49 protein-coding genes, 1 tRNA gene and 1 pseudogene (2 of these 51 cut by a window edge) are annotated in these 57,671 nt (G+C 54.4%); 32 read left to right on the top strand and 19 right to left on the bottom strand.

What is annotated here, in order from left to right; translation table 11 throughout:
- The 10 genes from RBB62_RS11395 to RBB62_RS11350 form a co-directional block, all read left to right on the top strand.
- Positions 1 to 1,331, top strand: the 3' portion of a protein-coding gene (locus tag RBB62_RS11395) for an ArnT family glycosyltransferase (RefSeq protein ID WP_309398972.1). Its footprint begins 229 nt before the window's first position; the window shows 1,331 of its 1,560 coding nt (coding positions 230-1,560); its start codon lies beyond the left edge, outside the window; it ends in the stop codon at positions 1,329 to 1,331.
- A 26-nt stretch (positions 1,332 to 1,357) separates the two neighbouring features.
- The gene (locus tag RBB62_RS11390) at positions 1,358 to 2,587 is read left to right on the top strand and encodes a glycosyltransferase (protein ID WP_309398971.1); all 1,230 of its coding nucleotides are present in this window, start codon (positions 1,358 to 1,360) and stop codon (positions 2,585 to 2,587) included.
- Between the two features lie 125 nt (positions 2,588 to 2,712).
- Positions 2,713 to 4,155: a hypothetical protein gene (locus RBB62_RS11385; protein ID WP_309398970.1), complete on the top strand. Its 1,443-nt coding sequence runs from the start codon at positions 2,713 to 2,715 to the stop codon at positions 4,153 to 4,155.
- Complete coding sequence (locus tag RBB62_RS11380; protein ID WP_309398969.1) at positions 4,155 to 4,982, top strand: glycosyltransferase family protein; 828 nt, start codon at positions 4,155 to 4,157, stop codon at positions 4,980 to 4,982. Before RBB62_RS11385 ends, RBB62_RS11380 begins: the two co-directional genes overlap by 1 nt.
- Positions 4,983 to 5,068: 86 nt before the next feature.
- Positions 5,069 to 5,758, top strand: coding sequence for a cytidylyltransferase domain-containing protein (locus RBB62_RS11375; RefSeq protein WP_309398968.1), 690 nt, complete (start codon positions 5,069 to 5,071; stop codon positions 5,756 to 5,758).
- Positions 5,755 to 6,570 carry a motility associated factor glycosyltransferase family protein gene (locus RBB62_RS11370; RefSeq protein WP_309398967.1) on the top strand — a complete coding sequence of 272 codons (816 nt, stop codon included), beginning with the start codon at positions 5,755 to 5,757 and terminating at the stop codon, positions 6,568 to 6,570. The genes RBB62_RS11375 and RBB62_RS11370 overlap by 4 nt, the downstream gene beginning before the upstream one ends.
- 19 nt (positions 6,571 to 6,589) lie before the next feature.
- The gene (locus RBB62_RS11365; RefSeq protein WP_309398966.1) at positions 6,590 to 7,255 is read left to right on the top strand and encodes an acylneuraminate cytidylyltransferase family protein; all 666 of its coding nucleotides are present in this window, start codon (positions 6,590 to 6,592) and stop codon (positions 7,253 to 7,255) included.
- Positions 7,256 to 7,306: 51 nt separating this feature from the next.
- Positions 7,307 to 7,918 carry an SIS domain-containing protein gene (locus tag RBB62_RS11360; RefSeq protein WP_309398965.1) on the top strand — a complete coding sequence of 204 codons (612 nt, stop codon included), beginning with the start codon at positions 7,307 to 7,309 and terminating at the stop codon, positions 7,916 to 7,918.
- Positions 7,919 to 7,937: 19 nt separating this feature from the next.
- Positions 7,938 to 8,744 (top strand): NAD(P)-dependent oxidoreductase, encoded by an 807-nt coding sequence (locus RBB62_RS11355; protein WP_309398964.1) that lies wholly within the window; start codon positions 7,938 to 7,940, stop codon positions 8,742 to 8,744.
- Between the two features lie 8 nt (positions 8,745 to 8,752).
- Complete coding sequence (locus RBB62_RS11350) at positions 8,753 to 9,739, top strand: Gfo/Idh/MocA family protein (protein WP_309398963.1); 987 nt, start codon at positions 8,753 to 8,755, stop codon at positions 9,737 to 9,739.
- A 15-nt stretch (positions 9,740 to 9,754) separates the two neighbouring features.
- On the opposite strand, the gene RBB62_RS11345 is transcribed toward RBB62_RS11350, so the two are convergent.
- Together RBB62_RS11345 and RBB62_RS11340 are read right to left on the bottom strand one after the other, a co-directional pair.
- Complete coding sequence (locus RBB62_RS11345) at positions 9,755 to 10,795, bottom strand: glycosyltransferase family 2 protein (RefSeq protein ID WP_309398962.1); 1,041 nt, start codon at positions 10,793 to 10,795, stop codon at positions 9,755 to 9,757.
- Positions 10,792 to 11,622 carry a 6-hydroxymethylpterin diphosphokinase MptE-like protein gene (locus RBB62_RS11340; RefSeq protein WP_309398961.1) on the bottom strand — a complete coding sequence of 277 codons (831 nt, stop codon included), beginning with the start codon at positions 11,620 to 11,622 and terminating at the stop codon, positions 10,792 to 10,794. The genes RBB62_RS11345 and RBB62_RS11340 overlap by 4 nt, the downstream gene beginning before the upstream one ends.
- A gap of 199 nt (positions 11,623 to 11,821) precedes the next feature.
- Here RBB62_RS11340 and RBB62_RS11335 point away from each other — a divergent pair, with 199 nt between their 5' ends.
- Complete coding sequence (locus tag RBB62_RS11335; RefSeq protein ID WP_309398960.1) at positions 11,822 to 12,925, top strand: glycosyltransferase; 1,104 nt, start codon at positions 11,822 to 11,824, stop codon at positions 12,923 to 12,925.
- On the opposite strand, the gene RBB62_RS11330 is transcribed toward RBB62_RS11335, so the two are convergent.
- Both RBB62_RS11330 and RBB62_RS11325 read right to left on the bottom strand, forming a co-directional pair.
- Entirely contained in the window at positions 12,922 to 14,091 is a 1,170-nt protein-coding gene (locus tag RBB62_RS11330; protein ID WP_309398959.1) for a DegT/DnrJ/EryC1/StrS family aminotransferase, read from the bottom strand. The genes RBB62_RS11335 and RBB62_RS11330 overlap by 4 nt on opposite strands.
- A gap of 150 nt (positions 14,092 to 14,241) precedes the next feature.
- Positions 14,242 to 15,234, bottom strand: coding sequence for a glycosyltransferase family 2 protein (locus tag RBB62_RS11325; RefSeq protein ID WP_309398957.1), 993 nt, complete (start codon positions 15,232 to 15,234; stop codon positions 14,242 to 14,244).
- A 303-nt stretch (positions 15,235 to 15,537) separates the two neighbouring features.
- Here RBB62_RS11325 and RBB62_RS20295 point away from each other — a divergent pair, with 303 nt between their 5' ends.
- Positions 15,538 to 15,972, top strand: a complete 435-nt coding sequence (locus RBB62_RS20295; protein ID WP_425499892.1) for a transposase — start codon at positions 15,538 to 15,540, stop codon at positions 15,970 to 15,972.
- Between the two features lie 308 nt (positions 15,973 to 16,280).
- Here the strand turns inward: RBB62_RS20295 and RBB62_RS11315 are convergent, their stop codons facing one another.
- Positions 16,281 to 17,402, bottom strand: coding sequence for a substrate-binding domain-containing protein (locus RBB62_RS11315; RefSeq protein ID WP_309398956.1), 1,122 nt, complete (start codon positions 17,400 to 17,402; stop codon positions 16,281 to 16,283).
- A gap of 222 nt (positions 17,403 to 17,624) precedes the next feature.
- Between RBB62_RS11315 and RBB62_RS11310 the strand changes: the two genes are divergently transcribed.
- From RBB62_RS11310 to RBB62_RS11290, 5 genes are all read left to right on the top strand, one after another.
- Positions 17,625 to 19,349: an alpha-galactosidase gene (locus tag RBB62_RS11310; RefSeq protein WP_309398955.1), complete on the top strand. Its 1,725-nt coding sequence runs from the start codon at positions 17,625 to 17,627 to the stop codon at positions 19,347 to 19,349.
- Positions 19,350 to 19,394: 45 nt separating this feature from the next.
- Positions 19,395 to 21,131, top strand: coding sequence for a sodium:solute symporter family transporter (locus tag RBB62_RS11305; RefSeq protein ID WP_309398953.1), 1,737 nt, complete (start codon positions 19,395 to 19,397; stop codon positions 21,129 to 21,131).
- Positions 21,132 to 21,300: 169 nt separating this feature from the next.
- A complete protein-coding gene (locus tag RBB62_RS11300) occupies positions 21,301 to 22,119 on the top strand; it encodes a PEP-CTERM sorting domain-containing protein (protein WP_309398952.1) in 819 nt (272 codons plus the stop codon).
- A gap of 157 nt (positions 22,120 to 22,276) precedes the next feature.
- Positions 22,277 to 23,005 (top strand): PEP-CTERM sorting domain-containing protein, encoded by a 729-nt coding sequence (locus RBB62_RS11295; protein ID WP_309398951.1) that lies wholly within the window; start codon positions 22,277 to 22,279, stop codon positions 23,003 to 23,005.
- Positions 23,006 to 23,415: 410 nt separating this feature from the next.
- Positions 23,416 to 25,023, top strand: a complete 1,608-nt coding sequence (locus RBB62_RS11290; RefSeq protein ID WP_309398949.1) for an autotransporter outer membrane beta-barrel domain-containing protein — start codon at positions 23,416 to 23,418, stop codon at positions 25,021 to 25,023.
- 273 nt (positions 25,024 to 25,296) lie between these two features.
- Here RBB62_RS11290 and RBB62_RS11285 read toward each other — a convergent pair whose 3' ends face one another.
- The gene (locus RBB62_RS11285; RefSeq protein ID WP_309398948.1) at positions 25,297 to 26,331 is read right to left on the bottom strand and encodes a polyprenyl synthetase family protein; all 1,035 of its coding nucleotides are present in this window, start codon (positions 26,329 to 26,331) and stop codon (positions 25,297 to 25,299) included.
- Between the two features lie 318 nt (positions 26,332 to 26,649).
- On the opposite strand from RBB62_RS11285, the gene RBB62_RS11280 reads away from it, so the two are divergent.
- Positions 26,650 to 27,156, top strand: coding sequence for a shikimate kinase (locus tag RBB62_RS11280; protein ID WP_309398947.1), 507 nt, complete (start codon positions 26,650 to 26,652; stop codon positions 27,154 to 27,156).
- A 43-nt stretch (positions 27,157 to 27,199) separates the two neighbouring features.
- Positions 27,200 to 27,670, top strand: coding sequence for a heme-binding domain-containing protein (locus RBB62_RS11275; RefSeq protein ID WP_309398945.1), 471 nt, complete (start codon positions 27,200 to 27,202; stop codon positions 27,668 to 27,670).
- Between the two features lie 426 nt (positions 27,671 to 28,096).
- Here RBB62_RS11275 and RBB62_RS11270 read toward each other — a convergent pair whose 3' ends face one another.
- Positions 28,097 to 29,890 (bottom strand): chloride channel protein, encoded by a 1,794-nt coding sequence (locus RBB62_RS11270; protein WP_309398944.1) that lies wholly within the window; start codon positions 29,888 to 29,890, stop codon positions 28,097 to 28,099.
- Positions 29,887 to 31,314, bottom strand: coding sequence for a chloride channel protein (locus tag RBB62_RS11265; RefSeq protein ID WP_309398943.1), 1,428 nt, complete (start codon positions 31,312 to 31,314; stop codon positions 29,887 to 29,889). The genes RBB62_RS11270 and RBB62_RS11265 overlap by 4 nt, the downstream gene beginning before the upstream one ends.
- A gap of 439 nt (positions 31,315 to 31,753) precedes the next feature.
- Here RBB62_RS11265 and RBB62_RS11260 point away from each other — a divergent pair.
- The 5 genes from RBB62_RS11260 to RBB62_RS11240 all read left to right on the top strand — a co-directional run bounded on the left by RBB62_RS11260 (position 31,754) and on the right by RBB62_RS11240 (position 35,049).
- Positions 31,754 to 31,840: transfer RNA gene (locus tag RBB62_RS11260), tRNA-Tyr, on the top strand.
- Positions 31,841 to 31,909: 69 nt separating this feature from the next.
- Complete coding sequence (locus RBB62_RS11255; RefSeq protein ID WP_309398942.1) at positions 31,910 to 32,098, top strand: CopG family ribbon-helix-helix protein; 189 nt, start codon at positions 31,910 to 31,912, stop codon at positions 32,096 to 32,098.
- 983 nt (positions 32,099 to 33,081) lie between these two features.
- Positions 33,082 to 33,504 (top strand): Hsp20/alpha crystallin family protein, encoded by a 423-nt coding sequence (locus tag RBB62_RS11250; RefSeq protein WP_309398941.1) that lies wholly within the window; start codon positions 33,082 to 33,084, stop codon positions 33,502 to 33,504.
- Between the two features lie 37 nt (positions 33,505 to 33,541).
- Complete coding sequence (locus tag RBB62_RS11245; protein ID WP_309398940.1) at positions 33,542 to 33,928, top strand: Hsp20/alpha crystallin family protein; 387 nt, start codon at positions 33,542 to 33,544, stop codon at positions 33,926 to 33,928.
- Between the two features lie 158 nt (positions 33,929 to 34,086).
- Positions 34,087 to 35,049, top strand: a complete 963-nt coding sequence (locus tag RBB62_RS11240; protein WP_309398939.1) for a J domain-containing protein — start codon at positions 34,087 to 34,089, stop codon at positions 35,047 to 35,049.
- A gap of 67 nt (positions 35,050 to 35,116) precedes the next feature.
- Here the strand turns inward: RBB62_RS11240 and RBB62_RS11235 are convergent, their stop codons facing one another.
- The 3 genes from RBB62_RS11235 to RBB62_RS11225 all read right to left on the bottom strand — a co-directional run bounded on the left by RBB62_RS11235 (position 35,117) and on the right by RBB62_RS11225 (position 36,614).
- Positions 35,117 to 35,500: a Fur family transcriptional regulator gene (locus tag RBB62_RS11235; protein ID WP_309398938.1), complete on the bottom strand. Its 384-nt coding sequence runs from the start codon at positions 35,498 to 35,500 to the stop codon at positions 35,117 to 35,119.
- Between the two features lie 166 nt (positions 35,501 to 35,666).
- Positions 35,667 to 36,161 carry a phosphohistidine phosphatase SixA gene (gene sixA / locus RBB62_RS11230; protein ID WP_309398937.1) on the bottom strand — a complete coding sequence of 165 codons (495 nt, stop codon included), beginning with the start codon at positions 36,159 to 36,161 and terminating at the stop codon, positions 35,667 to 35,669.
- Between the two features lie 45 nt (positions 36,162 to 36,206).
- A complete protein-coding gene (locus tag RBB62_RS11225; protein ID WP_309398936.1) occupies positions 36,207 to 36,614 on the bottom strand; it encodes a hypothetical protein in 408 nt (135 codons plus the stop codon).
- Positions 36,615 to 36,714: 100 nt separating this feature from the next.
- Here RBB62_RS11225 and RBB62_RS11220 point away from each other — a divergent pair, with 100 nt between their 5' ends.
- The gene (locus RBB62_RS11220) at positions 36,715 to 37,401 is read left to right on the top strand and encodes a CPBP family intramembrane glutamic endopeptidase (protein WP_309398935.1); all 687 of its coding nucleotides are present in this window, start codon (positions 36,715 to 36,717) and stop codon (positions 37,399 to 37,401) included.
- 218 nt (positions 37,402 to 37,619) lie between these two features.
- Positions 37,620 to 38,369, top strand: a complete 750-nt coding sequence (locus RBB62_RS11215; RefSeq protein WP_309398934.1) for a lipoate--protein ligase family protein — start codon at positions 37,620 to 37,622, stop codon at positions 38,367 to 38,369.
- A gap of 188 nt (positions 38,370 to 38,557) precedes the next feature.
- Here RBB62_RS11215 and RBB62_RS11210 read toward each other — a convergent pair whose 3' ends face one another.
- A complete protein-coding gene (locus tag RBB62_RS11210; protein ID WP_309398933.1) occupies positions 38,558 to 39,559 on the bottom strand; it encodes a hydroxyacid dehydrogenase in 1,002 nt (333 codons plus the stop codon).
- 406 nt (positions 39,560 to 39,965) lie between these two features.
- Here RBB62_RS11210 and RBB62_RS11205 point away from each other — a divergent pair, with 406 nt between their 5' ends.
- Positions 39,966 to 41,558: an arylsulfatase gene (locus tag RBB62_RS11205; RefSeq protein WP_309398931.1), complete on the top strand. Its 1,593-nt coding sequence runs from the start codon at positions 39,966 to 39,968 to the stop codon at positions 41,556 to 41,558.
- A 131-nt stretch (positions 41,559 to 41,689) separates the two neighbouring features.
- Positions 41,690 to 42,880 carry a zinc-dependent alcohol dehydrogenase gene (locus RBB62_RS11200; protein WP_309398930.1) on the top strand — a complete coding sequence of 397 codons (1,191 nt, stop codon included), beginning with the start codon at positions 41,690 to 41,692 and terminating at the stop codon, positions 42,878 to 42,880.
- A 139-nt stretch (positions 42,881 to 43,019) separates the two neighbouring features.
- Here RBB62_RS11200 and RBB62_RS11195 read toward each other — a convergent pair whose 3' ends face one another.
- From RBB62_RS11195 to RBB62_RS11175, 5 genes and pseudogenes are all read right to left on the bottom strand, one after another.
- Positions 43,020 to 43,457, bottom strand: coding sequence for a hypothetical protein (locus RBB62_RS11195; protein WP_309398929.1), 438 nt, complete (start codon positions 43,455 to 43,457; stop codon positions 43,020 to 43,022).
- 1,134 nt (positions 43,458 to 44,591) lie between these two features.
- A complete protein-coding gene (locus RBB62_RS11190; RefSeq protein ID WP_309398928.1) occupies positions 44,592 to 45,152 on the bottom strand; it encodes a DUF4919 domain-containing protein in 561 nt (186 codons plus the stop codon).
- A gap of 167 nt (positions 45,153 to 45,319) precedes the next feature.
- Positions 45,320 to 45,571: pseudogene (locus tag RBB62_RS11185) on the bottom strand (CPCC family cysteine-rich protein); the annotation flags it as partial.
- 1,226 nt (positions 45,572 to 46,797) lie between these two features.
- Positions 46,798 to 48,279, bottom strand: coding sequence for an Asp-tRNA(Asn)/Glu-tRNA(Gln) amidotransferase subunit GatB (gatB, locus tag RBB62_RS11180; RefSeq protein WP_309398926.1), 1,482 nt, complete (start codon positions 48,277 to 48,279; stop codon positions 46,798 to 46,800).
- 55 nt (positions 48,280 to 48,334) lie between these two features.
- Complete coding sequence (locus RBB62_RS11175) at positions 48,335 to 49,438, bottom strand: LptF/LptG family permease (protein WP_309398925.1); 1,104 nt, start codon at positions 49,436 to 49,438, stop codon at positions 48,335 to 48,337.
- A 213-nt stretch (positions 49,439 to 49,651) separates the two neighbouring features.
- On the opposite strand from RBB62_RS11175, the gene RBB62_RS11170 reads away from it, so the two are divergent.
- Complete coding sequence (locus tag RBB62_RS11170) at positions 49,652 to 51,502, top strand: glycoside hydrolase family protein (protein ID WP_309398924.1); 1,851 nt, start codon at positions 49,652 to 49,654, stop codon at positions 51,500 to 51,502.
- Between the two features lie 109 nt (positions 51,503 to 51,611).
- On the opposite strand, the gene RBB62_RS11165 is transcribed toward RBB62_RS11170, so the two are convergent.
- Positions 51,612 to 53,237 carry a hypothetical protein gene (locus tag RBB62_RS11165; protein ID WP_309398923.1) on the bottom strand — a complete coding sequence of 542 codons (1,626 nt, stop codon included), beginning with the start codon at positions 53,235 to 53,237 and terminating at the stop codon, positions 51,612 to 51,614.
- 181 nt (positions 53,238 to 53,418) lie between these two features.
- Between RBB62_RS11165 and RBB62_RS11160 the strand changes: the two genes are divergently transcribed.
- Both RBB62_RS11160 and RBB62_RS11155 read left to right on the top strand, forming a co-directional pair.
- Entirely contained in the window at positions 53,419 to 53,979 is a 561-nt protein-coding gene (locus RBB62_RS11160) for an RNA polymerase sigma factor (RefSeq protein ID WP_309398921.1), read from the top strand.
- Positions 53,976 to 54,428: a hypothetical protein gene (locus tag RBB62_RS11155; RefSeq protein ID WP_309398920.1), complete on the top strand. Its 453-nt coding sequence runs from the start codon at positions 53,976 to 53,978 to the stop codon at positions 54,426 to 54,428. Before RBB62_RS11160 ends, RBB62_RS11155 begins: the two co-directional genes overlap by 4 nt.
- On the opposite strand, the gene rtcR is transcribed toward RBB62_RS11155, so the two are convergent.
- A complete protein-coding gene (gene rtcR / locus RBB62_RS11150) occupies positions 54,425 to 56,005 on the bottom strand; it encodes an RNA repair transcriptional activator RtcR (RefSeq protein ID WP_309398918.1) in 1,581 nt (526 codons plus the stop codon). The genes RBB62_RS11155 and rtcR overlap by 4 nt on opposite strands.
- 261 nt (positions 56,006 to 56,266) lie before the next feature.
- Here rtcR and RBB62_RS11145 point away from each other — a divergent pair, with 261 nt between their 5' ends.
- Positions 56,267 to 57,671 carry the 5' portion of a vWA domain-containing protein gene (locus tag RBB62_RS11145; RefSeq protein ID WP_309398917.1) on the top strand. The gene runs 221 nt beyond the window's last position, so 1,405 of the gene's 1,626 nt are visible here — the first part of the coding sequence; its start codon is at positions 56,267 to 56,269; the stop codon falls past the right edge of the window.

Here is a 57,671-nt window from a genome sequence, read left to right as displayed (position 1 = left end):
TGTATACTATCTTTTTCGCAGTGCTTGCTGTTTGTGGAGCAGGTTTGATTGGGCGAGAGGTCGGTGGTTGGCGGCTGGCGTTCTGGTCGTCGCTTTTCCTGGCGCTCTTGCCAAGGTTCTACGGGCACGCAGTTTTTAATCCGAAGGACATTCCCTTTGCTGCCACCTATACATGGGCGTTATGGGGGGTGATCCAGGTTGCCCGGGGAATGCCGGACGGGAAGTTTAGGCGGTGGGTTGGTGCCGGTTTACTCGCGGGTTTGGCCATGTCGACACGATTGCCGGGTATGATAGTCTTGGCCTATCTTTTCGGTTTGTTAGCCTATCGCTTTGTATCGCAAAGTATACCGACGGATGGGCGGCGTTGGCGACCCCCGCCACGCAGCGAATTGCTGGATGGAATCGGAGGGTATGTGGTCGCCTCGGTTTGTGCGCTGGTTTTGCTGTTGTTCGTCTTTCCAGGTAGCCACGTGAATCCTTTTGCATCCTCGGCCAAGGTGGTTAGTAAATTGCATGACTTTTCGCAGAGTATTCCTGTGCTGTTTCGGGGGCAAGTTTACGATGCCGGGACGACGCCTTGGTATTACCTGCCCTGGATGTTGCTGATGGTGACACCGGTCTGGCAGCTGTTGTTGCTATTGGTCGGCGTTGGATTTGCTTTGCGAAGTATTGTTGCGCAATATCTGCGCAAGGTCTGGTGGCCAGCAGATGTGTTGCCGTTGGGAGTCACCTGCCTGGGCTTTGCCTTTCCGCTTCTCTATATTTTAGTCACGCAGCCAGCGATTCATAACGGTGTGCGTCATGCAATGTTTGTGCTTCCCGCAGGGGCTGTGCTGATGGGCTACGGGCTGACTCAGTTCATGGACTGGATTGGGAAGACGCGACGGCTGGGGCTGATCGCCGGCTACGTATTGGTGTCTGGACTGGTCGCGACCAATGTGTTTACGCTAATCCAGCTGCACCCTTATCAATATGTGTATTTTAACCGTTTGGTCGGTGGCCCTTCGGCTGCCTTGGGTTGGTATGAAACCGAGTATTGGTTTACTTCGATGGCCGATGGGTTTCGTGAATTGGAAGCTTGGCGTCGCGAGCAGGGGCTGCCGGACGAACCTGTCAAAGTGATGGTGACCGGCCCCTTGGAAATCGCTGAGTATCAACTGCCCGATGGCTGGGTGTTGACGCAATCTGCCCGTGATGCAAATTACTTTTTGGGAAATACTCAGTTCGCGGGTCACCTGCTGGTCGAAGGTGAGGAGATTGTCGTGATTGGGCGAATGGGGCTGCCGATTTTGGTGGTAAAAAAGTTGCCCAGCCTGGGACCAACGAATTGAAACTTTGTCATGCAGAGTAAGTGAAGATGCAGGTAACTTCCACAGATTTAGAAAAGCCAAGGAGCGTCTTAATGATGACTTCGGTTTTTCCCCGTTGGGAGGGTGATGAAACTCCACCCTTTGTTTTGCGCCAGGCTGAAGCCGTGGCGTCTGCTGGTTGGCGCGTTACCGTGCTGGCTCCACATGCGAAAGGCGCGCAGCGTGATGAGCGAATTGGCGATATTGAGGTGATTCGTTTCGGTTATCTTTGGCCTGCTGCGCTGCAAGGGCTTTTCTACGATGGCGGTATGTTAGTGCAGCTGCGCAAGCATCCGCATCGTAAGTGGCAGTTGCCCTTTTTTCTTATGGCGCAGATCCTGGCAGCGCGCAAACTTTGCGCTGCAAAGCATTTTGATGTTTTGCACGCACATTCGCTTTTGCCGCAGGGATTCACGGCGCTTTACAACGGTAGATTGCCGGTAGTTGCGACAAGTCATGGCAATGATGTCTTTGGGCTAAAGCGAGGTGGACTCTATGACCGATTGAAGCGCAAAGTGGTGCGTGAAGTCGCCGCGGTGACGGCGAACAGCTCGGTCACTGAAGCAGCGTTGATTGAGCTCGGTGCGCCGCCAGAGCGCGTCCACCGTGTGCCAGCCACTCCGAATATTGCGCCGTCTAGTCAGGTGGAGGTTGCTCGCATTCGCGCGGAGTATCCTGCGGGGTCAAAGCTGGTGGTGTTCGTTGGTCGTTTAATTGAACAAAAGGGCGTGGGTGATTTGATTCAAGCGGTGGCGCAACTGCGAACGGCCGACGTGCACTTGTTGATCATTGGCGATGGCGCGGATCGATCTCGGTTTGAGCAAATGGCCAGCGCGGCGGGTCTTGATAAGCGGGTAAAGTTTTTAGGATGGCAGTCCCGGGAGACGCTGGCCAATTATCTGGAGGCGGCTGATGTATTTGCTGGTCCATCCAAGATGGGGCCGCGGGGCTCAGTTGAGGCGCAGGGCTTGGTCTTTGTGGAAGCAATGGCCGCCGCCGCGCCAATTGTAGCAACTCGAAGCGGCGGGATTCCGGATATGATCGTGGACGGCGAGACCGGCTTACTAACGGAGCCCGGTGAGCCTAAGCTATTAGCTGGAAAGATTGATCGTATCCTCATGGACAGGGACCTTGCTAGGAAGTTGGCTGATGGAGCGCTCATGCGTTATCGAGTAATTTTTTCAGCAGAGACGGTGACGCGAGAGATCTTGAACGTATATCGCAGTGTCTTGAGGTAGCTCATTGCGAGGTTGCGATATGCTGGACCGTATTCCGCTTTATAAGCTTAGCCTGAATTACCCATCTCTAGGCTCGCGTAGTATGTGACAGTGCGCAAGATACAGCGTTGGTTAATTGCCCTCGGATGATTAATACACGTAAGGCATTATTGTGGCTATGGAATTCCCCAACATTTACGACTTGGGGTAACTATTTAGTGCAGTCTCTGAGGCTATTGGTTCTGACTCCGCTAGTTTTGACCAAATTTGATGATGTCGAAATAGCGGCTTGGTTCTTGTTTGTTTCTCTGAACTTCTTTGGCACCACACTCACGATGCGATTGGGACTAACCTTTTCGCGCATGCTGGCTTTCGCTATGGGTGGCAGGACTAACCTATCATCAATTAAGACAGCGGTGCCTGCGAGAATGGTCACTTCATCCGGTCCTGCTTGGGCAGCCTTTGCCAGAGCATATGGTATGGCCGGAACGTTGAGTTTGGGAGTTGGGCTGGTAAACATCTTTCTAGCCCTTGGGATGGGCTGGTTTGCTTTGGATAATTTGCTCGCCGACTACGATGGCGATTCGATGGTTTGGTTGGCGTTTATAGTGATGCAGCTAAGCAGCCTGGTCATCTTTTCTTTTCAGCAATTTAGAGTAGCTCTGATTGGGATGAATTACGTGCCTCTGGTCAATCGATGGTCGGTAGTCTTTGGTACTTTTTCTTGCTTGGCTGGTGCAATCGCTTTGCTGTGCGATAGCGGCTTATTGTGGCTGGTAATAGTTGTTCAATTATTTCTGGTATTGGAGATTGTTCGTGACTGGCGCATATTGCGAAGGGTTGAGGGAGGCAGAGTGGCTTCTTTTCGACTATTTTCATTGGATAGAGAGGTTTTTCATTGGGCCTGGGAGCCGACATATAAAGGGTTGCTAGCCTTTGGATCCGTCTATGGCAGTACGCAAGCCGTTGGCATACTGCTCACAAAATCGTGGGATCCTGCCTTGATCTCAGCCTATTTCCTCACACTTCGCCTAGTAGATACTGTTGTTAGATTTTCCATAGCGCCATTCGTTAGCGTTACGCCTAAGCTATCCACTATGATGGCCTCTGGTGAGCACCACAATGCTCTGGCAATCGCGCGTATTCGCGTAGCAGTTGGACTATCAATTATGGCAGTTGGTTTCCTATGCATATTGATTGTTGTTCCACCCCTGCTCAAATTCATTGGGTCGAAGGTGACGATTCTTCAATCCGAGGCCCTAGCCGTTATCACTGCTTCCATTTTACAGTATCGCTATGGGAATTTAATAGCGGGACTCGCTGGAGTGGGAAATGTTATATTGTATTGGAAAGAAGAGTTCATCAGTGGCGTGTTTGCGGTGTTCGCCACTTTACTTTTTGCCGAAAAAGAGTCAGTTACAGTAGTATGCTTGTGCTTATTTTGTATTCGGCCGATTATCATAAACTTTAGACCTGTAGCCTATATGGTTGAGCATTATGGCTACTCAGCGAAGTCCTTATTGTTTCCTTCTTATTTACCTGTTTTAATCTATCTTGTGTTGATGCTAGGAATTTTGCCCCTTATCTGATGAATAGCGGTTTACTATGGTTTGTTGATGAGTGCCCAATGCAACGCAGAAGATTGTCTGTGAGTTTTGCATCAGCCAGGCAGTGGATGCCCGATGCCGATGTAGCAATAGTCTACCAAGGGGATCCACCTGATTTGAAAGCGAAGTTGATTCCGTATCATGGCGACGGTAAAAAGTTCTTGGCGAAATTTCATGCTTGGGAACTGAGCCCTTATGAGCGTACGCTATTTTTGGACAATGACACTGTAGTGTTAAGAGATTTAACGTCGTTTTTTAGAAATGATGAGAAAGTAGTTGCTCTACCCTATCCCAATATGCTGTCGCGGGATCTGCTGCCGCCTGATCGAATGGAATTGAGGCTGAAAACTTGGCGCAATATAAATTCCGGAGTGATTTCATTTCCCTCAAGCTTTGTTGCGAAATGCGCAGCGTACATACAGGAATACGCCGATGTCATCAATACGCTGCCAGGAAAAGACCAATACTTTATATCTTACGTGCTTAATCAAAGCCCTGAATTGTTCGTATCATCCTTGGTGATACAAGTTACGAGCACACCAATGGCGGTTCGCTACTTGGAGTATCTAAAGCAAGCTTCCAGCCCGTTCAAGTTTGGTGATGTTTCAATTCCACTGATGCTCGATGCCTACGTGTTCCATTACACTCACAATAAAGAGCTTTACGAGAAACTAATACTTGATGAGCCCTTTATGAACGTGCTTAGCGGAGACTTTTTATCATACGATTCCATTACCTTCGGTGAAGAAGCAAACGCCTTCAGCAATTCCTTCTTGCATCGTATCGTGCGGCGACTTTTCAGAAGGTAACTCTTTTGTAAAACATACTGGATGTGTGTTTGGTCGTGTGGTCATTATGCTTGTCGCTTCAAGAGGAATTCATACGCTCTGGATGAATGAAAATTGCTATTCAAATCCCCATCAAGGCTCGTTCTAGCACTCGAGTGCCCAATAAAAACTTTCGGGATCTCGCCGGAAAGCCGTTCTCATGCTGGCTACTGGATGAGCTCAATGAGCACATGGATCCAGAGTGGGACATGTACATCGACAGCGAGAACCGCAGCACCTATGAATTTTTTGAAGAGCGATATAAAGATCGCTTTAAATTTCACCAGCGTAGCGAATGGTTTGCCAGTGATGCGGCTAATGGGAATCACCTGATGAGTCAGTTTGCCACGCTGCATGATGACTACGACATCTACATTCAGGTGTATGTCACTGCGATTACCTTGCCTGGTCGGATTATCCGGGAGTCAATTGAGACTTTAGCGAATTCTCTAGATCGCTACGATTCCATGTTTCTGGTGTCGGAAAAATCAGGTTGGTTTTGGTTTAATGGCCAAGCGATGAATTATGATCCGCACCGTCCCAATGGCTTGCCGCGTTCCCAGGATGCAATCGTCCTGGAGGAAACGACCGGGCTTTATGCGATTACCAAAGACGCAGCGTTGCGTACAGGTTGTCGCATCGGCAGTAATCCGCTCATGTTCAAGGTTGCTCAACGCTATGCGTTTGATGTGGACACCATGGAGGACTTTGAAGCGGCCAAAGAGCATTTAGCTGCGACGCAACCAAACGCGCAATGAAGTCGCTACGACTGCTGTTTAAGAATTTACGCTATTTAGCTGAGACAGACCTTTCAAAACTTAGCGATGGTGTGCGTTGTTCCTTGCGGAGCGAGATGCATCCTCCATCGAGCTGGCTACAGCAGCAGCATAACAGCATGCGTGGCAAGCGTTGCTTTCTGCTTGGTTGTGGCCCTAGCCTGAACAAGGTCGATCTTTCTAAACTAAAGGGAGAAATCGTCATGGGGGTGAATGGCGTGGCATTGATCGAAGGTTTGAAACTCGACTATTTTGTGACGGTTTCGAATTTTTTTTGGAAGAGCCATCCGGAGGCCCTGCGTGGATTAACTTGTCAGAGGTTCATCCCGTATTTTCTTCGTGAATATTTGGAGTCTGACTCTCCCACGGTCTGGTTGAACACCGTGGCTGATCGTGAATATCGGCTACTGGATGTTGAGAAGCCCTGGCAATTTTCCTATCTGCCGGACCGCTACATCTTTCTTGGTGGAACGGTGATTTTTGTCTGTTTGCAGATTCTGTATTACCTCGGCTTTGATGAGGTGGTGATCCTGGGCCTGGATCATGATTACGGACTCGATCTTAACAAAACCGGTAAGCGTGGCAAATATGTGGACAGTGGCAGTTTATCGATGCATTTTCGCAAGGACTATTATCGGAAAGGGGAGCAGGTGCACATCGACATGCATGGGATGGAGCGCGCATATCAGCTATCGGAGGAAGCTTTTCGTGAAAGTGGTCGCCGGATCTTAAACGCATCTCCGGGCACGAAGTTGGACACGTTTCAAAAAGTTGATTACAACACCTTGTTTTAAGCGCTAAACGATTCAAGTTATGAATATCGCCGTCATTCCCGCCCGTATGGGTAGTCAACGCCTTGCGCGCAAGAACCTGCGTGAGCTCGGCGGATTGCCGCTGATCGTGCGCGCAATTCGCAAGTGCAGAGAGGCAGGTTGCTTCGACGAAATCTGGGTCAATTCCGAGCATACAGATTTTCAGCTCATTGCCGAAGAAGAGGGCGTGTTCTTTCACCAGCGACCTTCTGAGCTCGGTAGCAACACTGCGACTAGTGAGCAATACATCGCGGAGTTTCTGGAGAAGCATCCTTGCGAACGTGTCTTTCAGGTTCACAGTATTGCGCCCTTTGTGACCGTAGGCGATATTCGGGGGTTTGTGGAGTTTGCCGCTGGCTCAAGCCACGACTGCGTGCTCTCCACGGAGGATATTCAGATCGAGTGTATTTACGATAATGAGCCAGTAAACTTTACTTACCATGAGAAGACGAACTCGCAGGATTTACAGCCTGTCTTGCGGGTAAGTTGGAGCATTACAAGCTGGCGTCGCGAGGCCTATTTGGAAGCTTTCAGGGCTGGTAAGTGCGCGACCTACAGCGGATCTGTCGGGCATTACACGCTCAATAAACTTGCCTCCCATGTGATAAAAACCGAGTCTGATCTACAGTTTGCCGAGGCGCTGCTTTCGCTGGGCAACGAGTGCTGAGCACGCCGTATTGCGATTGTGTTCGAGTTCCGTTTTCTGCGACGATTACCCATGGATAATTTCTACAAAGCGTTTAATGACGCGGTCCACCAGACGGTTGCTTCCCTTGAGGCAACGGATCGTGGCGGTCAGGTGATTGAGGCGAACATAGCGTTTCAGGAACTTTGCCGTATCAGCCGGTCCATTCAAGACAGCGGGCGTAAGCAATATTTGGTGGGCAATGGCGCGAGCGCGGCGTTTGCGAATCACATGGCCTTGGACTGGACGAAGAATGGCGGGGTGCCGTCCCACGCTTTTGCGAACTCGGCGCTCATCACCGCGATGGGTAATGACCTTGGCTATGAGGAAGCGTTTTCTGCGCCGCTGAGCTGGTATGCCAAGAGCGGGGATTTGCTCATTGCCATTAGTTCTTCGGGCAACTCGCCGAACATCATTCGGACTATTGAAACTGCGCGTAATAAAGGCATGGGCGTAGTCACCATTTCTGGACTACGGCCAGACAATCAAGCACGCAAATTGGGTGATATCAATCTCTACACGCCGGCTAAGTCTTATGGCGTTGTTGAGTGTGCGCATCAAATACTCCTGCATGCCTGGCTGGATATGTTTATTGGTGTGTGCGAGTGGGCGATTAATGACTACCAGAATATGCGACGCTGCTGAGCGCACTCCCTGAATGACGATGAAGATTTGGAAAAATACCGCGACGCTCGATCCGTACACTTCGCTGACTAAAGCGACGGTAGAAGCAGCCGAAGCTGAGATTGCAGTGGTCGGTAGCCGCCCGTTTGACTTGGATGCGATGCCTCAAGTGAAAGGTGTTTTCAAGTGTGGTGTCGGGATGGACAATATGCCGATGGCCGCTTTGGCCGAGCGTGGCATTGCCGTGGGATTGCCGTCCGAGCAGACGCGGGGCTATATTTTTGAAGAGACAGCCAACTACGCGGTGCATCTCACGTTGCGCATGCTTTATGCAAACGTGGGTGATTTGTATGGCTGGAAGAAAGCTCCGCGGGACTTCTTGGGTGACCGACCAGTGTTGGTTGTCGGCGCAGGAAATATTGGCGGGCATGTTGCGCGAAAGTTGGAACGGCTTTGTCGGGTGGTTACGTATGATGCGGCCACAGATCCGCCGGAGAAATTGTGGCAGCTGTTGCCGCAGGCAGACGTCGTGACCTTGCACATCCCTTCTACCGCTGAAACGCGTGGCTTTGTGGGCGCTAAATTCTTAGCTGCGATGCACGATGGCGCAGCGCTGGTGAACACTGCGCGTGGTCCAATCGTGGACGAGGATGCTTTGTTTGAGGAGTTGACGGCGGGGCGACTTCGCGCGGCGTTTGACGTGTTTTGGCAAGAGCCGTATGCGGGCAAGCTGAAGGCGCTTCATCCGGATCCATTTTTTATGAGCCCACATGTGGCCAGCGCGAATGAGACTTTTCTGCGTGGTTTGGCGAGCGACTTTGAAACCTTCCTGACGAAAATCCAGTAACCTTTCCTATGATTAGATGCGGCATTATCGGCTTCGGCAAAATGGGTAGAATCCGGGCGAAAGCCATCGAGCAAAGTGGACTCGCTGAAGTCGTGGCTATCTATGATGCCGAGCCGCAAACGGACGCGGCATGCCCACAACTCGAAAGTGCGGAAGCGATCATCAACTCGCCAGGCATCGACGCGGTCTTTGTCTGTACACCGAACCACTTGATTCCGGAGTTGTGCAAGGCGAGCATGCAAGCGGGCAAACATGTCTTCTCCGAGAAGCCACCAGCTTTTACCGCATCGGAAGTCGAGGCTGTGCGTGAAGTGGAAGCTGCTACGGGGCGCAAGTTGATGTATGGTTTTAACCACCGGCACCACGGCAGCATTCAGAAGATGAAGCACATTGTGGAAACGCAGGAGATGGGCCGGGTGCTCTGGCTCCGTGGCCGCTATGGCAAGGAAGTTGACGCGAGTTACTTCAAGGGGTGGCGCGCGAATCCTGAGTTGGCCGGTGGCGGCATAATGCTCGACCAAGGCATTCACATGCTCGACTTGTTCCTACACCTGGGTGGTGAATACGACGAAGTTTACTCGCTCGTCTCCAATTTGTTTTGGAATATGGATGGTTTGGAAGACAACGTTTTTGCCATTATGCGCAACAACGAGACGGGCGTTTGCGCATCGCTGCATTCAACCATGACTCAGTGGCGCTATCTTTTTTCGTTGGAGGTCTTTCTGGAGAAGGGCGCGTTGGTGCTCAACGGATTGAAGACGTCGTCCGGTGTTTATGGCGATGAAGACTTAGCCATTAAGCGCAACAACCCTGAGGCGGCAACGGGGGACTTTATGCAGGAAGAGCACATCATCTACCATACCGATTCTTCCTGGCTCAGTGAAGTGAAGCACTTCTGTGAATCGATCGTCAAAGACAAGCCAATTGAGCTTGGTAGTTCTATGGATGCCCTGCGAGTCATGCAGGCGATGGACCGTATTTTAAATCGGAGCTAAGCACGCGTTTTGAGGCTAAAAGGCGACGCCCAGCAGTCGATAGGGAATGCGTTTTATCGCTTGGGGCGTCACTGACTCCAGCCACCCCAGCAGCTTGATGAACCAGACCGGACAATACAGCAGTAGGCTTCCGGTGATCTCGGCGCAGGCCTTGAGGAGCGATGAAGTTCGTTGTTTGTGCTCCAGAGACGTGTGGAAATCATGCTTCAATTCAGTACGAGTTGCGGTTTCTCCGGCTGGTGTTTGCAGGTTCAGTCGAAAGGCGATGATACGGTCGATCCAGCCAGGGATAGAAAAATAGATGGACGGCGGCGTATCGCGTCCTGAGCGCTTGGCTTCTTCTGCGACGAGTTGGCTGCGCTGAAAATGCGAGCGCACGCGGTTGGTGAGTTGTTGGGTGTCGAGCGTGATCAGGCTACCGGTTTTAAACTGATTCTTCCCGTGCACTCGATAGGCGCCCAGCGTGTCTTCGATGGCGCCCAACTCACCATGGCGCACGATCTTGATGTTGATAAACAGATCTGCGCTGATCCGAAATTCTTCGGCGGGTATTGGCATGATGTGTTCCAGCGCAGTGCGCCGGTAAACATTGGCCGAGGTTGGCATGCTGCCGTAGCGCCCATCGGTGATGAGTGTTCCCAACGCATTGCCGGTGGGTAGGGGAAGGGACGGCATAGGCAGCTCGCCAATGTGCACTGAGTCGTTGTCGACCACTTTTAGTCGATATTGCAGTTTTGCGAAATTGTCGCGCCACGCACTCAAAATGTGGGCGCAGGCCGTTAGCTCGAGGAAGTCATCGGCATCCAGGAAAAGAACCAAGTCGCCACTGCTGGCATTGTAGCCAGCGTTGAGGGCAGCGGCTTGTCCGCCGTTGGGCTGGAGGATTGGAGTGATACGATCTTTGAATTCCGCAATGAGTTCACGGGAGTCATCGGTGGAGCCATCATCTACAACAATCACTTCGTCAAACGGCTGGGTTTGGTCGAGCACCGATTGAATACACTGCTTGAGGTAGCGACCGTAGTTGTAGTTGTTGATGACGACTGATAGCTTCATTGCGCGAGTGTGGCGAGCACCTCGTCCAGGTCGGCTCGCTCCAGGCATTCAAGCTTGGTCTTGCGTGACGCATTGACCAGCTTTCGTCCATTGGTTTCATACGTTTTGCGGGCGGCTTCAAATGCTTTTATCTGGAGGTCCAGTCGTGGCACGGTCCAGGTTTCGCCCGGCTTGCGGTAGTCCTTATGGAAGTGGTTGACCTCGCCTTCGCTTTTGAGGATTTCGCCATGTGCGCTCATTTGGCCAGTGCTGGGCGAGTTCATAAAGCTGAAGTCCAAGCCCAGCATATAAACTTCTTGAAAGCCCATGTAGTAGGCCAGTTGCAACTGTAGGTAGATCACTGTCCAGCCTGCATGGATGCCGGCCATCGGGTTGGTCGCAAACTTGAATTCTCCATGCTGGTGACTTTGATTGTAGTAGCGGTTATGCAGCCAGGTAATGTCCGGTGTGATGGCGTGGCCGAGGTATGGGATGATGTCACTGCTGTGTATCTTGACTGAGTCGACGGCGGCAACTTCCTGGCGATTGTTTTCCGCCACGAGCACATCGAGCACGCTGTAGTAAGTCGGTCGCCAATCGGTTTGCTCGTAGGCCAGGTAGATCTTATTGCTGGCAAAGGTCGGGTAAGGCTTGAGCAGGTCTAGATCGGTAGGAGTCAAGCTGGGACCATTGCCCAACACGAAGGCTGCCTGGCCCTGATGTTTGTCTTTGAAGGACTGGATGCGCCGGTCATTCTCGCTCAAAGCAATGTTTGCGAGACCGGCTACTTGATGCACGCCATGCGCGAGTTTGGTGCGGATGCGTTTAATGCGCTTCGTTAGGCTCATCGTTGTGCAGATAGTTTCTTTGCCAGGTCTTGGTTCAATTTCCACCGGTGAAGATCCTGTTATCGTGGAGGCGCGACAGTAGCAATTTACCCTCAGGTGCGACGATACAAAAATGCATGTGCAGGCGGGGGGCTAGTTGGGGGTGAGGAATCACTTTAACGTTGGCATAGGGGTTGGGGCGCCAACAATCATGGCCTTCATGACCGCCCGCCCGTTACGGATCACCTTTCTGTGCAAGCGTTTCTTTACGAACAAGGATTTGTTCGACGAACGTTATGGGCGCTATTTTCACCTGCCTGTTGAGCTGGCGAAGCAAGGGTGCTCGGTGACGGTTTGGGCCTTGGATAACCGGCGTGGTATTCAGGAGGTGCTCGAGCATGAGGGAGCGCGCTTGGAGTCCATTCCGATAACCATAAGCAGCGGACCGCGGTGCCTTAAAGAACTGGCGCAGCGAGCCAGCGAGGAGGCGGACTTGATCATTGCGGGTGGGCACTTGTTTCTCGGGTTGATTGGTAAGTGGGTCGCGGATCGCGCGCAGGTGCCCTGGGTGTTTGACGCGACGGATTATTACCCAGCGCATCTGCCTGCGTGGGCGTTTGGTAAGGTGGGTTTATTCCGTTGGTTGTTGAAAGAGGCTGATGGAGTGGTGGCAATGAGCGATCCGCTTTCTGAGTGGATTGGGCCAGCGCAACCTAGGCGGATAACGCTTACGACCGGTGTTGAAGATCGCTTTAGGCATGCGCCATCGCGAGAGGCGGCTTGTGAGCAGTTGGGCTGGAGTGTGGGGCCCAAGCGTATTGGCTACTTCGGCTCGATCATGGATCGGACTGGCGTTGACGATTTATTGGCGGCACATCGCATGGTCGTAGAGAAAATTCCTGAGGCCGAGCTGGTCCTCGCGGGGAAGGTCAGCTTGAAGACACCGCTTGATGGGCCAGGGGTGAACTACGTTGGGTTTTTGACGATGGATGAAGTCGTGGTGGCTATGGCGGCGTGCGACGTTTTGGTCATTCCGTATTGGGACCACCCGCACAACCGCTATGCTGGTCCCTGTAAGATTGCGGAATACCTAGCAGTTGGCCGACCGGTTGTGGTTACGAATGTGGGCAACTATGCGACGTTTTTCGAGGGGGCGCCACAAAGCCTTTGCGAGCCGGCAAGCCCTGAGAGCATGGGCCAGGCATTGGTCAGGCAGTTGGCAGAGCCGACGGTCCAACCATTTCCCGAGGCGTTAACCTGGAGCTCAATGGCGGCTGAGCTCCACGCGTTCTGTGGGGCGATACATGAGGGGCGGGCCAATTAACTTTGCGCCACAAAGTCTTTGATCGCCTCGATGACGTGGTCGAGCTGTTCGGTGGTCATTTCCGGGTAAACGGGGATGCTCAGCACCTCGCGCGCAAGCTGGTCGGAGACCGGGCATTCTGCCTTCGGCAGGTGTGCAAAGCACTCCTGCTGATTGAAGGGAACCGGGTAGTAAATTTCGGCGCCGATGTCGTTGCCATTGAGCCAGCTCTTGAGTGCGTCGCGGGGGAGGGTCTCCGCATCGTTGGGGGCGGGGAGGCGCAGCGTAAACTGATTCCAGATGTGCGTATTGTGCGTGAGCGCGGTGGGCAGGATGAGCTTCGCGTCCTCATCACCTTCTGGGCTGGCGGGCTGGGCAACGTCCGCCAGGTTTTTCAAATAATAGGCGGCGTTCTCGGCGCGGCCATAGCTGTATTGGCGGTGGTGGGGGAGCTTCACGGAAAGCATCGCGGCCTGAAGGGCGTCGATGCGGAAGTTGCCGCCGATCATTGCGTGGTAATACTTCGGGTTCATCCCGTGGTTGCGCAGATAAACGGCTTTGGTGGCGAGTGCGTCGTCGTTGGTGGTCAGCAGGCCACTGTCGCCGAAGCCACCGAGGTTTTTGCTCGGGAAAAAGCTGAAGCAACCAAAGTCGCCAATTGCGCCCAGAGCGGTGCTGCGGTAGGCCGCGCCAAAGGATTGCGCGGCATCTTCGATGACCTTGAGCTTGTGGTCGTGTGCAATGGTCATCAACTCGTCCATCGGCGCTGCTTGGCCGTAGAGGTGGACGGGGATGATCGCCTTGGTCTTCGTAGTGATGAGGTTCGCGGTCGCCTCCGGGTCGAGGTTGAACGTGACCGGGGAGACGTCGGCAAAGACGGGTGTGGCACCGGTGCGGGCAATCGCACCGGCGGTCGCAAAAAAGGAAAAGCTCGGGCAGATCACTTCGTCGCCAGGGCCAATGTCCAGCGCCATCAGCGCGAGAAGCAGCGCATCGGTGCCGGAGCTGACGCCCACGGCGTGCTTCACGCCGAGCTCGGCGGCAGCGGCTTTTTCGAAATCGGTGACTTCGTCGCCCAGGATAAAGCGCCCGTGGTCGAGCACGCGGTCGAATGCCGTGCGCAGCTCGGAAGCCAGCGGGTGGTTCTGGATGTTTACGTCGAGAAGTGGAACTTTGACTGTGGACATGGAAAGTTAGGTGAGGGTATTGCGCAGACTTATCGGCGCTCAGTTGGAAGCATGGCGACCAAGCGGCGGATCAACAAGCCTGCAATAATCACGAGTGTATCAGTTGAAATGTGCGAGCGAATAAATGCCCAACCGGCCGGCGGCGGGGGGTTACGAGCCCAGTGTTTCACGGATGGGGTAAGATTCACGGTGGCCGCCCAGCTTGCGGATGAATAGTTCGCCCACGAGTCCAACCGAAATCAACTGCACGCCGAGGATCATCAGCAAGACGCCGAAGAGCAGGAGGGGGCGTTGGCCAATGCCTTCGTCAAAGAATAGCTTAATGAATGACAGGTAGGCTAGAATGAGGAAGCCGATTGCGCCCATTCCGAGGCCAGCGCCGCCAAACAGGTGCCCCGGGCGCTGGACGAAGCGAGTGATTGCGGCCACGGTCAGCAGGTCGAGGAAGCCTTTGAAGTAGCGCCCGAGCCCGTACTTGGAGACGCCAAACTCGCGCGCGTGGTGCTTCACTGGGATCTCGGTGACGCGGTAGCCGTCGGCATAGGCCAGAATCGGAATGTAGCGGTGGAGCTCGCCGTAGAGCGGGAGCTCGCGGACGACCTCGGCACGGTAGGCCTTGAGGCCACAGTTGAAGTCATGCAGCTCGAGGCCGGATATTTTCCGCGTTACGGCATTGAAGAGGCGGGAGGGGATGCGCTTTTCCAGCGGGTCGTTGCGCTCGCGTTTCCAGCCGGATACCAGGTCAAAGCCCTCGTCGAGCTTGGCCATGAGGTTGGGGATCTCGGCGGGCTCGTCCTGTAGGTCGGCATCCATGGTGACGATAAACTGGCCTTTGGCTGCGCCAAAACCGATGGACAGCGCCGCTGCCTTGCCAAAGTTACGACGCAGGCGGTAGGCGCGTACGCCCACGGGGAACTCGGCCTGGAGGGCGCGAAGTTGCTCCCAGGTGTCGTCGCTGCTGCCGTCGTCGACAAAGATGACCTCATACGACCAGTGGGAGTCGCCGAGCACGGCTGCAATCTTGTCCCACAGCTTGCGGACGGATTCAGCCTCGTTGTAAGCCGGTGCGACCACGGAGATATCGGGCGCGGCGGCTGTGCCGGTCTCGGCAATGGGAAATTGAGTAGTGGACGTGGACGCCATGATTTTAATGCGCGGAGTTTTAGTAGTTAATACCCAGCCTAGCAACCCTTTACGCAAGGGGCACCAGTCGGAGGGAGATTAAAGCAAATGTTTACGATTGGGCAATGAAAGGTGGGAGTGAGGGGGGAGGCGCAATTCCACTTGGGATCGTAATCGAAAGCAGTCGCTAGCGCGATCAGGTCGGTTCCCGATAGCAACGACGATTACGACAATGTGCAGCCAGGGCGCACCTAATGGGCGCGCTTTCCGATCTAGAGATAACATGAAGTTGCCGGGTTGAGCACTTGCTCAACCCGGCAACCGATGATAGATCAAAAACAATACCTGGCCGTTAAGCTCGGCATCGATGTACACGCTGACAGCTACGTGGTGGTTCGTCAAGTTGATGGCAGCACGCCTCAGACTTCGCAAAAGTTTCGCACTCGTGAGTCTTTTCTTCGCTTCGTGAGCAAGCAGCAGTCTGAGGCCGAGCAGGTGTATGCCTGTTACGAGGCCGGTCCGTTTGGCTATCGCCTCTTGCTCTCGGGCCTGGCCTACACCCTGATGGAAGGCCTGCGCCGTTTGGCCTTGAAGGATACAGAACTGGCAAGAGCTCAAGCCAACACCATCCGATCCAGGCTGATCAAGATCGGAGCAGTCATCACCCGCAACACGCGACGAATCCGAATCCACCTCAGCGAGGCCCATCCACTCAAAGAGCTCTTTGCCCAAGCTGTCAACAGGCTCGTGTCAACCTAAACCAAAATGGAGCTGCCCCGGCTCGACGAAACGATGGGGGTGGGGGAAACTGTGTTCCCATTCATCAAAAAAAGACCGATTTTGCTCAAAACAGCCCCCGGAAACTAATCGTAATATAAAATCCGAATAAATCCCGACCGATCAATCGCTCTCATGCAATATCCGGGTTAGGCAACGATATTGATCGTGAGCGTATTCGGGCTCTGTTGAAGACAGAGGCAACTGGATGGCGAACGCAGCGCTTGGTGGCGTTGCGTTTAGGGTTCGACCCTGGCAACAGCGATGATGATATCTACATTCTGAGGCCACTAGCCGGTTTGAAAGCGATAAGAACGAGGCGTGAGTTTCGTAGCCGCGCGAAAGGCCAAATAGAATGCCTTGGTTGTGGGGAAACCACTTTCTTCACCGATGGATTCATTGCTCAGATCCGAATGTCGCAGCAGATACTTCGCGCGTTCCACGCGCACACGTTGAATTTCCTCATACGGGCTGCGTCCGGTCGCCTCGCGGAAACGACGATTTAGCGAACTTTGCGAAATAGGAAATTGATCCAAGATATCAGCCACGCTGAGGCCACGCGGGGCATCGCTGCGAATCACACTCAGGACTTGAGCGATTAATGGGTCCTGTAAACGAATATCACTCGATTCGCGTTCCACAACGCCAAGCGGCGAGATCATTTCAAATTGATTCGTCTTTTTTCCCTGCATCAACAGATCGAGGCGTCGGGCGCCTTCAAAGCCAATTTGATACGCGCCCGGATCGACAGACGTCAGCGTGGGACTCGACATTGTGCAAATGGCTTCATCGTTACCGGCACCGACGACACACATTTCGCCAGGAATGCGAATTCCCGCTTCGTGGGCGCAGTTAATGATCTCTCGGGCGAGTAGGTCAGTAGCCGCAAAGATGCCGAATGGCGCAGTCCAGCCCTCCAACCACTTGATTAGTTTTCGGCGATCAAGCGGCGCGGCGACATTGTAGATATCCACCTCCAGTTTCGCTTCTTCGGCGGCTATTAAAAATTTTTGCTCTCGAATGGCGGAATAGCCAACACCGCCGTATCCAACATAGCCAATGCGTTTGAGCCCCAACCCTCGAAGATGATCAAAAGCCTGAAGCGTCATTTGCGAACCATTACTAGTTAAGCAACTGACTCCATGATCAATCAAGCCTGCCGCGACCAGCCCGAACATCGGCCCTTTAAATTTCAAGCAGGCCTTACGATCCTCCGGCTTGAGTGGACGGATCAGAAGGCCGTCGCACCAATATGGCACATTCACAGGTCCGAGTGCAGACTCAAAGCAAGGAAGCACGATTTCCCAATTCGCACGCTGGCGAGCATAATCCGAAGCGCCACGGAGCATTTCTCGCCCCTCTCCGCTGGAAGCGTCGATGGTTATTCCAACATGCACCACTGAAGTGACCATGCTGGAATGTTTCTGATTTTGGTGAATCCATCAACCCATTTTGAGCGTAATCAACACAATTTGGACTCTTATCACTATTGTTGAGCAGCAGCAAAAAGCATATGATACCACCACCCCCTCGTCGAAATCGCTCTTACCGAAGTGCAGGTGGCGCACGCCGCAATTTGCTGATTCCTCCCAATGCCCGTTAAGCATCTTTTCCAACCATTCAAACACCTCTTAATGACTCTCTCCATCGGAGTATCCTCCTTTAACCTGGGAAGCCAAGCCTTACTGGCCGATGATAATAGCCTACCCGGCATTGAAAGTGAAGAAACCGCAATTGACGCCGTGCAATCCAGTAATCCAGAGGTATCCGCCAACCAGCTTGAGCTCACTTCCTCGCACCTGAAACTGACCCAAGTCATCCTGAATGACGTCACCGATCACAATGACGAACTGGTGCAGGAAAATGAGTGGTTACTTCACCCGAACGAAGGCAAACTCGCGCTAATTGGCAACTTGTTTTTGATCGAAGATTTCGTCAACCAAACTGGGCTTATCTTCATCAAACGCGCGCCGCTCCCAAACGCCAGAACGGTTCCTGAAGGCGGCGATTTTATTGTGACGACCAAGCGTAGCGGCGCGACCACGGTCACCATGCATGAAAAAAACTCCGAGAACACCTGGACCGTCTTAAGCTACAATGGTGGCGTGTTGGCGCGGACTAAAGTGCTGCATGACTGGCAGGCAACTCGCCGGCCGTTCACTGAAGGGCATCAGCTCCCGCGCTTCCTGAGTAACACCTGGGGCGACCGCTCACGCGATAGCCGCATGCACGAAGACTTCATCCTCGCCGAAATCGACACCGCCGAACAGCTGGGCATCGAGGTAGTTCAACTCGACGATGGCTGGCAAAAGGGGGCCAGCGCGAACTCAAAAGACGCCAAAGCGAAAGGTGGTGTCTGGGAGGGATTCTGGCTCGCCGATCCGAACTTCTGGGACGTCAACCCCGAACGTTTCCCCAATGGATTAACAGCGGTAGTCGAGCGGGCTAAAGCCAAGGGCGTGAAGCTGGGCCTTTGGTATGCTCCGGACTCATGGAACCACTTGGCGAATTGGCAAAAAGATGCGGATAAGATTCTGGAGCTCTATCGTCAATACGGCATCACGCACTTCAAGGTAGATAGCATCAACGCAACTTGCGAGCAAGCGCGTCAGAACCTGGATGCATTCTTCGAACGGGTGCTTAGCGAGAGCCAAGGCGAGATCGTTTTCGATCTGGATATCACAGCGGGTCAACGCCCTGGCTATTTCGGCGCCGTGAACGTCGGCCCATTGTTTGTCGAAAACCGCTACACGGACTGGAGAAATTACTGGCCTCACCAAACGCTCAGAAACCTGTGGCAACTTTCCCGTTGGGTCGACCCGAAGCGCCTGCGCATGGAATTCCTCAACAACGAGCGCAACACCGGCAAGTACGGCAACGACCCGCTCGCTCCAGCAAATTACCAAGCGGATACGCTGTTCGCAACAGTCATGTTCGCCAACCCGCTAGGCTGGTTCGAATGCTCAAACTTGTCAGACGAATACGTAGCGGAAGTAGCGCCGCTGATTCAAACTTGGAAGCATCACCGCGAAGAACTGTTTCGCGGGACAATACTTCCCATCGGCAATGAGCCCGACGGCGTGGTTTATACGGGTTTCCTTTCCATTTCTCCGGAGAAAGACCGTGGCTATGTTTTAGTCTTCCGAGAGCTGAACCGCAAAGATCACGCCTACGTCGAGATCCCAATCGGGCTGGGCCTCGAAAATGCGAATTGGGAGCTGCTCACCCCAACTGGAGACGTGGAGTCAGAGCACGACCTTCTCTCGGTTCAGATTCCTGAAAGGCTTGGCTACGTCTTTGCACAGTTTGTCATCGATAAGAGCGAACTGGAACTGTCATCGAACACTCTAGGCCTATAGGCCGCAGAGGCCTCTCCATTAATTAGCCCCCTGCCAATACTCCTAATGAATATACTCGAAGTTGCGCTATTTATCATCTCCGTTGTAGGTGTCATCACCCTTGGCATCTGGAAAAGCAGCGGCCATGAGAGTCCGGAAAAGAAAGGCGCGTCGGACTACTTTCTCGCCGGGCGCGGGCTGACTTGGTGGCTGGTCGGCTTTTCCCTGATCGCAGCAAATATTTCGACGGAGCAATTTGTCGGGATGACTGGATCCGCCGCCAACTGGCTGGGCATGGCCATCGCTTCGTATGAATGGATGGCGGCCATTACACTCGTTATTGTGGCCTTCTGGTTTCTGCCGAAATTTTTAAAAGCTGGCCTCTACACCATCCCGGAATTTCTCGAATACCGTTTCGACGGAGTCGCCCGATTAGCTATGGCGATTCCGGCAATCGTCACCTTGGTCTTCGTCACGACGTCGTCAGTTATCTTCTCGGGCGGCAAGTTCGTATCGGAGTATTATAACACCGTGCCCGTCCTCAACAACCTGACCGCAGTGTGCTGGCTCATTGCGATCTTTGCGGCGCTCTATGTTTTCGTGGGTGGCTTGAAGGCCTGCGCGTGGACGGACCTCATATGGGGCGCGGCGCTGATTATTGGTGGGCTCATCGTTATGGTTCTGGCGTTCTCAGTTCTGGCGAAAAAACCTGCCGAGGAACTCATCCTGACCAAAGTTGCCAATTCCGCCGCGACCGTTGAAGACCTGGAGCAAGCAAATGCCTGGCAGCGATTCTTGCTCCTTAACGACGGCGTCGAAGGCGAAGCAGTGGCCGTCGATGGCGAGAACGGCAGCGGCGGTAAAGTGCACATGGTGCGCCCGAAAACGGACTCAGATCTCCCTTGGACCGCGTTGCTGATCGGCCTGTGGATTCCGAACTTTTTCTACTGGGGCTTGAACCAATACATTGTGCAGCGAACGCTGGGTTCGAAGTCTTTAGCCGAAGGGCAAAAGGGCATCGTTTTCGCCGCGTTTCTCAAATTGCTGGTGCCCTTCCTGGTGGTGATCCCGGGTATCCTGGCCTACAATTTATTCAGCAGCGATTTGCTCAACACGACGACTGGAGAATATGATTACGACCGCGCGTTCCCCGTACTGGTGCGAAATTTGATTAAGCCAATGCCGCTGATTTCGTGGTTCGTTTTGGCCGCGTTGACTGGCGCAGTCATCAGCTCTCTGGCGTCGATGTTGAACTCGGCTTCGACCATTGCGACGATCGATTTGTATTCCAAATTTACCGGCGAAAAAGACCCCGTGAAGCTTGTGCGCGTTGGCCGTGGCTTTGTGCTTTTATTCGTCCTCTTAGCGGCATTGGTGGCGCCGCAGTTGGATAAGTTTACCAGTATCTTTGCCTACATTCAGGAGTTTCAGGGCTTTATCTCGCCCGGCATTCTGGCGGTGTTTATCTTCGGATTTTTCTCCCCCAAAACGCCACGCTGCTTTGGCGCGATTGGAATCGGACTGAATATTTTTGCCTACGGTTTTTTCAAGTGGATCGGCGGTCCGCTCCTCATCAAGAACGGTTGGTGGTACTCCGATCAAATGGCGTTTCTCGACCGCATGGCGCTCTGCTTTTTCATCGTTATTCTAGCGGGGATCATCCTGACGAAGTTTATGCCAATGCCCGCGCCGGTTACGCTCCCGGAGAATAAGGAGATCCAGCTCGAAGGATCGCGATCAGCGAAGATCTGCGGCTACGGAGTGGTCCTGACAACCATCGCCCTCTACATCATCTTTTGGTAATCGCGCGATGGAGTTGAGGTGAGCTGTTTGGGCGTTATCGACATAGTTACGGTGATTATCGCCATTGTCGCTGATAGGGAAAAATGATAAACTACTGCTAATGACCATACTTTTATTCGTTGGCTTACTACGAAGTTTGCGTCCCTTAAACACCCCCGCCCCAAAGACCATGAAGCATTGTATAGAAAAGACATCTTGCTGGCTAGTTGCCGGCGCACTGAGCCTCTTGCCGCTTAGCTCGAACGCGACCCTCATCGCAACCGAACACTTCGACTACCCCGATAGCAACAGCCTTGTCTCGGTTGGCACAGGCGGCTCCGGCTGGAGTGGTGGTTGGACCACGAACGGAACCAGCTTTGAGGTTGTCGATGGCGCTGCATACACTGGAGACCAGGACGCATTTGTGAATTTTCGCACGTTGGCAGAGTCCCAGTCGACGGGCACCCTTTATTTCGCGTGGACCGGCGTCAAAGAAAGAACCGTGGATTTATTCGAGACGCAGGTATTGGCGCTTTCCGGCTTTAGCAACAATAACTCAACCGAGGAGTTCAGCCTCCAATTTCGCACGTCGAATGCGACCAATGAATTTTTCCTACTCTACGGGGGTGCGGACAGCACCACGGGTTCCGATTCGGGAGGGTCCTACACAGAGGGCACCGAGGTGACCTTCGTGCTGGAAATTGATTTCAATCCTGGCGGCGATGACAACATCAGTGCCTGGGTTTTTACCGACGGTTTGCCCGCGATACTTGACACACCGTTGCTCACGAACAGCGCGCCAATAACTTCAATCGACTCGATTCGAATTATCTCCAATGGGAAGCGGATGACGGGGGCTCTTGATAACATCGTGGTGGCCACGGAATACAGTGATTTGATTAACGCGGTTCCCGAACCGTCGACGTATGCGGCGCTATTCGGCATTTGCACGTTGACTGTGGTCATTATCCGTCGTCGTCGTCTCTCCGGTCGTGATCCGGTAAAATGATGACATTCACGCCTCATTAGGCCCAGGTCTCGGGGTGTTCGTGGGCTCATTTATCCTAGGTCGTGACAGTAACACACGGAGGTCACTCAACAATCAATCTCAATTCCTTAATCGTCACTTTCCTGTTCAGTCAGAATCCTAACTATACCCAAAAAGCATGATCAATTCCCTGAAAATATCACTCTCCGTGCTGGTCCTCGCGCCAGCACTCCTCAACGCGCAAACGATCCTGATCGATTTCAACGGTGACGACACCCCGAAAACGACTGGTCAACCGGAAACCTGGAACAACCCGGTTAATCCTGGCTTGGACAGCATCAGTTTCCCATATGAGCTCGTCGCAGATCTCGCGGACACCACTGGTGCAGGAACCGGCATCACTCTCAGTATCACAGATGGATTTCATGGTCGAAATTCAGCGGGTGATGACTCTGGCGCAGTCTTTCCGGGCACCGCGACCGAGGATAGTTTCTACACCGCCAATGACACTTGGGATCCAAGCGGGGGGACCCTCGACAATGGCTTCGGCATTTTAGAGTTCACGGGACTCGATCCATCGAAAACCTATGACTTCACGGTGTATGCTTCGCGCATCGGTGGCAGCGACAACCGTGAGACAGAATACGCGTTCGATGGCCTTAACAGCTCAACGGTTTACTTGGATGTTGCCAACAATATCTCCAGTACTGTCATAGCCAGTGGTCTTAGCCCGACGGCGGGTGGCATCATCACGCTCACCGTTACAGCAGGGCCAAACAATACTACGTCACAGCAGTTTGCCTACCTCGGTGCCATTGAAATGACCGTGATCCCCGAGTCTAGCTCCATAGCATTGTTCGTTGGCGCGATGGCGACTGGTTTCGTAATGTGGCGTCGTCGTCGTTAATCTGCCCACGACAGAGCTTATTTTCCAATGGTGGGTCTATCAGTAGACCCGCCATTTTTTGTTTCCGGCTGGATGTCAGCCATAAGCCAATAGGTTTTATTGAGTCTGCCGTGCACGCAGACTGATTGCTAAGTTTCCCCTTTCGCTACGAGGGGATTTTCTGTGTTTGCGGGAAGTAAAAAGGCCTCCATGTTGAAGCGAAATGGCCCTATGCTCTAATTAGCACAAAAATTGAGTTATGTTAGAATCTATCGGTTAAGTATGTGCTCCAAATGACGATAGTAGCTATCCGAGTATCAAAATACCGGTTAAGCTGTATGAATTTTAAAAGCGCAGATCGACTTACGGTAGTCCAACGGCCTTATTGGGGAGGGTGTCTATTGGCAAGTATCTTTGCAGGCGCTTTAGCGGTGAACGCAGAAGAACTCAACCTGATCAATAACCCTGAGTTTGAGGTCACACAAATCAATCCATCGGGCACAGACTGGGCTGCGCAACGGCAAGATACTGCGGTCACTGCGGTTACTCCGCGCTACGAACTCAACGAGACTAATGGAACCAATGTTGGATGGCATAATACTGGACAAAATGTCATTGAAGTGTGGACTCCATCGTTCCAAAATGGGCAACTTGGCACAAATTTAGGCAGCAACATCTCAGAAATCAACTCTGTCGATGGAAATTCGCAACTCTACATTACCTTCACCGCCGAATACAGCTTTGACTATGATTTTTCCTGGTCTGATGTGAACCGCCCCAGCGGCGGGGCAGATTACAAGGTGAACATTAACACCGGCACAACTCCCATCGACTCCTCAGGAACGGGCAACACCTTCAGTGATGACTATACTGCTACGGTTTCTTCATTTACCAGCAGATCGGAAACAGTAACCATAGAGCGTGGCCAAACTTACACCATCTCCTACTCAACGGCCTTCAGCAGCACCCTTTCCAGCCTGACTGGCGAGGTAAATTTACTCACGCCAGTTAATTTCGTTTACTGGGATACCAACGGAGCTACGGCGGGATTAGGCGGCCCGAGCCCTAATGGCACCTGGAACAACAGTAACAGTAACTGGTCGGATTCGGCCGATGGCACCGGTCCACTTTCATCTTTCGCCGCTAACGAGGTTGCCGTCTTTTCCGCAGGCGATGACGCCACGGGCAGCTACACCGTAACCAAGAATGGCCGCACGGATGTCAATGGCATCGTATTCGAAGATGGCACGCCCACCATCGCACATGGCGGCGGAGGAAGAATCCATTTCGAGGCTACCGATGGTGGCGAACCCTTCGTCAATGTAGCCAGTGGAGTGACAGCTACCATTGAAACAAGGATTACTGATCAGGGCAGTGAGGGCTTAGTCAAGTTTGGCGACGGAACATTGGTCTTGGGTGGCAGCCGGAGCAATTCACGTATCAGTGGAGATTTAACAGTCGATGCTGGCGTGCTGGAGCTTGCAAACACCGCTGGCAACAATCAAATACGGGGCAACGTCATCATTAATGGAGGCACGTTACTCATCAGCGAAGCCAACCAAATTCAAAATTCATCTGATGTCACCCTCAACGGTGGCACAATTGCCATCGGAGAAACTAGTGAGAGAATTGACACTTTAACGCTTAGCTCAGACTCAAGTATCGATTTTACCGGGGCCAATGGGCAACTGACATTTGACGACAGCACTGGCGCGACCTGGGATAGCGGCGCTACCATTACCATCACTAACTGGAACGGAGCAAACAACGGTGGCGGTGATGATCAGTTGAGCTTTGGCACCTCTGGTCTTACTGAGACTCAAATTGGCCAAATCAAGTTTTACAACCCAACCGGCTTGCCTGCGGGAATTTATGATGCGCGCATGCTAACTTCTGGCGAAGTAGTTCCAGTAGTCCCCATTCCCGAGCCCGGCACCTACGCTTTCGGAGGAATTCTGGCTGTTTTTGTCGGTGTCAGTATTTGGCGTCGGCGAAAAAGCAGCGGCAGAAAGCCAGCTCCAGTAGTATTGGGAGCCTAGTTGCCGCAAAGTCGCATTGCCTATCGAGCTATGCTACCGCTCATTGGCAGCACTTTGCTACGAAGCAGAACAAGCGCGAACCCAGGAGCCCGTCGAAGCAGCAGCCGGATAATCCCCGTTTGGCCAGGCTATTTTTGCAATGCGTAAATCTATGGATTAAACCGTAGGCTTTAGAGACAACATGAAGTTAAAGGATCCAGCACTTGCTCAAGCCGCCATGCTGGACGCGAAAAACCACTGCGGGCTGGCTGATCAAGTATAATAAAAAATGCTCTAGGCGACGCCTTTGCTTTTGGTGGTGGATTCCGAATGCTGGCGGTTGCTTTGGATGAACTCGACCACCGATTCCAGGAACGCAATTTGATGAGGTCGAAGGGAGGAGTTACACAGGGCGCGTCGCGAGGCCATGAAATGTTGGCGGACTTCATTGCAAAGGATTTTGACGATCCCTGACTTGCTAACCAAACGGGCAAGCTCAGCACAGCCTTCTGGATTTTGCGAGTTTCTCAGCGCTTGGATGAGTAAGCTTTGATCAGCCGCCGAGAGTGTTTCGTAGAGACGCTTCAGCAAAAGGGTCTTCACACCGCAATGAAAGTCGTAAGCAAGGTCGGGCGCGGTATCGGGCAGTAGCGCGACTTCATGGAGATCGTTTTCGATCTGAAATGCAAGACCGAGAGGTTTGGCAAACTCCGCCAAGGCTCGACGTGTTTCTTCATCTGCACCAGCTAGCAACGCTCCAAGCGTTAACGGGCACTCGATCGTGTAGCGTGTGGTCTTAAGGTGGTAAGTCTGCTCAATCTCGGATTCGCCAATCTCGCTGAGTGGCATATCCAACATCGCAATCTCGGCAGCCTGCCCCATGCCGGTTTCCTGAGCAATGCGCAAGAAATACCGCATAGCAGCCTGCGAATGTGCAGGTGGCAACTCGGGATCAATGAAGCATTCCATGGCGAAACCAAAGAGGATATCACCAAGCACAAGAGCTAGACTTTGCGCATTGCGTTCGCCAGCAGACAGGTCGTTCTCAAGGGCACGGTGCAATGTCGGCTTGCCACGCCGCGACTCCGAACGGTCAATTAAATCATCGTGAATCAGTGCGAAACCGTGAAAAAGCTCCAAGGCGCCAGCGATGCGGAAGGCGGCGCGCGGTGGCGGTGTCTCACGTCCGTCAAAGAGGCTGTAACTGAGTAAAAAGAGCAAGGGTCGGAGGCGCTTACCCGGGCGGCGGAGAAACGATTTTAGACTCTGCCAGGCTGGCTTTAATGAGTGATGTTGAGTAATTCGATCCTCCAACTCTTTGAGCTCCATAGTGATACACGCATGAAGATCTTCTTCCAGAGTCAGCAGTATTTCAAGCGGATCGGCAGGCCTCGAATTCGCTTTGTGAGGCCAAGTGTTAGTAGCGGCGCTTAGCGACATGAAAAGAAAATGCCGATAATTTCAACTATTTCAAGCGATAAGCGCTTTTTGTATCATTATCGTAAATCGCATGCAGCTTTAACTTGCGCCTCCGCTCAGGCCGTTCAAATTGATGAATGGCCGGTTGATGGGCAAGCGGCTTGTGTGATGGCGCAAACCAAGAAAAAATCTGCAAAACCCCAGCCAAACCTGTATTTGGTTGGTTTTATGGGTACCGGCAAAAGCACGGTGGGCCGGGCGTTGGCGCGCCGTTTGCACATGCACCACTTGGATTCCGACCACACCATTGTGGAGACTGAAGGTCGTCCGATACCGCAAATTTTTGCCACGGAGGGCGAGCCATATTTCCGCCAGTTGGAGCATGACTTCGTGCATGGCGGGCACCCGGAGCAAGGCTGTATCGTTTCCTGTGGCGGCGGCCTCGTCATGGCACCAGGCATGATAGACGAACTCAAGCGTCGTGGCCTCGTCGCTTGTCTATTCGCCAGCCCGGACACCATTCTCCATCGGACCAGCGGAAACAGCAACCGCCCGCTGCTCAACGTGGAAAACCCGCGCCAACGCATTGCCGACCTGCTCTCCGAGCGAGAGCCAATCTACCTACAGGCGGGCGCATGCTTCTACACCGACGCTCAGCCGATGAACGAGATTGTCCGCCATCTCGAGCGCTTTTACCAGCGGGAGTCGCGGAGATTCAGTCGCAGTATCGATTAAGTTAAAGCTTTGCCAAACAGCAATTTAGCGTTATGAGTTAGGCATGAAGAAGCTATTGCCGAAAATCCTCATCGCACTTATTGTCATTGCCATTGGCATCCAGTTTATTCCCGTCGACACCACTAACCCGCCCATCGAAAACACCGTTACTTGGGCGAATCCGCAGACCAAAGAATTTTTCACCAACGCCTGCGCGGACTGCCACTCCAACGAAACAGTCTGGCCTTGGTACGCCAAGATCGCACCGGTCTCCTGGTGGATCAGCCATCATGTAGAGGAAGGCCGCGAACACTTTAACATCTCAGTAGCTGACATGGGCGATGCCGACGAGGCCTACGAAGCCGTCCACGAAGGCTGGATGCCGCTCGAAAGCTACACCTGGATGCACCCCAAGGCCAAGCTAACCGCTGAGCAGAAAACTGAGTTTGTCGCTGGCCTCAAAGCCACGTTCAATGTGGGTCAATCGACCAAGGAACACGAGTCCGAAGACGGTCACGAAGGCCACGAGCACTAAGCTGTCAGACGGCGCTGGCGTTGTCGATTGTCATCGAAATGCTATACCACGTGTTGAGTCCGGTTGCTAGATCGGCCCCGTCAAAAGAGTCTCCCCCAGCCAAAGTGGCTTTGTTCGACGTGCCTGAAATCAAGTTACCCAAGCGTCCGGCGGTCGAGAGGACATAGTTGCCGCTATCGGTAGGGTCGAGCGCGACATCCCAGGTGTTGCCATTCGTTCAAGCTGAAAGGCGATGCTCCCACTGAGGTTGACTTAAAATCGGCGATCATGGCAGCGCTGCCAGCCAAGGGTAGAAGTGGTAGGGCAGGGTGCAGAGTTGTTTAATCTGAAGGATGAGGGATTGAGGGTGAAATTTTCGCCCACATGGGAGCCTGATTGCACGCGCAATTTGGACGCTGCATTACTCGTAATACTTGCACCTGCGCTTTACCGCCCCATCTGCTCACTGACTGTGTTTTGCTGGCGAGCGATGTCATGCAGCGTCAGCACGCCGATCAGCTTCTTGGGATCCTTTTCGGAAACCACCGGCACCTGTAGGACGTCTTCTTTGATCAGCAGCCCAGCGGCGGCGCGGATCGAGGTATCGGGCGTCACGCTGAAGATTTGGCGTTTCTCCAAAATCTCACTGAGGGGCCCATCCTGTCCAGCGGCAACGAACTCTTCCAGCTCGTGGTGGCAGATCACGCCGTCCAGTTGCCCCTCGGCATTGACGACCGGGTAGCCGTGGTGCGGCTTTTCAATCGCCTTCAAATTCTCGCTGGAAGGCAGGTCTGAGCGCACGGTCACCGAGTCATACGTCATGATCGTCGAGACCGGCAAGTTGCGGTAATCCTGAGCGCCTTGGTAGGCGGGCATGCGGCGCAGATTCAGGCCGTCCTGCAAAAGCAGGGAGTTGTAGAGCGGCACGCGCAGCAGGCGGCTGGCGAGGTAGTAGGAGATCATATTACCCGCCATCAGCGGCAGGATCAGCGCATAGTTGCGCGTCATTTCAAAGATGATCAGCAGCGAGGTAAATGGGCAGCGCACGATCGAGGCAAACAACGCGCCCATGCCCAGCAACACGCAGGCGCCAACCACCTGACCGGCCTCAGGCAACGCGAACCAGCCGGTATTATCATTCAGTTGCACCAGCAGCAGGCCGATGATGCCACCCAGCATGCCGCCGAGGAACAGCGTCGGCGAAAACAAACCACCGGAGCCGCCCGAAGCATAGCAAATAATCACCGCCAGGAACTTTAGCACGAACAACGTCAGCATTACCGAGATGACGAGGTTGTTCTCAAAGGCCTGAGTCAGCGATTCGTAACCAATCGAGAACACGCCGCTCTCCCCGGTCAGGTAGTAGGCGGTGACACCGATCAAGCCCATAGCCAGCCCTCCCGAAGCCGGGCGCAGCCAGGGGGGCATTTTGCTGACCTTAAACTGACCGCGCGTCCACAGCAGGCTCTTCACAAAGCCGTGGCCGATCACTCCACAGAGCAAACCAATCGGGATCGCGACCAACATCCACCAGTTCGTTTTAAAGTCCTCATGGATGCCAACCGTCAGCACCGGGTCTTCGCCCAAAATGATGCGCGACACCGATGCAGCCACGACTACGGCGATCACGATGCCGCCCAGCGCTTTCGAAGAAAAGTCGTCCAACAACTCCTCGAACACGAAGGTAATTGCCGAAAGCGGGGCGTTAAAGGCTGCCGCAATGCCCGCGCCCATGCCCACCGGCACCAGCGCCTGGATGCGCACCTTGGCTAGGCCAAAGACCTGCCCGAGCTTGGAGGCAATGGCTGCGCACATGTGAACCGTTGGGCCTTCGCGACCAAGCGCGTTACCCATCCCCACATAGAGCGTGCCCAGGATGAAGCGCCACACGCCGTCACGCAGCTTAATCACGCCAAAATCGTTGTAAAAAGCAGACTTTGTTTGCGGGATGCCACTGCCCACCGCATTAGGTGCCAGCTTGGTCAGAATGACGCCCACGCACAGACCACCGATTGCTGGCGCGAGGCCCAGTACCACTGGGAAGAGCCAGCGGTATTCTTCGCCTGCGACCTCGGATATGTGCCATATCCAGTGAAACAGGCCATGAATCGAAAAATGGAAGGCCACGGCTGCCAAGCCACAAAATACACCGGCTACGGTACAAAGAATGAGAAAGCGCTGCCCGTCCGTGAAGCGGGCGCGCATCCAATCGGGAAGATTCAGAAACCAGGTCTTTCTCATGAAACCTGCTTCTCCGGCGTTTTAGGTTCCTCGGGCCCGCAGGTTGCGTTCCTTAGGAAGTTAAACGCCAGCGCTTCATACAGCGCCGTGGGGCAGACCAGCCGGGATACCTCGTAGGCCAGCATGGCGGTGAGCGCTAACGGAAGCGCAAACATCGTCACACCGGTCATTTCCAACAAAATGATGAAGGAGGTCATTGGGCTTTGTACAACACCGGAAAAATACGCTACGATAAAGAGTAAAATAATCGCCTGCTCCGGGGCCCCACTCCATTCAAACAGCGGGAAAAGTGTATGCCCCAGACCAGCGCCGACCGAAAAGGATGGATCGAAAAGCCCGCCCGGAATCGCCGTCAGCAAAACCAGGAATGTTGCTAGCGCCCGCCAGAGGAAATAAAACGGCGTTACGTGCGTCTCGGCCTCGGCCAAAATCTCCAAGTGACGCTCGCCCAGCGACTCCTTCAATGCCGGGCTGCCATCTACCAGCAACGCTTGCGCTTGAGCGTAGCCACTGCCCAGCGTGCCGCCTTCGGTGAAGAATGCCAGTGATGCGCAACCCAGGCCGATCAGGCCCGCTGTGACGACGAAGTTTTTCTTCATCGCCCGGCCAACAAAGGGCATACAAAAGAGCAACGTCTTGGCAAAGAGTCCGCCCAATAGGCCGCCAATAACCGCGATGAGCGGAATGACTAAATATTGGGCAAACGAATCAAAGATCAGTGGATCGCGGTCTTTGTCCAGATTGCCGTAGAAGTAGTAATTGCCCATGAACACCACGCAAACCAGGCAGGCCAGAATAACCGTCCGCACCAGCGTGCCCATGTTGTTTTTGTCAAAACGGCGGCCAATCTCCTCCATCGCAAACACCACGCCGGCAATCGGCGCATTGAACGCCGCCGCAATGCCTGCTGCGCCACCGGCCAGGATTAGGCCGCGCTGGACCAGGTGCGCCGGAAATTTCGCAAAGCGATTCGTGCAACGCATGAAGCAGGCACCTAGCTGGACAGATGGGCCTTCGCGACCGACAGAAAGATATGCCAGCAGCGCCAGCGTGGTCAGGATTAGCTTACCCAGTGCGATGCGCATGGAGAGCACCGCATCGCGCGCTGGCCCTTCCTTGAGCTTGAGCGCGGCAATGGTTTGCGGGATGCCGGTGCCGTCCGTCCCGCAGAAAAAGTGGTCGCGCAAATAGATGATCAAAATCAGGAAAGAGGGCATAACCAAAAAGGCCAGCCAAGGCTCCTTGTTGTTCCAATCGCGGATCACGCCGCCGCAAAACAGCTCCACGCCACAAAAATACATTGCGCCCGCGCCAGCCGCGAGCCCGCCTATGACCACCACTAGGTAGCCCCACCAGGCTTCACGCGTGAATAACGCTTTGCGCCAATCGATCTTCTCTTCGATATCCGGTTCTCCAGTCGCCATTTTGCAATTCCCGCAGGCAATTTGGCGGCTTGGCGGAGCACTGTCAAAATCAATCCCTGGCTGAAATAGCTCGCATATTGCCAAATCTAACGCAATTGGTAACTGCGACGCCTCGCTATCTAGCGGGTCGGAATTAATTTTTCGTCATAACCAATTAAAAAGCATTAACTTTAAGCAAATACGTGCGATAAATAGATAAGCACACGATTTAGAAAGTGTCATCGCAGCAAAGCACAATAAAAACACACTGCCGCTAGCGCTTTAACCAAAGTTGACTAGGGTAGATTCATAAACTCACACAACTTTAAACCAATCACCCATTTCTCCCACATCGGAACAACCATATGAATCTTTTTCAAAAAAAACGCTTGGCAAAGGAGCAAAGAGCCCTACAACAGAGCGTTTTCCTGAAGCCCGCGTCAAGTGGGTCTGAAGATTCGGTGGGATATGCAAGCGGCCAAAGCACGCAGACTGTAAATCTGTTCCGGTAATCGGTTCGGGCGTTCGAATCGCCCTCCCACCACCACTTCAGATGGGAAACAATTTAGCCGATCTTCTGTGAAGTAACCACAATAATAAAACTGGCTAAAAGACTATGCCTAGAACATCGACCAAAAGCACCAAGACTAAGGGCAAAACAGTAACTAAGCGCGCGCCGGGCAAGACGCAGATCTCGATCTCGCTGCCGGCAGATCTGATTGAGCGCATCGATAAGCTCGCCGCTGCGGAAAACCGCAACCGCTCGAACTTCATCGCTACCGCCCTGGACCGGGTTACCGAGTAAAGTCTTCTTTGAGCCGCCCAAACGTGGCTATCGCTTTCGCTCCATATAGCCCAAGCTAAGGACAAAGACGGTAGTTATTTCACAAACTCCTCGATTGCCCAGCCGGATTCAGCTTGAACGGGCGCTGAAAAATCAAGCTGTATTCCGATTGCTGGACTTCTCCAACCACTCTATAAAGGCAGCTAAATCTGCTTGATTTCATGCGAGCGGGGCTAACTTGTTATTGAGCTAACCGGTAACAGCCTCCGTCATGAACAAGAGAATAGTCCTGCTTTTTTCCGCCATATTTCTGGCCCTTGTTTGCGCATTGATCGTATTTCAAGGTTTCCGTCAACAAGCTGCGATTCGCGAAAGTGCGTTAAAGCAGCTGTAGGCAGGCAACGCGTTACTGGGCTTGGGCGTCCTCGCCTATTCCGGCGAAGAGGGCGACATCGCCACTATTTTGCCCTACCTCGACAACCAGGATGCGGATGTGCGCTTCACCGCTGGTGGGCATTGGCCTACATTTCCGGTGATGCCGTACAGATCCCCGCAGGGCTAGTTATCCAGGCACCTGACGAATCCACCCACGCTGGCGGCATATACGATCTAAGCAGTCAAAAGCTACTCGCCGAATACGTTAACGATTGGAAAGCTTGGGCTGCCAAGCACGAAAAAACGGAGCGCTCTTAGGCGCGCTATAAACATCCAAGCTGGCAAAACCAGCACATGAAAGCCGACTCGCAGATGCAGTCGGCTATTTTTGGGCCCCAATCAGCGTACGCCCGCACTGGCGCCAACTTTTATAAGCGCCATCGTGACACACTTACTCAGGCGTGAAGCTCCGTCACGCGAATGCGTCACCTTGTCTCATCCTCAATGCCCCAATAAATCCCATATTCACTGTTTATCAATGACTTAAAGAATAATGGATTACTGGCATTCCTCCTGCATTAAAGAAAAGCGAACAACAAATCACTAACTTTCAAAAGGAGGAACAAAAAATGCATCTAATCAAATATGACAACTTCTGGAATGACCCGTTTGCGGAAATGGACCGCTTGTTCGACCGTGCGGTCAGCAACAACCGTTTCGCCGGGCTCTTCGACAACCAGTTCACCAGCGGCCGCAGCTTCCGTGTCGACGTCTATGACGACAACAACGAGGCCTACCAAGTCGTGGCTGAGCTGCCAGGCGTCGCGAAGGAAGATGTCGGCATCCAGCTCGAAAACGCCGTGCTCACGATCTCCGCAAAGCGCAAGGTCAAGCAGGGCGAGCAAGAGCAAAGCGTGCAATTCAGCCGCTCCCTGACGATTGATGACGACATCAATGCGGACAAGGTCACGGCGAAGCTCGAAGACGGCATCCTGACCGTCAGCCTTCCCAAAGCCGAGGCCCGAAAGCCGCAAGCCATCACCGTCAGCTAATCAACCAACCACAATACTAACGAAGGAGATATTTACCATGAGTGAAGCTCAAGTAGCCGAAACCAAGACAGAAACCCCGGCTAGGGCCGACAAGCGCACCGCTTACCTGCGCCCGCGCTATGAAGTTGCCAACACCAAGGAAGCTTACACGGTCCAAGTGTTTGTGCCCGGCGTGCCGAAGGAAGGCGTTCGCATTACGGTTGATCAGGATACGCTGGCGATCGAAGCCACGCGCCGACTCACGGCCAACGACCGCTGGCGCGCCCGCCACCGCGAGATCCCCACAGCGGACTACCGACTCCGCCTCGATCTCAATGTGCCAGTCGATTCCCACAAGATCACGGCCAAGACCACCGATGGCGTGCTCACCATCACGCTTCCGGTGGCCGAGGCAGCCAAGCCGCGCCAGATCTCCGTCAACTAAGCGCTCCCACAACGCCGCCTGGCGAAGTTATTTCCGGGCCGGGCAGGTTTCATCCTTCCCGGCCCTTTTATGGACTCCCCCCTGTTGGGCGACCGCCCGGAATTTTGATCGCTTTTGCGCGCAAGGTTCTGGACGATTGAGAAAGGAATTTGCTAACTGTGGAATTTAAAGACTATTACCAGACCCTCGGGGTCAACAAGAGTGCGAGTGCCGACGAGATTAAGAAGGCGTTTCGCGGGCTCGCGCGCCAACATCACCCGGACAAAGCCAAACCGGAAGACCGGCCCGCAGCCGAAACCAAATTTAAGGAAATCAGCGAGGCCTACGATGTCCTCGGCGACGCCGAAAAGCGTAAAAAATACGACATGCTGGGCTCGAATTGGGACCAGTATGGTAGCGCGGGCGCAGGCTGTGGACGTGGCGGCTTCCCCGGTGGTGGATTCCGTCGCGCCGGCGGCATGGGCCAAGGCGGCTTTGAAGAATTCCACTTTGGAGGTACCGGCTTCAGCGACTTCTTTGAGCAGTTCTTTGGCGGCGCTGGCGGCGGCGATCCGTTTGGACGCGGCGGCGGCGGCATGCGTCGCGGCCCAACCCGTGGCCAGGACGTCGAAGCCGAGATCATGGTCCCGCTCCATGAGGCCTACTCCGGCGCGGAGCGCACCGTGCGCCTGGAGCGCGTCAACCAGCAGACCGGCGAGCGTAAGGAGAACAGCTACAAGGTCAAGATCCCGGCCGGCGTCAAAGACGGCCAGCGCATCCGCCTGGGCGGTCAAGGCGAGCCCGGCAGCGGCGCAGGCTCCGGCGACTTGTTTTTAATCGTCCGACTCGCTGCCCACCCGGACTACGAGGTCAAGGACAAGGACTTGGTTTACACGCTGGAGCTCCCCGCGTGGGACGCCGCCCTTGGCGCGCAAAAGGAAATCCCGCTGCCCAACGGCAAGCGCGTCCGCATCACTGTCCCCGAAGGCGCGAAGACTGGCACGCGCGTCCGTCTGCGCGGCCTCGGTCTCCCTGGCAAAACCGCCAAAGGCGACCTCTTCGTCGAATACGCGATCACCGCGCCCGCCCCCACCTCCGACGCCCAACGCGCCTTGTGGGAGCAACTTCGCGAGGCCGACTGATAGGTAAGCATGACTAAACGCCAAGTTTCCCACTATGATATCGGCTTAATAGCAGATAGATTCAGCCTTAAGACTCCTCTCCGGCAAAACGGCCGTAAATAAAGATCTCGATGTGCTCGGGGCAGAATCCCTCCGGCAAGCGATCCTGCATCAACTGCAAATCCACGCCGTCGGTTAAATGCACGCGGTTGGTCTCACGGCATACGACCAGCGTGCGGTGGCCATTCTGCGGAAGCATGTAACAAGCACGGTGGCCCGGCACTTCAATTGCCTCAATCTCCTTATTATCCAACAACAACCGAATATTCCGGTAAACCGTGGCAATGCCCAAACCGGGCACCTGTGCCGCTGCGCTTTCCTGAATCTCTTTCGGGGTAAGGGGGTGTTCGGCGTTTTTTAGGGTCTCCAATATCGCCGAACGCTGCTTCGTATCTCTAAATCGTTTGCCCATTTCACTACTAATTCCCCTAAACAATTGGCTAGCAGTGGAGGCCTTTTCAATTCAAAACTCAGAAATAGTGATAATAAATACTATCGATAACGCATTATCAATCAATTACAGGGTTCACAGGCCTACTTATAGCAGAATAAGGCAAATCAGCCCCATTAAAAGAAACCTAAGACTCCATTGCACGGCTGGTGATAAAATAGCGCATTACCCAAACTCCCGCTGGACGAGCCTTGTTCGGTGGGGAAATACGCTCCAGACAAAGTAATCCGCTCTTCTTGAAATCGATACAATCCGTAAACGGACTACCCGTAAGGAGCCAAGCTGAGAGCATAGTTAGATGAGGATTGTGACCGACTAGCATGGCATCCTCCTTGCATTCCAGCAAAAATGCGCCAAGCGCAATCGGATCATCCATTGGCGCCAAGCCTGTCCTCTCCTGCAAAGGCGTCTTGAGCTGCATTTCGTCACGAAACAACTCTGCTGTTTGCCGAGCGCGCACCAGCGTGCTATGGTAGATAACTGCCAACTGAGAAAATTCTTTGGTCTTCAGCCGATCACAGAGCTTTGCAATCGAACGCTCGCCCTTGGGCGTTAGCTGGCGCGCTTGATCAGTGGGCGCATCATAAGTGGCTTCTGCATGGCGCAACAGGAATAATTTCATACCGCCAAATTACAGTTCCCTATGCGTCAAGTCGAGCCCACGACGCTATTCATCCTCGTCCACATTTGGGTCATCCTGCGCGTTCGCAGGCAGTTCGTGGGGGAGCGCCCAATAGTAAGACATTAGCCAGAGACTCCATGCCCACGGGTAAATCACAGGCGGAACAACCACGCCGACCAGCACCCCCAGCACTGCCAAAGTCGTCAACGAAATCACCCCCATCATGTGTAACGCCACCAACGGAGGCAGACACCCAAACACCGTAAGCCCATAATTCCAAACCATTGCCCCCAGGAAGAATCCATCGCTACGAAACAGCTTCAGAGCGCACTGTGGACACCGATAATGCAGCTTGATCCACGAGCGAAAAATCGGCCGCCCTCCGCAATTAGGACAACGATTCGTCAGGCCCCGCAGGACGATTTGCAGACGGCTAACACTGGGCGAAGGCATTCGGCTTATCATGGTGAATATTCAGCCCGCTTCAAGTCCGGCATTCTCATTGCCCTCTCCTATATGCGCTGTATTATTCACCACCATCTCCAACTATGCAATGCAAACAGCTACGCTTTCCGATGACAAGCACCGCAAGCTCGCGACCTTGTTGCTAATCGGCTATCTTCCGTTTTACCTCAACGGTTTCTACAACCCGATTTTGCAACATACCCAGTGGGCCTTCTGGGCGGCAGACATCGCCATTTGGATCATCCTGCCCGCCGCGCTCTTTACCTGGGGACGTCGTCACGATCTCTACAGATGGCCGGAAATCGGCTTCAATCAGCAAGTCGGGTTTGGCGGACCGCGTTGGGCGTTTCCTATCCTGTTGGTCATCGCCACGCCCATTCTTTTCTATCTCGAAAAGATGAGCTTCACCATCGCTATGGATCTTGCACCGCCCAAGCCCCAGGAGTTTTCTTTTGGCAATGAAGTCCAGCGCCAACCATCTGCACTAGTCCGTTTGGTCAAACTGATCTACTTTGCCTTCACTGCAGGTTTTGTTGAGGAAATTTATATGCGCGGTATGATGCGACGTCTTTTTCGGGAGGACGGGGCCGGGCCAGCTCTTTTCATCATATTATCCACCCTCATCTTTACCTTCGCTCATTGGGAGAATGGCGCTTACGGACTGACTATCGCTTTCATGTGGGGGCTGATGGCCGCGGTTTTCTATGAGATCACGCGCAATCTGTGGCCACTGATCCTGGCGCATATCCTGGTCGACCTGGTCGCTTTCAGCTAGTGGCAAACGGCTACGGCATGTTCGCAGAGTCCGATTCTGGGGATAGTGTTGGTGGGTAAGAGAATAAGGCCTTTGAAAAAATAATATCTTTGTCCGTTTTATTTGGCCAACGAATTCCGCCCACTTATTCGTTTACTCAATCGGCAGAACTTGCTCTGCTGCGGCTCAAGGCGACGAGGCAACGCCGCCGTCCACCAATTCCCAATAACGAATTTCCCATGCACGTCCTCCCCACTCGCAAACTTTCCGCTGGCGCCAATATGGCTGTCGATCAACTACTACTGGAGCAATACAGCGAGGCTGACCAGCCACGCTTCCGGCACTACGAGTGGGACCGCCCGGCTTTCACCTTTGGCCGCACCCAGCGTTGGACCGACGCCGAGCAGAGACTCCCCGTTCACACTAGCTGGCGCGAGGCGCATGATCACTTCGCCGACAAGTTTCAGCTCATTCGCCGCTCCACGGGCGGCGGCGTGGTGGATCATCGTGACGACTGGACTTACGCGCTCGTGGTCCCCGCCTCACATGCGCTGGCCAAGCTAAAGGCCGGCGACGCCTATCGCGAAGTCCACAATATCCTTGCCTGGGCGCTCAAGGCGCAGGACGTCGATGCCCGCCTGGCTCCTTGCCCTTGCGATGATTCTGAGAACGTGGCGGATTCAAAAGCCACTTCCGCCTCAGTTTGTTTTCACCAGGCCGAACCAGGCGATGTCATCGACGCCGACGGCGAGAAACTTGCCGGCGCGGCCCAGCGTCGCACCCGCGATGGCCTCCTCATGGAAGGCAGTATCGACCGCGCAACGATACGCGGCATCAATTGGACACGCTTCGAGGCCGACTTTACGGGGGCGCTGGCGGAGTGGCTTGGCGGTTCGTTGGCCAAACAAGGCTTCCCCAAGTGGCCGCAAGGCACCTTGGCCGAGCTCATCGCCCACTACGAATCCCCTGCCTGGAACCAACGCCGCTAGCCAGCCTCCGGCTGGACCGATAGATTTGCGCATTGCGCAAATGCGGAGAGGTAGTGTGGCGTAGAGGCAAAATTACGGAGAGGCAATAAGCCAAAGCTGCGCCCACGTTGAGCGAAGCTCAAAACCAAGGATGCAATGACACGTTGCTTTGCGCAATGCGCAGATCTCTGGATGCAACGGCACGTTGCCTAGGCGAGGGTGGCGGCGCGTTGGCGGTTGATTTCCCACTGGACCGGCTGCCCTCCGATCATGCGGTCGTATTCCGCAATCATGTAGCGCGCCATACGGCGGCACTCGCTGGATAAGGAGCCTGCAATGTGCGGCGTAAGCACCACGTTAGGCAAGGTGTAGAATGGCGACTCAGGAACTGGCGGCTCAGGATAGGTCACATCAAGGACTGCGGTAATGTCCGGCCTTTCCCGCAACGCACCGATCAGCCCATCTTCATCCACTACGGCACCCCGCGCGGTGTTGATGAAGCTAGAATGCGGCTTCATCGAAGCAAAGTGTTCGCGTTTGAGCATGTTCTCGGTTTCGGGGAGCCAGGGAGTGTGGCAGGAAACCACATCCGATTGGGCAAAGACTTCTTCCAGCGAGCACATCTTCACTCCCATTGCACGCGCTTGCTCGGGCTTAACAAAGGGGTCATACGCGACGACTTTGACATCCAACGACTGCAATCGCTCGACGACCAGTCGGCCAATTTGCCCCAACGACAGGAGGCCAACGGTCGTCTCAAACGTGCCGGGCACTAAATCCCGATTGGTCTGCCAAAAGCCGTCATGCCCTTTCTCCCAAATAGCGCGGACGTTGGTCCAGTTGTGCTTCAGGCACATCACCACTTGCGCGAATGTGAACTCCGCCACTGGCAAAGCATTCGCTCCCCAAGCACTAAACAAGCGCACGCCGCTATCCCAGAAAGCATCGGTCGTAAACTGCTTCACCGAACCTGCGGCATAGAAGACTGCCTTGAGGTTTGGCGCATTGGCCATGAACTCTGCGTTCAGGTTAGGCATGCCCCAAGTGCCAAATATATAATCGGCATCGGCGTATACCGAAGGATCGAGCAAGCCATCTGCACTTGTTGGCTTCTGCACTACGCTCATGCGTTCCTCCAGCATTCCGCACTCGGTGTCGCCATAGACAACATCGATTCGATGTGAGTTTCCAGTGATAACTGCCTTCATCATTTTTCGCGACTATGACAAAACAAGCTAGGTAAACGAAGCCGGAAATCATCAAAATTAAAAAATGACGAGTTTACTCGTAAATCAAATTAGCAACCTTACTAGCCCTTCGATAAATAGATAATTCTTCATTATGGGCAACTTTGATAAACCTTGCATGAGACAAGATTACGCAACTATTAGAAGGCAGGCATGGCGCTTTTGATCCTGAGCGGCTTTGCTCCGGGCAAAACTAGCGATTCGTCGCCCAGTAGAGATCACGTTGAATTGAATCTGAGACACAGCACATTTCTATAACTTCGGTCCGCTTGACGAGCGGCGAACAGCTACGGCACTGAGCATGGTCGGTCCACTCTGAGCAATAAATGTAGCTGGACTAACCGTAAAACCACTTCCTAAGTTACGTGTTATGCCATCGAAATCCCCCAACTTCATCTTGATCCTGAATGACGACATGGGCTACTCCGACCTCGGCTGCTACGGCGGCGAAGTCAACACGCCCAGTCTCGATTCCCTCGCCGATGGCGGTCTCCGCTACACTCAGTTTTACAACACCGCTCGCTGCTGCCCCTCCCGCGCGTCCTTGCTGACCGGCCTTCACCCGCATCAGGCCGACGTAGGCCACATGATGGACAACGACGATGTCGATGGCTACTTGGGCGACCTCAATGCGCAGGCCGTCACCATCCCCGAGGCGCTGAAGCCCGCTGGCTACCGCAGCTACATGTCGGGCAAATGGCACGTAACGCGCCACATCGCCAACGACGCGCCCAAGCACAACTGGCCGCTCCAACGCGGCTTCGACGACTTCTTTGGCATGATCGGCGGCGCCGCGAATTTCTGGCAGGTACCCACTCTCGCCGAGGGCAATAACCGCGTCGATCCGCTCGATACGCCCGACGACTTTTTCTTCACTGACGCGATCAGCGACCGCGCGATCCAGCAGATTAAAAATCACGCCACCGACCACTCGGATAAGCCCTTTTTTCAATACGTCGCCTACACCGCGCCACACTGGCCGCTCCACGCGCACGAGGAAGATATCGCCAATTACCAAGGCCGCTTCGACGCTGGTTGGGATCAGCTTCGCGAAGAGCGCCTCCAGCGCATGATCGACATGGGCATCATCGACCCCAGCTGGGACCTCACCGACCGCGACCCCGACGTCGGCCCTTGGGCGGACCAACCTCACCAGGAATGGGAAGCCCGCCGCATGGAAGTCTACGCCGCCCAAATCGAGCGCATGGACCGCGGCATCGGGCGAATCGTTCAATCGCTCAAAGACACTGGCCAATACGAAAACACCGTCATCATCTTCCTCGCCGACAACGGCGGCTGCGCTGAAGAAATCTCCGAAGAATGGGGCAATTGGATGATGGGCAAAAGCATGACCGAGCTCACCCGCGACGGCCGCAAGGTCCGCATCGGCAACGACCCCAGCGTCATGCCCGGTGCCGAAGACACCTACCAGAGCTACGGCGTGCCGTGGGCCAATGTGTCGAACACGCCTTTCCGCCTTTACAAGCACTGGGTGCACGAAGGCGGCATCGCCACGCCGTTCATCGTCCACTGGCCAGCGGGCATCGAGGTCAAGGGCGAGCTCCGCACGCAGTGCGCGCAATTGCCCGATGTCATGGCGACCTTACTCGATTTGGCTGGCGCCGCGTATCCCAACGAACGAGCAGGCTTGGACGTGAAGCCGCTGGAAGGCTTCAGCATCGCGCCGACTTTTAAAGACGAAGACTGCGATCGCGAAGTGCTCTGCTGGGAGCACGAGGGAAACCAAGCCATCCGCCGCGGCAAGTGGAAACTCGTCCTCCGCCACCCGGGCGATTGGGAGCTGTTCGACATGGAAGCCGACCGCACCGAGATGCACGACCGCGCCGCAGAGAATCCCGAGCTCGTTCAGGAATTAGCCGCGCTCTGGCAAGACTGGGCTGACCGCGTTGGCGTGATGGATTGGGACAAGCTCTGCGCGATGCGCGACGCCAAGCAAGGTTGACGCACCCCCGCAGAATGAAAGCCGGGCACGAGGGTCATTAATTCCTGATCGCCTACTGCTAATAGTTCTCCCATTGCCCATAAGTTGAGGTAGACGCGCGGGGGCGGTTTGAAGTAGCTTTAAGTTCCCCTATGCCTGACAACACTCAACTCATCGACCGCATCGTTACCGAAGTCATGTCCCAAATGGGGCAAGGCACCAAGTCGGCTCGCCCGTCCCATGCGCGGGTGGCCCAGTTAACCGCGCCCAAGACGCTGGAGATCAAAAGCTATCCGCTGCGCCCAATCCGCGACGACGAAATGCTCGTCAAGGTGGAGGCATGCGGCGTTTGCGGCACGGACATCCATTGCTACAAGTCGGACCCGTTTGGCATTACGCCCGTAGTGCTCGGGCATGAGGGCACGGGCGTCGTGGTCGAAGTCGGCAGCCAGGTGAAGATCGACAGCGTCGGCAAGCCGGTGAAGCCCGGCGACCACATTGTCACCAGTATTCTGGAAACTTCCGAGGATTGCGGCATCGCCAAATACAACCCGCTCAAGGCCAATCTCTGCGACGATCTCAAGGTCTATGGCCTCCTCCCCGATGAGCCGGATTACCACTTCAACGGCTACTTCGGCGAATACCTGATCATCCGCCCGGGCTCGTCCTTTTTCGTAGTCAACGACATGAGCCTCGACCTACGCGTGTTGATCGAGCCCGCGGCCGTCGTCTGCCACGCACTGGAGCGCGCCAAGTCCTGCGGCGCCACGCTGAATTTCCGCACGCGCGTCATCGTGCAAGGTTGCGGCCCGATCGGCCTAATGATGATCGCCGTGCTGCGCACCTACGGCGTCAACAACATCATCGCCATCGACGGCAACGACTCACGCCTGAAGATCGCCGAGACGATGGGCGCGGACATGACCTTGAACTACACGCAGTTCAGCGGCATCGAAGACCTCGCCGCCAAAGTTAACTCACTGACCAAGGGCCTGGGCGCGCACTTCGGCTTCCAGGTAACGGGGGTGCCTGCCGCCTTTGCCAACCTGTTCCACTGCATCCGCCGCGGCGGCGGCATTTGCGAAGTCGGCCACTTCGTCGACGGCGGCGAATGCGCGATCAACCCGCACCACGACATCTGCAAAAAGGAAATCACCGTGACGGGCAGCTGGGTCTACAACAGCTTCGAATACCCCAACGCCTACCACTTCCTGCAACGCGCCGAACGCATCGGCCTACCAGTCACGAGTCTCATCACCCACAAGTTCCCGCTCGAAGACATCCAACAAGCCTTCGACGTCAACATCCGCCAGGAAAGCATCAAGGCCGTGGTGACGATTTAGAGCATTTTTCATCTAACTTGTGAGACACAACGTGCGTCGAAGCTTTTCAGAAGTGTTCGATTGCTGATTCATTTTTGCAGAACGTGGAGCTCAGGCGCGGCGCGTTAGCGACGTTGACCAGAAGCGACTGGTTAGTGCTTCAGATTGCTTTTTCTACGATTGGGTCTTCCGCGACCATGAATACTACCAAGAGATTGTAGCATAGACAGATCACATTGAATTTTCCGTCTGATCGCTCCCACTGGCAGTATTCAGTTTTCATGTCTGCTCCCTTTACGGTAAAGTCTCCATTTTTTATTATTTCGTTTTCGGCTAGTGGCTTCCATTCGTGAGGTATTGCTTCCCTGTAGGCCTTTAATTGGTCTGAAGATTCGGCAATCATTCCGACTACTGTGCTCTTCTGCGTGGCGATATACATGTTTCCTTCTGGGGGTGCAATGCCCCATTGCCTGATAGCGTTTTCTAGCTCATTCGATTTTGCTTTCGGGATGGTTCCATCATCTCGGTTTCTTAACAAATAGATGACACCAATAATTATGGTGACGGCTGTAATTACTATAATGTATTGTGGCTTCATTTTCTATTACACTAACGCAAAGCTGAGGCAACGTAGTAGGCGCAGCCTACGGAGTTGTCCTCAAGCGGCTTGTTCTGTCATTTTGTTCGTTTTTCAAAGGGTGATCCATTCTTTTCCAAATATACTATCTACAGCCATCTCAATCTCGATTAAATCTGGATCGAATAGGGAATCGCGAAATTCGACTCCATGATGTCTTGCTGCCTTAAACTGTGTATAAGCAATATGAGAAAGGCCAAACAACCCAGCCGCTTAAGTTCTATCAATTTCTTTCTCTCCTTCCATAAATTTAAAGAGCTGATGCAGTTCTTTTTTTAAACTGAGAAATACTCTTCACCTGGGTCATTTGCCATTCTCCCCATAACTGGCAAACTATCTTCCCCAAGATAACCTTTCTGAATTATCGAGGCCTCTAGCTTTTCTCTTTCATTCATATTTTTATAGAACGTCTGAGGTCACACGCGGAGAGTGGCACCAGCCACTCGTAGTTGTGTGCACCGCCTTGTGTGTGCCCGGCATGGGCGCGTTGTGATGGGGTTAGAGTCCCCTGATCCATGAACTCGAACAAACAGAAAGGACTAGCTGATGGCAACTGCGTAATCGTGAGGATACGTGGAAAGGAAGCCTATGGCAATGATATGAGCCTACGGACAGAAACGCGGTATAAGGCCGACTGTGTGGATAAGCTGGCACCACACAGCGAAATCCGGAGTTCAATGCAGGAGTAAACCACGGGGTTGTGCATCGCAACAACGCGTTCTTACCCGGGGAGGCCTCGTGGTCATGCGGTGTCGGTTTCAATCGACCAGCAAACCATCGCGGTTGTGGCGGCAACGTCATGATTGTATCACGAGGAGTCAGCCGAGATCATAGTAGCTGCCGGAACCAAGCCAGGAGTAGCCGCCGACGGGTGACCCGTCCGGTGAAGGATCTGGAAGCCTTGTCCGCGGTGAAGGATCGAACCGGAGGGGTGGCAAGTGACTGTCAGAATCTCTGCTTGCAGGCGACTCTGACACGGAGAACTAATGCCGCTTTATTCCTTGGAACCGTCCGGAGCCGCCGGATACGGACCCGTATGTCCGGTGGTGTGGGAGCGGGGGGGGCAGCGATGGCCCTCGCTACCCGATTCGAGTCTTACTCGCTTGGATTCAATAATTTAGAAGTAGCTTCCATCGAAATAGAAACATCAAAGTAAAGTGTAATTTTTTTCTCTCCAATCTTGCATACCATAACATCGCATGGACGACCTTCAGATGTCTTTCCTAGTGATTGTGAAATTAACTGGGCGCCAATATTGCCGAGTATGTCGTATTCTTCATGGACAGAAATTACTTTCCATGGGGAATCTGGACTTAGGCCGGTTCCGGAACTTGTTATAGAGTGAATAAGACCAAGCTTTATGAAGTAGTGCTTAATGCTACCTGAGAAATCACCTTTCGTTTCTAAGAAATGCGAATACCAACCCTGCATCTGAATGTCGACGGGAACTTTCTCGAGCCACTTCTCGGCAAGTTTCATTCCTTCTTCAATTTTCCCTTCGTCCCACAAGTCAGTGATGGCTTCCCTGTCTTTGTCCATCCGCCACATTGGCGAGTAGCCGTCCGTTTGGGCGTAGTCCATACGGATTTTTGTGAAGTCTTGCGCACAAAGACTACAGGTCGCGAAAAGAAGGAATATGTATGCTACGAATTTCATACTATTTTTTATTTATCGAACGATAAGCTCTGGCGCGCCGTTAGGCGTTGTCCAGAAGCGACTTGTTATGAGTTCCTATCCCAGTAGTTGTAGGAGACTTGCTCATCTGTGCCCCACACAATTTCAATCTCACGCGGCGTAGTCGAGTAACTTCTGTCGTCCTCGATGAGTTCCCTCCATGCTTGGTCTTTTTTATCATTGGACTTGGGGCTTCTGACGTTCGCAGAAAATCGCTCTTCCATTACTCCAAATTCTTTGAAGTTCAGCTGTGCCTGCCAAAGTGAAGGTTTGTTTGCTCCTCCTTCTAACCAAGGATCAGCTTCTTGAACGGAATCATCTTCCCAGTAGCATATGGGGCAAATTTCGTAATTCCCTTTTTCTTCTATGGTCATGTAACCGCAGCAAGCGCAAGTAGCCATCTGGGATTTTCTCCATTTCCATTTCATAACAAGGTATTAGTGCATTTTGCGATATTGTATGTGTACTGTGGGTAGTAAACGGCATTGTGTCAATAAAAGCTTAAAATGCTAATGCGCTATTCTTCTGATAAAGCGTGTTCGTCATTTTACGCTATTATGATTCAGTTGCCGATTGAGATCTACAAAAGCTACCTGGAGCGATTAGGAGAACTGGGCATCACGAGTCATCAGAGGGTGCATTTTGTGAAGTAGGTGACATAGCGCCATTCGGGTTAAACGTAGATTTCAAATATTGACCACTGCCAATGTATCGAGGAGGAGGTCAATGGGGCAGTTTTGAAGTGGATCTCTGCCACGAAGCCATCAACCCGATTTTTGACGTTCGGTGATGTCACCAAGGGTGCGGTTCATTTTCCGCACCTGTGATTTCGAGGTAGCGGTCAGCGTCCCCGCTGGCCATGCTGCATGCTTGGCTAGATTGAGTCGGTCCGCGCTAAGCGTTTAGCCGCTATGCGCGTTAGTTTTTCAACCCCTTTCATTTGGTTCCAATCCTTGGCCAGCGAGGACGCTGGCCGCTACCTCAGTCAGATTTTTTAAATGGCACTACGGAGCGGTGGCTTGCCTGGGTGGGCGGTCAAGGGTGTTTTTCAATTCCCACACCTGTGTTTTCAAAAAGAACCGCTGCTGTACTAGAGCAACAACAGTGGCTGTACTTGCTCGATAACCGATGCTGTACTGGGGAAAGAACCGAGCGGTTCTTTTCGAGTTTCCTACTAAGGCTTTTCGGCAACAACCGTATAGGCTTTGGCCAGTTTCCTACGTAGGCTTTTCCGAGTTTCCTACGTAGGCTTTTTCGGGGCATGGTGTGCGGGTGCGGATGCCCCTGTGTATGTTGCTATGACTCAGTGCTTTGAGGCCTGGTCGAGCTCCATCATGCAAAACAGAGCTTCCATCGGTGGAAGCTCTCTTCGCTGATGCATTTCTGGTCGGCGCTGCTCAATAAGTGGATCTTTGCTTCGCTCGTGTATCGAATGCTTTTCTGGAGTTGTTCTCTTCTAATGCGCCAAACAAAGGATTCAACCTGTCCAAGGTTTGGGAGCACCTCAGTCTGAATTTGGTTTCTTGAATAAACAAGACACAAGACCTCCCCTACTCGGACTAGTAGTCCGAGCCTCCCCTCCTTAGCAAGGAGGGGAGCTTTAACCAAAGGGAAACGCGAACGTAGCCTAGAGCTTGGCCACGGCGGCGCGCATGAGCTTCTGGACTTCGGCCGGGTTGGCTTTGCCCTTGGTCGCTTTCATGACCGGGCCAATGAGCGAGTTCAGCGCCTTGTCGTTGCCGTCCTTAAACTGGCTGATCGCCTTTTCGTGCTTCGGGTCGGCGACTATTTCAGCTATGATCTTCTCCAGCTCGCCGCTGTCGTTGTCCGCCTTGAGGCCCTTTTCTTCAACGATCACCGCGGGCATCTTGCCGCTGACCATCATCTCCGGCCAGACTTCCTTGTTCGCAATCTGCTTGGTCAGCACGCCCTCTTCGGTCAGCACGACGAGCTCGGCCACGTGGGCCGGAGTAATCGGCACCGCGCTGAGCGATTGACGGCCCTCGCCTTCGGCGGCAGAGAGGTCGCGGATCAGCTCGTTGACCACGAGGTTGGCGACGGCCTTGGCTTCGCCCTTGCCCTTGGTCAGCGCGAGCGCTTCTTCAAAGAATTCCGCCAGCTCACGGTCCGGGCAGAGCACGGAGGTGATGGTGTAAGGCAGGTCCAGCTTTTCCATGTAGCGGCGCTGGCGGTCGAACGGCATTTCCGGCAGGCCGGCGCGAATCTTCTCCACCTGCTCGGCGGGGATGGTCACGGGCATGAGGTCCGGATCCGGGAAGTAGCGGTAGTCGTGGCTCTCTTCCTTCATGCGCATGGACTCGGTTTCCTGCTTGTCCGGGTCCCAGCGGCGCGTTTCCTGAACGATCTCTTCGTAGCCCGTGGTCTTGGCGCGGATTTGGCGCTTGATCTCATAAACGACCGCGTTGCGGACGCCGGAGATCGTGTTCATGTTCTTGAGCTCGACCTTGGTGCCCAGCGTATTGCTGCCCTTGGGGCGGATGGAAATGTTGGCGTCACAGCGCATCTGGCCCTTTTCCATGTCGCAGTCGGACAGGCCAGCGGTGACGATCATGTTGCGCAGCGCGGTCATGAACGCGAAAACCTCGTCGGCCGAATACAGGTTGGGCTCGGTGACGATTTCGCACAGCGGCGCGCCGGCGCGGTTGTAGTCCACGAGGCTATCGTTGGCGGAGTGCGTGAGCTTACCCACGTCTTCTTCCAGGTGAATGCGGGTCAGCTCGACCATGCGGTGGTCGCCCATGACGTTGCGCGAGGCACCGAGCATCTCGATCTCGACTTCGCCGCCGATGCATATCGGCTGGTCAAACTGCGAGAGCTGGTAGTTCTTCGGGCTGTCCGGGTAGAAATAGTTTTTGCGGTCCCACTTGCAGGTCTCGGCGATTTTGCAGCCGAGGATCAGGCCCATCTGCACGGTCTTGTGGACGGCCTCCTTGTTCATGACTGGCAGCGTGCCCGGCAGGCCCATGATGACGGGGTTCGTCAGCGTGTTGGGCTCGTGACCATACTCGTAGCCGACGCGCGTAAACATCTTCGAGCGCGTTTTCAGCTGCACGTGCACTTCCAGACCTATGACCGGTTCGTATTCCATGGGCGTAAATTCAAAACGTTCTTTTCAAAAGGCAAAGCGAAATTCCGTCGTTTCCCTAAACGACTTTGCGGAAATAATAGACTGACAGCCCCAGCATCAGCACAAAGGGCAGCCAAACGGCGATCTCCAGCGGCATGATTCCCTGCGATCCCAGCAGGCGCAGCACCTCGCTCAAGGCGAAAAACAGGGCAAAGAATCCCAGTGACTTCGACACGCCGACCACGGGATTAACCCGTACCCCGGCGACCGCAAACGGGATTGCAATGCCGACCATGACCAGGCAAACCAACGGCTGCGACAGGATGCGCTGCTGGCGGAGCTGATAGGTCGTCATTTTGGGGTTGTCCTCGCTGGAAAGCGCCATCAGCCGCTGAATTTCATTAAGCGAAAGTTTGTCGGGGTCGTCGTTGAGCGCCTTCATCAGCCACGGGTCCTCCGTCAGCTCCGGGTATTCTTTTCGCTCGAAGCCCAGCGAACGGTAGGACTCGCCGGTCTGCGGATCGAAGAGCATTTCACGGCCATTGATGAACACCCATTGCCCGTCCACATCGTCAAAGTAGGCCTCATCGGCCATCAAGCGTCGGGTCTCACGGCCGTCTTCGTCGCGCTCATAAACGCTCACGCCAAAGCCATCGTAGCTAAACTCGCTAAAGCGGTTGATGAACCAAATGCGGTTCTCCGCCCGGTTGTCGAAGGACAGCAGGCGCACCGTGCCGACATGCTTCGGCCCCTGGACCTCGGCCTGGTGCTGCAAGCGCCAGTTATTGAGCATCAAACGGCTTTGCTCGATGGAATCCGGCACCACTTTCGCGTTCAGGGCAAACAGGACCACCGTGAGCAGCGCGCCCGAGATCCACAGCGAGCGCGTGATCGTAAACAGATGCAGACCGCTCGCGCGCATGGCCGTAATTTCGTTGTTCCGGTGCAGGTTGCCCAAGGTAAACAGAATCGAGATCAGCAAGGAAATCGGCAAGACCAGCGGCATAAAGCTGGGCGTCAGGTACAGGTAATACTTCAGGATTTCAAACGACGACGCGCCCCAGCGAATGTAGTCCTGCATGTCGTCCTGCACATCAGCCAGCAGCAACACGCCCACCAGTGCCGCCACGGCCATGATGAACGCTTTCAACCACTCAAAGAAAATATACCGGTCGAGCATCCGCCAACCCTTCACACTCCCCTCCCATTTCGCAACCCCAAAGCAGCGTGCCGCTGCACCCGGAAATTTACACTGGGCGCCAATGAGAGGCGATTAATTTGAAGGACGAGAGGCATGCGTGTTACAGTAACTCCGCAGCATCCGTTTACTCGGAGACCGAACTAAAATGTCCTCAGTATTCGCTCGAAGCAGAATCCAGCACTGACATTGTTAATGATTATCTCGTCCCTTTCCTTTCGCGCCTTTACGCGCACCGCCCACGCCCTTTGCCTATGCATCGCCGCCGTGCAAACCTTTGCCGCTGCTCCGGTGAATCGCACTGCCAGTGCTCAGATTGAATCCATCGAAAAGGCGCTCAACGTCGTCCCCCACCCGGGGCATGCCACGCGGCCGATCAGTCCTCGCTATGAGATGATCGCCGACAGCCAGCGCATCGATGTTCGCGACGGGCGCTTTGATTTCGACGAGGCCATGTTCTCGATGGGCGACTCCCCTATCGAGGTGACCATCTACGTAAAGGACGACTTTACCGACTTCACGCTCAAGCCCGACCGCCACGGCATCGACGTTGAAAAAACCAACCAGCGCCTGACCTTCACGCTGTTCGAACCCAATAACCTCGTGCTACAAATCCCCGGTCAAAAGCCGCTGGCCATTCACGTAACGCCCAAAGAGGTCAACCCGCCCAGCGCCGAGGATGCCGATGTGATTTATTTCGGCCCTGGCGTAACGACCGCCGGCGTCATTCAGCCCAAGAGCGGGCAGACGGTTTACCTCGCGCCCGGCGCCGTTGTCAAAGGCCGCATCGAGGCGACCGGCGTTAAGGATGTAAAACTGCTCGGCCGCGGCATCCTCGAAACCGAAGGTTACGCGCTGCGCGATGAGAAGAAGCACGGCATCCTCTTCGACCAATGCGAGAACATCTACGTCGAGGGCATCGGCGTGCGCAGTTGGGACACCTGGTGGCAGATCCTTTTCCTCAACACCATCGACTCCGAAGTCGCGCACATCAACGTATATGGTGTGGGCGTGAATACCGACGGCGTGGACATCGATGCGGTGAAGAATTTTGTCGTCCGCGACAGCTTTTTACGGGTGGAAGATGACGGCCTTGGTTGGCATTCGCTCGACGCTGAAACCAACGGCGAGCTAATCACTGAAAACGTCCTCGCCGACAACCTCGTCATCTGGAACACGCGCTGGGGCAACGGCATTCGCATTGGCGCATCGATGGAAGCCCAACTCTGGCGAAACATCACAATCCGCAACGTGGACATCCTCATGCACAACCTTGCCGGCATCTACAGCGACTACTCCGACTGGGCTTGGATGCAAAACCTGCGCTTTGAAAACATGACCATCGAAAAGTCCAGCAACCCCATCGATTTCAAGATTGGCCAAAGCAGATACAGCAACAGCACAGGCTATCTCAGCGAGTATGGCCACTTCGACGGCCTCCTCTTTGACAACATCACCATGACCGGCGGCACGATCCGCCTCAGCGGCTACGACTCCAAACACCGCATCAACGCCGTGCGCTTCAACAACTGCATCAAGGGTGGGCAACCAGTCAAATCCATGAGCGATATCTCGATTAACCAGTTCGTGACCGACGTCGCGTTCAACGAGCCCTTGCCGCAGATCCGCACTGTCGCGCCCGGCATCTTTGAAGCTGAAGACCAGGAGTCCCGCGTCAGCGGCGGCGCCCAATTCATTCACGATCATTCAACGGCCAGCCAGGGGCGCTCCCGCTTTTTCCTACCGCGCGAAGCGGGTGCTATGATCGAACACGATTTCGAAGCCGACGCCGGCGACTACACACTGAGCCTCACGCTTGGCACCAACCCGCAAGGCGGCCAAGTCGAAGTGCGCCTCAACGATCAGGTCATTAACTCTGGCCTCGACCTCAGCAGCCTCAGCTCCGGCCTGGATACAGTCAATCTTGGCAACGTCACCATTGCCCAACCCGGCGTTCAAACGCTACGCCTGACTTACCTCGGCACGCCTGACTCCAGTCAGACAACGAAGCTGATGCTCGACACCATCGAGCTCCAGCCGAACTAAGTTCCGTCCGACAAAAAGCGCCAGACATTCGCCTGGCGCTCGAAAATAAACATCCCTGCCTCCCCGCTTTGCCGCAATGCGGCAAACTATGGGTGCAGCGGCACGCTGCCTAAAGTTTAGTGCCTTTGGCGTCGGTGCCGCAGAGCGATACTTCCATGCCCATTTGCTTGGCCAGCTCGGCCTTGGCGTAGAGGCAGTTGTCGGCCTGCTTCGCGGACTCGGCGTAGGCTACATTGATGTGGTTCGCCTTGTGACGGGCCATCATCTGATCACGGCTGACACCATAAGTCACGGCGTGCATGATCGGCCACTGCGGCGTTGTTTCGTCGAGGCGACGCTGCGTCTCGGCTTCCGGCAGTTCGATCACCTTCGCGCGACCGAGGTCCATCTTCAGCTTGCCTTCTTCAATGAAGATACGGCTCCAAACGATTTCACCGGGCTTGGCCACGCCGTGGAGCGTGCTGCCGCCGAGCGGGAAATACATGTCAGGCTGACGATAGCCATGACTGCCCTTCCAGCCGCCCACGTGGTGCTCGACCGGCGCGGAACCGCTGATCAGGAACACCCACACGTATTCGTCGGTCGTGCCAGACTGATCCCAATCGCCCCAACGCAAGTCGTGCAGCGTGGTCTCGGTCGGCTGCTTGAGGGCGGTGTGCACACGCTTGGTCATCAGCGCATCGAGGCCGCAGCATTCGTCGACTTCGTTAAAGTGCGGATAGGTTTCGCCGGCCTTGATGACCTCGCCCTTTGCATTCTTAACTGGCGGACGATCGGTGCTGTTGAGCATGCCTTCCACGAGGTCCGACGCGGGGCAAATATCTTTCAAGCCCTGTTGGTATTGGATGCCGATTGCGTCGCAGCCGAAGCGGTCGCCGATGCGGCAGGCGGCAATGTACATTTTGCACTGCTCAAGCACCTGCTTCTTGGTCAGGTCCTTCTTGCCGTTCTTACCAAAGTGGAACGTGAAGCCGCGGCCTTCGATGAACGCAAAGACCTCTTCAGCCTCCTTGTTGGTGACGGTCTGCATTTCGGCAAAAAGCGCGCTCTGACTGAGCTGCTCCTTGTAAACGCCGGTCTGGAAGAGCAGTTCATCTGGGATCATGGCGTTATACATGCCCATACAATACTCATCAAAGACGCCCATGATCGCCTTGTTGGTATCGAGGTCCTTGGCGATCTTTTCGGCAATCTTCTTGGCGCGAGCCGGCGTCGTGCGGCCGGTGTATTTCTTCACATGCGCGGTCGGGTGCTTGACCACACCGGTCTTCAGCCAACCAGCGAGGTTCTTTTGGAAGGCCTTGTCTTCGCTGAAGTTTTCGCTCCACAGCGTGGAGTATTCAACGCCCGCCTTGGTCAGCGAGCCATTGAGGTTGAGCATGCCAACGAGGCCCGGCCAAGTGCCACTCCAGTTGGCCACGGTCAAAATCGGGCCCTGGTGCGAGATCAAGCCTGCCAGCAGGTGGTGCGAGTACTGCCAAACTGCTTCAGCTACGATGAGCGGCGCCTTGCGGTCAATCTTGGCAAAAATATCCATACCCTGGCGCTGACTTTGAATAAATCCGTGCTTTTCTTCGGGATTATATTCGTGCGCGCGCTTGATTTTTCCGCCGAGCGACTCCACAACGGCCGCCAGCTCCTTTTCCATTTTATCCTGCTCTTCCCAGCAATTCTGGTTGGCAGATAAGCGAAGGTCGCCGTTCGCGACCAGATAGACAGTCTTTTTCTTGGGCATAAGTTTTCGGGTTTTATTGGTTATTCAAACAACGTTTACGCCAGCAAAGCAGAACCGCTTAAAATTGCAAAAAAAATCCATGCTACAACCGCCCACAATGCCTGTCTAAAACAAGGACATTCTTGATCTTTAACGTGGCCCTCGCCCCCGCCTTGGCTATCGTTCCCCTAACCTGTAACCCATGCCCGACGACCTCCGCGCCGAAGAAGATGCCTGGATCCGAGCCGCCCAAGCCGGCGATGCGGACGCCTTTGGCCATCTCTTCCGTCGCTACCACGAGCGCACCGTCCGCACGCATTTAGCCATGATGGGCAGCGAGGCCGAGGCCCGCGAAGTCGCCCAGCAAGCTTGGATCAAGGCGTGGCAAAAAATCGACCGCTACAATTTCGAATCCTCCTTCAGCACCTGGCTGCACCGCATCGGCGTCAATACCGCGCTCGACGCCATTCGCGCCCGCAAGCGCAACCACCAACGCGGCACCGCCATCGAGGAGATCGAGGAAAAGCCATCCCACGCACCCACCCCGGCCAAGCAAACCCAGCTCAATGAACAATGGCGCGAGATGCTGGCCGCCCTTGACCAGCTCCCTGAAGACCAAAGAAGCGCGCTTGTTTTACGCGAGCTGAAGGGGTATAGTTATCAAGAAATCGCCGACGCCACTGGTGTAAAAACCGGCACCGTGATGTCCCGCCTGCACGCCGCCCGCCAAAAACTCGCCACACTTTGGAGCTCAAACTCATGACCGCCCGCACCCTCATCACCACCCTCCTGCTGCTCGCCTTCGGACTCGCGCCCTCGTTCTCCCAAGCGCAAAGCCCGGCCAAGATCGAAGTCCTCCTCGTCATGGCGTCCAACTCCGGCCAGGGCGTCGACGCACAGCTCAAGCCCTACGCTGGCAATTTGCAGCGACTCTTCCGCTTCAACACCTATCAACTCAAAGACCGCAAGGTGCTCGACATGACTGCGCCCGGCGGCCGCAACACCAATCTTTACGGCGGCACCGACCTCCAGCTCGGCGCCGAAGCCGTCAGCGACGGCAAGCTCCCCATCAACCTCGACTGGCGTCGCGGCAAAGAAAAACTCCTGCGCACCATGGTCCGCCTAAACCCGAACACACCCGCCATCCTCGGCGGCCCCCAGAGCACCAACAACACCGGCACCTATTTGCTGATTGTGCGCTGGGTCAACTAGCTTTTCACCAACCGCCAGTTCAGGCCGAAACGCTCCAGGTATTTCTTCAAACGGTTGGCGTCGTTCGCGCTCGCCTTCCGCAAACGCGACACCTGAAACAAGCGACGCCCGGCATCGGAAAGCGTCTCGCATTCGCGGCAGATATTTACCGTTTCCCGCAAGCTGACTTGGTCAAATAAATCGATTTCCTCGAGTTGCTTCGCCGTCAGCAAGCCAGCCAACGCATCGTCCACCGCAGACTCGGCGCGCCATTGCTCACGCAGCCGTTCGAGCTCACGCCTGACCACATCCTCGTTGATCCGCCGCGAACCGGCCAACGTCGCCATGCGCGTAATCGAGCTGGATAGATCCCGAAAATTGCCCGCCCACTTACTTTCGCTGCTCTGCGCAAAATCCAGATACACGCGGTAGGCTTCCTTATTAAAACGCACCTTCCGACCATGCTCCTCCTCAAAGCGACGACACTCAAACTCTACGTTCGGCTCCACGTCCTCACGCCGCTCCGCCAAGCCCGGCAGCGCGTAGGTCCACAAGTTGATACGCGCCAATAAGTCCGAGCGAAACGCCCCCTCCGCAACAGATTCGGAGAGATCACGATTCGTGCCGGCGATCAGTTGAAAGTCGCTTTCCGTTTCCGTATCCGCGCCCATCGGCCGAAAGCGTTTTTCCTCGATTGCATGCAGCAGCATGGCCTGCTCATCCAAGCCGAGCTCCCCAATCTCATCGAGAAACACAATGCCGCCATCGGCCGACTTGAGCAGGCCCGCGCGCTCCACGTTCGCGCCAGTAAAGGCGCCCTTCGTGTGCCCAAACAAAGCCGCCATTGCGGCGTCGCCACGCAGCGTCCCGCAGTTCACGGAAACTAGCTGCCCCTTCACCTGACGCCGCGCTCGCTTGAGCGCATAGATACGCTTGGCGAGCTGCGTCTTGCCGGAGCCCGTCGGGCCCATGATCAGGATGGGCGAACGTGAGTTGATGGCCACGCGCTCGATCTCTTCGATCATCGCATTGAACTTCGCATTGCGCGTATTGATGCCCCCTTTCAGGAACGCCAGCCCTTCCTCCGCCTGCTGCTGAAAGCGCGCCGCAATCGAATCGTAGCGCGACAGGTCCAGGTCGATAATTTTATATTCGCCTACAGAGATGTTCTTACGGCCTCGCGGCGCGGTTTGAATCAGCGCCCCGGGCAGATTGCGAGATTCAGCCAATAGGAACCAACATATTTGGGCGACGTGCGTTCCAGTGGTCAGATGGACCAAGTAACGCTCTTCGTCATTGTTGAATTCATACGCCCGGCAAAAATCAAGCAGCTTACCGTAGACCTCCTCAAAGTCCCAGGGGTCATCCCAATCGATCACCGACTGAACCACCGACGATTCCGGAGATAGTTGAGCAATGTCCCTGCTCACGATCGACGCCAACTGCTTCCCCTTAGTAGTATGAATCAGCTCCAAGCGATCGACAACCAAGTCATCATGCTGAAAGAGCGACAATGTCGGCCGCCAACGACTCCAGCGCTCAGAGGGTTTGGCGTTGTCCATCGTCGTCCCCAGCAAACTGATAACCACGGTCTTCATGTCGCCAGAATGACCGCACCAGCCCAATCCTCAAGCGTAATTCTTATCTTAATGGATAATCTATTTCTAAATCCACCACACCTCCAAATAACTCAAAAGCTAGCCTTAAATATTTTAATATTTTTCTTTTCATTGATTATGAATGACTAACAAAACCATCGACCACTCAAAAAACCGCGTTGGCACGCCGCCTGTTAAATAGTCTGCAATTGGCGAAACTCATTTTCGCATTCACGAACAACCACAACACCGGAGGCAATCATGGCTAACAAAACACTTTTCAAGTCCAAGCGTGGACGCTGGCTGCAAGCGGCCAACACGACCAACGAAGCAGGCGGCACAGCCTACAGCCTGGCGCCCAAGCACGAGCTCGCCCAATACGTGGTGACCGGCTGCCTGAACGGAACGTTCTACGCCGACGCCGAAGCCCAGCTCTCCCGCGTGGTTCAGCTGGCTCAAAAGGTCGACGCCAACTTTCTCGCCAAGCTCGCCGTTTATGCTCGCGCTGCCGGCTACATGAAGGACATGCCCGCCCTGCTCCTGGCCGTCCTGACCAAAAAGGATATCGCGCTCTTCAAGGCCGCTGCCCCGCTGGTCATCGACAACGCCAAGATGCTGCGCAACTTCGTGCAGATCATGCGCAGCGGCGCCATCGGCCGTAAGTCTCTCGGCTCCGCGCCGAAGGGCTTTGTGAAGGATTGGCTGGCTATGCATTCGGATGAATCCATCTTCCGCGCCAACGTGGGTAACTCCCCGTCGCTGGCGGACATCATCAAGATGGTGCACCCGACTCCGGATTCGCAGCAGCGCGAGGCGCTCTACGCTTACCTGATCGGCAAGCCGCACGACACCAAAATCCTGCCGCCGCTCGTGCAGCAGTTCGAGGCCTTCAAGGCAGCCATGCTTAACCGAGCATCCGTTCTTTCCAAGTCGAATAAGCCCGCTTTTGAAGCGCCGGCCATGCCGGACGTGCCCTTTCAGATGCTGACCGCACTACCGCTGACCGACCGTCAGTGGAAGCAGATTGCGGACAACGCTGGTTGGACCATGACCCGCATGAACCTCAACACCTTTATGCGACACGGCGTGTTTGAAAACCGCAAGGTGACTCAACGCATCGCCAAGCGTCTGGCAAATCCGCAGGAAGTGCGTAAGGCCAAGGTATTCCCATACCAGCTCCTGAACGCCTACCTGAACGTGAGCCCGGATGCGCCGCATGAGGTCCGCGAGGCCCTGCAGGACGCCATGGAAGTGGCGACCGAAAATGTGCCGTCCTTCGATTGCTCGGTGGTGGTTTGCCCGGACTCGTCCGGCTCCATGCAGTCGCCGGTTACCGGTGTCCGTCAAGGCGCTACGACCAGCGTGAACTGCGTGCAAGTTGCCGCATTGATCGCATCCGTGATCCTGCGTCAAAACCGCAAGGCGCTCCTGTTGCCGTTCCACGACCGCGTGATCGACACAAAGCTCAACCCGAGTGACTCGGTGATGACCAACGCCAAGATTCTATCGAACCTCGGCTACGGCGGAACCAACTGCGCCCTGCCACTGCAACGCCTGAACCAACACCGCTACAGCGCCGACCTGGTGATCTATGTTTCCGACAACGAATCCTGGATCGACACGAAGCGCAAAAACACCTGGGGCTACAACGCCACCGAGACGCTCC

The sequence above is a fragment of the Cerasicoccus maritimus genome (assembly GCA_031296935.1).
GTDB classification, from domain to species: domain Bacteria; phylum Verrucomicrobiota; class Verrucomicrobiia; order Opitutales; family Cerasicoccaceae; genus Cerasicoccus; species Cerasicoccus maritimus.
This window is presented reverse-complemented; position numbering and strand designations above follow the sequence as displayed.

Excerpts from the sequence above, each read along its gene's own strand:
- RBB62_RS11390 (WP_309398971.1), top strand. The coding sequence starts at position 1,358 with ATGCAGGTAACTTCCACAGATTTAGAAAAGCCAAGGAGCGTCTTAATG.
- RBB62_RS11385 (WP_309398970.1), top strand. The coding sequence starts at position 2,713 with ATGATTAATACACGTAAGGCATTATTGTGGCTATGGAATTCCCCAACA.
- RBB62_RS11380 (WP_309398969.1), top strand. The coding sequence starts at position 4,155 with ATGAATAGCGGTTTACTATGGTTTGTTGATGAGTGCCCAATGCAACGC.
- RBB62_RS11375 (WP_309398968.1), top strand. The coding sequence starts at position 5,069 with ATGAAAATTGCTATTCAAATCCCCATCAAGGCTCGTTCTAGCACTCGA.
- RBB62_RS11370 (WP_309398967.1), top strand. The coding sequence starts at position 5,755 with ATGAAGTCGCTACGACTGCTGTTTAAGAATTTACGCTATTTAGCTGAG.
- RBB62_RS11365 (WP_309398966.1), top strand. The coding sequence starts at position 6,590 with ATGAATATCGCCGTCATTCCCGCCCGTATGGGTAGTCAACGCCTTGCG.
- RBB62_RS11360 (WP_309398965.1), top strand. The coding sequence starts at position 7,307 with ATGGATAATTTCTACAAAGCGTTTAATGACGCGGTCCACCAGACGGTT.
- RBB62_RS11355 (WP_309398964.1), top strand. The coding sequence starts at position 7,938 with ATGAAGATTTGGAAAAATACCGCGACGCTCGATCCGTACACTTCGCTG.
- RBB62_RS11350 (WP_309398963.1), top strand. The coding sequence starts at position 8,753 with ATGATTAGATGCGGCATTATCGGCTTCGGCAAAATGGGTAGAATCCGG.
- RBB62_RS11345 (WP_309398962.1), bottom strand. The coding sequence starts at position 10,795 with ATGAAGCTATCAGTCGTCATCAACAACTACAACTACGGTCGCTACCTC.
- RBB62_RS11340 (WP_309398961.1), bottom strand. The coding sequence starts at position 11,622 with ATGAGCCTAACGAAGCGCATTAAACGCATCCGCACCAAACTCGCGCAT.
- RBB62_RS11335 (WP_309398960.1), top strand. The coding sequence starts at position 11,822 with ATGACCGCCCGCCCGTTACGGATCACCTTTCTGTGCAAGCGTTTCTTT.
- RBB62_RS11330 (WP_309398959.1), bottom strand. The coding sequence starts at position 14,091 with ATGTCCACAGTCAAAGTTCCACTTCTCGACGTAAACATCCAGAACCAC.
- RBB62_RS11325 (WP_309398957.1), bottom strand. The coding sequence starts at position 15,234 with ATGGCGTCCACGTCCACTACTCAATTTCCCATTGCCGAGACCGGCACA.
- RBB62_RS20295 (WP_425499892.1), top strand. The coding sequence starts at position 15,538 with ATGATAGATCAAAAACAATACCTGGCCGTTAAGCTCGGCATCGATGTA.
- RBB62_RS11315 (WP_309398956.1), bottom strand. The coding sequence starts at position 17,402 with ATGGTCACTTCAGTGGTGCATGTTGGAATAACCATCGACGCTTCCAGC.
- RBB62_RS11310 (WP_309398955.1), top strand. The coding sequence starts at position 17,625 with ATGACTCTCTCCATCGGAGTATCCTCCTTTAACCTGGGAAGCCAAGCC.
- RBB62_RS11305 (WP_309398953.1), top strand. The coding sequence starts at position 19,395 with ATGAATATACTCGAAGTTGCGCTATTTATCATCTCCGTTGTAGGTGTC.
- RBB62_RS11300 (WP_309398952.1), top strand. The coding sequence starts at position 21,301 with ATGAAGCATTGTATAGAAAAGACATCTTGCTGGCTAGTTGCCGGCGCA.
- RBB62_RS11295 (WP_309398951.1), top strand. The coding sequence starts at position 22,277 with ATGATCAATTCCCTGAAAATATCACTCTCCGTGCTGGTCCTCGCGCCA.
- RBB62_RS11285 (WP_309398948.1), bottom strand. The coding sequence starts at position 26,331 with ATGGAGCTCAAAGAGTTGGAGGATCGAATTACTCAACATCACTCATTA.
- RBB62_RS11280 (WP_309398947.1), top strand. The coding sequence starts at position 26,650 with ATGGGTACCGGCAAAAGCACGGTGGGCCGGGCGTTGGCGCGCCGTTTG.
- RBB62_RS11275 (WP_309398945.1), top strand. The coding sequence starts at position 27,200 with ATGAAGAAGCTATTGCCGAAAATCCTCATCGCACTTATTGTCATTGCC.
- RBB62_RS11270 (WP_309398944.1), bottom strand. The coding sequence starts at position 29,890 with ATGAGAAAGACCTGGTTTCTGAATCTTCCCGATTGGATGCGCGCCCGC.
- RBB62_RS11265 (WP_309398943.1), bottom strand. The coding sequence starts at position 31,314 with ATGGCGACTGGAGAACCGGATATCGAAGAGAAGATCGATTGGCGCAAA.
- RBB62_RS11255 (WP_309398942.1), top strand. The coding sequence starts at position 31,910 with ATGCCTAGAACATCGACCAAAAGCACCAAGACTAAGGGCAAAACAGTA.
- RBB62_RS11250 (WP_309398941.1), top strand. The coding sequence starts at position 33,082 with ATGCATCTAATCAAATATGACAACTTCTGGAATGACCCGTTTGCGGAA.
- RBB62_RS11245 (WP_309398940.1), top strand. The coding sequence starts at position 33,542 with ATGAGTGAAGCTCAAGTAGCCGAAACCAAGACAGAAACCCCGGCTAGG.
- RBB62_RS11235 (WP_309398938.1), bottom strand. The coding sequence starts at position 35,500 with ATGGGCAAACGATTTAGAGATACGAAGCAGCGTTCGGCGATATTGGAG.
- sixA (WP_309398937.1), bottom strand. The coding sequence starts at position 36,161 with ATGAAATTATTCCTGTTGCGCCATGCAGAAGCCACTTATGATGCGCCC.
- RBB62_RS11225 (WP_309398936.1), bottom strand. The coding sequence starts at position 36,614 with ATGCCTTCGCCCAGTGTTAGCCGTCTGCAAATCGTCCTGCGGGGCCTG.
- RBB62_RS11220 (WP_309398935.1), top strand. The coding sequence starts at position 36,715 with ATGCAAACAGCTACGCTTTCCGATGACAAGCACCGCAAGCTCGCGACC.
- RBB62_RS11215 (WP_309398934.1), top strand. The coding sequence starts at position 37,620 with ATGCACGTCCTCCCCACTCGCAAACTTTCCGCTGGCGCCAATATGGCT.
- RBB62_RS11210 (WP_309398933.1), bottom strand. The coding sequence starts at position 39,559 with ATGATGAAGGCAGTTATCACTGGAAACTCACATCGAATCGATGTTGTC.
- RBB62_RS11205 (WP_309398931.1), top strand. The coding sequence starts at position 39,966 with ATGCCATCGAAATCCCCCAACTTCATCTTGATCCTGAATGACGACATG.
- RBB62_RS11200 (WP_309398930.1), top strand. The coding sequence starts at position 41,690 with ATGCCTGACAACACTCAACTCATCGACCGCATCGTTACCGAAGTCATG.
- RBB62_RS11195 (WP_309398929.1), bottom strand. The coding sequence starts at position 43,457 with ATGAAGCCACAATACATTATAGTAATTACAGCCGTCACCATAATTATT.
- RBB62_RS11190 (WP_309398928.1), bottom strand. The coding sequence starts at position 45,152 with ATGAAATTCGTAGCATACATATTCCTTCTTTTCGCGACCTGTAGTCTT.
- gatB (WP_309398926.1), bottom strand. The coding sequence starts at position 48,279 with ATGGAATACGAACCGGTCATAGGTCTGGAAGTGCACGTGCAGCTGAAA.
- RBB62_RS11175 (WP_309398925.1), bottom strand. The coding sequence starts at position 49,438 with ATGCTCGACCGGTATATTTTCTTTGAGTGGTTGAAAGCGTTCATCATG.
- RBB62_RS11170 (WP_309398924.1), top strand. The coding sequence starts at position 49,652 with ATGATTATCTCGTCCCTTTCCTTTCGCGCCTTTACGCGCACCGCCCAC.
- RBB62_RS11165 (WP_309398923.1), bottom strand. The coding sequence starts at position 53,237 with ATGCCCAAGAAAAAGACTGTCTATCTGGTCGCGAACGGCGACCTTCGC.
- RBB62_RS11160 (WP_309398921.1), top strand. The coding sequence starts at position 53,419 with ATGCCCGACGACCTCCGCGCCGAAGAAGATGCCTGGATCCGAGCCGCC.
- RBB62_RS11155 (WP_309398920.1), top strand. The coding sequence starts at position 53,976 with ATGACCGCCCGCACCCTCATCACCACCCTCCTGCTGCTCGCCTTCGGA.
- rtcR (WP_309398918.1), bottom strand. The coding sequence starts at position 56,005 with ATGAAGACCGTGGTTATCAGTTTGCTGGGGACGACGATGGACAACGCC.